We start from the raw sequence: 57671 nt of genomic DNA, 5'->3' as shown, positions 1-57671 counted from the left end.
CCAAACATTGATGTGGCGCGAATGTTCTTCACCTTTGGAATACCTTGAAGATTACTGACTAATGGATATGTAATTTGGTCTTCAACAATTTGAGGACTTCGACCCTGCCACTCGGTAAAAACAATTACCTGATTTTCGCTTAGATCAGGTATTGCATCAACGGGATTATTTTGAATATTAATAATGCCAACAATTAATAAAACTGCAGATATTAATAATATCACCCATCTATTTTGCAGTGACCAATGAATGATCCTGGCTATCATAAAACGAATAATTAAAATATAAAAAAAATGCAACAATACAAAAATCAATGGTACATAAGCATACCATTAGCTTTAGTAAAATGATACAAAGCTTAATAGAATAAGGAGAGGTATTATATGCGAAAGATACAATTGCGTACAAAAAGGGGAATTGCTTGTTTGAGTGGAGGTGCATGCACTGCAGGTGCTAAACTGTATTTTAAAAAAGTATAATCAGTTAGAATAAAATTTGTTGGTAAGATTGTAACCCACTCTACACATGAAGAATGAGCATAATTAAAAAAATTAGAGGCTGATTGATCTGTACTTACTTTAATTGTTTGTTGCACATCTGAACAACAATTATTTTTCCGGCTTTTCTCTAACAACATGCCACAACTTGAGCAATGTTGATTGTTTGATTTTTTTACCAAATCAATACCGGCCCACTTACCCATACAGTAATGCACGTTAAAAGTAGCACCTTGTACACTAAGGCCATACAATAGCATTAATAATATGGTAAAGGCTTTTTTCAAACTATTCAATATAATCCAAAAAAGTAAAAACCAAAAATATAAACATTTTATTGCAATGCACTATTTACAACAATCTTTCTTTGGAATAAACAGAAAGCTAAATACTTTCCAAACAAACTGACCTATTAGTTTAATGACGTTATGCATTGCCGTTACTTAAAATAAAGGTAATAAAATTTATTTAGTTATTCATCCAATAATTCCGCATTGTAACCTGCCGATTTAACTAAATCAATTATTTGGCTTGCATCCAAAACATTGGTTTGTATGGTTAAAATTTTGTGTTTATTGTTAGTATCAACATTCCAGTTGTCAATTTTTGCTTCATTATTCAATGTTGGTGTAACTTTAGCAATGCAACTGCTGCACTGGATATTTGTTTTAAACTTTAATGATTTCATAAATTTATTTTTATTTTTTAACAAAACTAGAGAACATAAATAAGCTAAGCATTACAAAATTTTTAAACAACATTACAATATTTTTATAAGCAACAGCAATGTGAATGAGGTACATTACAAGCGAATCGTTTTTAAACGTAAACTATTCAACACTACTGAAACAGAACTAAATGCCATAGCTGCACCGGCTATCATAGGATTTAACAAAAAACCATTAACCGGATATAAAATACCGGCAGCAATAGGAATGCCTATTATGTTGTAAATGAATGCCCAAAAAAGATTTTCGCGGATGATACGCACTGTTTTTGCTGATAGTACTAAAGTTTTTGGCAATACAGTTAGATCTTTCGTGATAAGGGTAATTTTAGCTACATCTATTGCAATATCGGTTCCGCTACCCATGGCTATACTAACATTGGCCAATGCTAAGGCTTGACTATCATTTATCCCATCACCTACCATTGCTACTACCTTCCCTTGTTGCTGAAGGTCCTGAATAAATTTTGCTTTTTGTGCAGGTAATGCATCACTTGTATAATGTGTTATACCAACCGATTTTGCTACTGCTTCGGCAGTGGATTGATTATCACCGGTAAGCATATACACTTCAATACCCATTTCTTGAAGTGTATGTATAGCTGCTAATGCAGTTGGCTTAATTTCATCCGTTATTCCAATAATAGCAAGCACCTGTAAATCGTTGGCAAAATAAACCACAGTTTTAGCAGATTGTTGCCAGGAATCAGCCAATGAAAGCAGTTCAGTATCGATTGAAAGTTTGCGTTCCTCTATCATTCGTTTGTTTCCGACCAGCCACAATTTATTTTCAAAATGTGCACTGATACCCCTGCCTGTAATACTTTGAAAATCAGTTAAATGAATGTTATTATCAGTTTGTTCATTTTGTACATAATTAAGCACAGCCTCGGCCAGTGGATGCTCGGATTTAGCTTCAAGTGCATATAAAATGTTAGCAGGCAAATGACGATCAGTAATGGATTTATTCCAAACAATTTCTGTTACTGTTGGCTTTCCTTCTGTTAGTGTTCCTGTTTTATCTAAAACAACGGCATTTACTTTGTGGCCAGCTTCAAGGCTTTCAGCATCTTTAATCAGGATATTATTTTCAGCTCCTTTACCTATACCTGCCATTATTGCGGTTGGTGTTGCTAAACCCAATGCACATGGACAGGCAATAATTAATACCGTAACAAAAGCAAGTAAAGCATGTGAAAAGGCATCACTTCCACCTACCAGCATCCAAACAGCAAAAGCGAGAAAAGCAATACCCATTACAACAGGAACAAAAATACCAGCTACTTTATCTGCCAATCGTTGTACAGGTGCTTTGCTACCCTGTGCCTCCTGCACCAATTGTATAATATGACCCAATACTGTGTCACCACCCACTTTTTCGGCCCTAAATATAAAATGACCTTTTTGATTGATTGTTCCGGCATACACACTGCTACCTTCATATTTTTCAATTGGTGTGTACTCTCCACTAATCATACTCTCATCAACAAAAGAGGCTCCCTTTGTAACAATGCCATCTACAGGTACTTTTTCACCCGGTTTTACAACAACCATATTACCTATTGCAACTTCAGCAGTCAGTATTTGCTTTTCAGCACCATTTTCAAAAATAGTTACTGTATCAGGTTGCAATTGCATTAATTTTTTCAGTGCAGAAGAAGTATTTGATTTTGCTTTTTCCTCCAACAACTTCCCTAATAAAATAAACGTAATAATTACAACAGATGCCTCAAAATAAACGTGTACGGGTAATCCGCGGCTAATCCAAAAAAACGGAAAAATTGTTGTAAAAGTGCTAAATAAAAAAGCAGTGAAAGTACTAAGTGCAACTAACGTATCCATATTTACCTTTCTATGCTTGGCCTGCTTCAATGCATTGATAAAAAACTGACGTCCAAAATAAAAAACAACAGGAATGGATAAAAACATCATCAACCAATTGCCATAAGGTACATGCAGAAACATACTGATTAATACCACAGGGATGGAAAAGAGAAAAGCAAAAATGGTTTTTTGTTGTAGCATACGAAACTGTAAATCCTCGCGCTGTTTACTTTTATGTACATCTCCCTTCTCATCAATCATTAAATCATATCCAATTGATTGAACAACAGACTTTAATTTTTGTGGTGATACAACCGATTCATCATACTCAACCATTACCTGCTGTGCAGCATAATTCACATTGGCATGTACCACACCATTAACAGGCTGCAACATTGATTCTACGCTAATTGCACAAGATGCGCAACTCATACCAATTACCGGAAATATTTTCTTAACTGTTTGCATACATAAATGTTTGATACCACAAAGTTCCTTACAAAACAAAGCCTGAGTATTACAACATTTATAGTTTAGTTTACAAAATAATTACATTAAGAAAGTATCGATTCTTATGGTTGATGATTATTCCGAATCAAATAATATCATCAAGCGGCTTTCTTTGTCCTCCAATTTTTTTAAATTCTGAAGGTGTCAATCCGGTAATTTTCTTAAACTGTGCCGACAAATGCGCCACACTGCTATACCCCATTGTAAAAGCAATATCACTTAAATTCATTTCATTGTAGGTTAATAGTTCTTTTACCTTTTCTACTTTTTGTAAAATTGAAAATCTTTCAATAGTAGTTCCCTCAACAGAAGAAAATAAAGTACTTAAAAAATGATAATCATAACCTGTGGCTTCCTCTAATAAAACAGAAAGTTTATGAGTAACAAGTGATTCAGAATTGTTTTGCACCAATTGAATAATCGTATTCTTAATTAGTTCAACTATTGATGCCCGTTTATCGTCCAAAATTTCAAACCCGTTTTCATGTAATAAATCATTTAACTTATTCAAATCATTTTCACTTGGAGTATTAGTAATTTCAACCTCACCCAATTGTATTTGTTTATAAGGCATGTTTATTTCATCTAACAACTGTCCAACAACCTTAATACAACGATTACAAACCATATTTTTTATAAGAATTTTCATATTACATTTTATTATATAAATTTTTAAAACACAATAATTATTATGAATACAAATACGCCGAAATCATATCTTTTTAAGTTTATAACCCTGAACAAAACTACTTTACAGTTTTTACAAGTTAGTTTTACAAAAAAATTACAAAGTTGAATTTTGAAATAGTTAATTACCTTACTTTTGCACGCAAATTAATTATGAACAAAATGGAAACCGGTTCGGACCATAGTAAAATTAACATTCCTTCCTAAGCTACACCTCGGTTTTTAACTGTGGCTATGGAAGATTAATAGTCATAAACAGTTAAAAACAATGCAAAATGCATATTGTATTTTCTCTTTATTGTCACACACTGCTGTTTAGCCGAAGTTGCTATATGTATTAACGGCTGGGTAAGTATTACTCCAAGCCTTTTGTATGCATTATCACTTTTTATTCAAAGGTAAAAACCGGCTTTATGTTAAAAACAACAGCAGCTAAAATTGTAAAACACATTTCATTTTCGGGAGAAAATGCCGGACAAACTGTTCAATCTGCAGCTATATCTAAATTGAAAGAAATAGCCGCAGCTACTAAAGAAGAAGTTTTAGCAATCCTTAATACAAAAGATTCAGGTCTTTCCGAAACCGATGTACAGGAAAGAATTCATGAGTATGGTTTAAATGAAGTTTCACATGAAAAGGCACCGGCCTGGTATATACAACTATTAGAAGCATTTTTAAACCCCTTCATTGGTGTTTTAATTATTATAGCTGCTATTTCAGTTATTACTGATATTATTACTGCCCCCCCCGGTGAAAGAGACTATAAAACCGTTACCGTTGTAAGTGTAATGGTATTGCTAAGTTCTTTGCTTCGCTTTTGGCAAGAATTTAGAAGCAACAAAGCAGCTGAAAAATTGAAAAGCATGGTTAAAACAACGGCTACGGTTATGCGTAATGGCGAAGGCAAAATGGAAGTTGATATAAAAGATTTAACCGTTGGTGATATCGTATTACTTTCTGCCGGTGACATGATACCGGCTGATTGCAGAGTGTTAACTTTAAAAGATTTATTTGTTAGCCAAGCAATGCTTACAGGCGAAAGTTTACCTGTTGAAAAAAGAGAAATGAATATTCACAATGCCGACACAAAATCGCCATTGGAATTAGAAAATATTTGCTTTATGGGCACCAATGTTGTAAGTGGTGCCGCTACAGTTGTAGTAGTTAATATTGGCAATCAAACTTATTTTGGTTCCATCAGCAAATCATTAACCAGTAAAAGAGCTGAAACCAGTTTCGACAGAGGCGTGAACAGTGTTAGCTGGTTATTAATTCGTTTCATGCTGTTTATGGTGCCGCTTATTTTCATACTAAACGGCGTTGTAAAACACAATTGGTTAGAAGCTTTACTGTTTGCCATTGCAGTAGCCGTTGGTTTAACACCGGAAATGTTGCCCATGATTGTAACTGCTAATTTAGCAAAGGGCGCATTAAATATGAGTAAACGTAAGGTTATTGTAAAACGCTTAAATGCTATTCAGAATATTGGCGCCATGGATATTTTATGTACCGACAAAACCGGTACGCTTACAATGGATAAAATTGTATTGGAACGCCACTTAAATGTATATGGTGATGATGATGATGAAGTATTGAAATGGGCCTATTTAAACAGTTTTCACCAAACCGGATTGAAAAATCTATTAGATGTTGCTGTATTAGAACATGCTGAGCTACATGACTATTTGAAAGTGGATGAACAATATGTAAAAGTGGATGAAATCCCTTTCGACTTTCAAAGAAGAAGAATGTCGGTTATTTTAAAACAACGAAATGGAAAACATTTACTTATTTGTAAAGGAGCCGTTGAGGAAATACTTGACCTATGTACTCATGCATTTGACCCGGGAGAAGACAAAGAATTACACATTGAAAACGACAAAGTAATTCCTATAGATGAAAACATGCGCAAAACTATTTTAAGCACTTCTAAAAAACTAAACAAAGAGGGCTTAAGGGTTTTATTGGTAGCTATTAAAGAATTTGAAAACAGAGCTTTAACCTATTCCGTAGCCGATGAAAAAGATATGACCATTACCGGTTTTATCGGTTTCTTGGATCCCGCTAAACCATCTGCTCAACCCTCAATTGAAGCCTTGCAAAAGCTGGGTGTTACACTTAAAGTACTTACCGGTGATAATGAAACAGTAACTAAAAAGATTTGTAAAGATGTTGGCATTACCGTTCAAAATGTAATATTAGGCAATGAACTGGAGCAAATTTCAGATGATGAGTTAATGAGCAAAATTGACGAAATTAACATTTTCGCTAAATTAAGTCCACTGCAAAAAAGCCGTGTTGTAAAAGTGTTACAAGCCAAAGGCCATACCGTTGGATTTATGGGCGATGGCATAAATGATGCAGGAGCTTTACGCGATGCAGATGTGGGTATTTCTGTTGATACTGCAACTGATATTGCTAAAGAAAGTGCTGATATAATTTTACTTGAAAAAGATTTAACCGTTTTACGAAAAGGGGTAATATATGGAAGACGAACTTTTGGTAATATTATAAAATATATTAAAATGACTGCCAGTAGCAATTTTGGCAATATGTTCAGTATGCTGGGAGCAAGTGCATTTCTTCCATTTTTACCCATGCTGCCCATACAATTATTAGTACAAAACTTATTATATGACATTTCACAAATTTCTATACCTTGGGATAAAATGGATGCCGACTATTTAGAACAACCCAAAAAATGGGATGCAAGTGGTATTGCCAGATTTATGTTCTTCATCGGCCCCATCAGTTCCATATTTGATTATGTAACTTTTGCTTTCCTATTCTTTTTCTTTAAAGCAAATAGTCCCGAACATCAATCATTTTTTCAAAGCGGATGGTTTATTGAAGGCTTGCTGTCACAAACACTAATTGTACACATGATTAGAACCCACAAAATTCCATTCATACAAAGTATTGCAACCGCACCGGTAATATTATTAACCCTTACAATAATGGCCATTGGTATTTATATACCTTATTCGCCGTTTGCTGATGCTTTAAAAATGCAACCTTTACCTTGGAGCTATTTTCCATTTTTAATTGCTATTTTGGTTAGCTATTGCCTGCTAACGCAAACAATTAAAATTTGGTTTATAAAAAAATTTCAACAGTGGCTTTAAGATAAATATACTTTGGCCAGTATTTTTTGGTAAAGAACCAAATGTTCTCGCCACACTTGTTCTTTTCCAAATTCAAAACAACTACTCGGAAACACCTTTAAAATTTGTAACATGAAATGGATATTTATATTAGCGTTGCATTTAATATCAAATATTACATATACACAACCCATTTTTCAAATGGATAGTAGTAGTAAGTGGACTCATCATTTTCAACTTACTATAGTTTCACAAAGTCATTCAGGTTTCGCGGCTAAGTATAGCGGCAAAAACAGCTTAAACAACGCTGTTGAAACTGGTGCAACCAGTTTAACAAGCACTTTATTTTTAGGAAGAAAATTATGGAAAGGTGCCTCAGCCTATTTTAATCCGGAATTGTCGGGTGGAAATGGCTTAAGTTATTCCCAAGGGGTAGCAGGTGCATTGAATGGCGAAACTTACAGAGTGGGTAACGTTCAACCTCAAATATTTATTGCACGTGCTTTTATTCAACAAAACTTTGCCTTTGGAAAAACAAAATACAGCAAAGTTGAAGACGACATTAATCAAGTACCTGATAAAGTGCCTAATAACCGCATTACTATTTCAGTCGGCAAATTTGCCATTAGCGATTTTTATGATGACAACGCATATAGTCATGATCCCCGTACTCAATTTTTAAACTGGGCATTAATGGGAAATGGTGCTTGGGATTATCCTGCCAATACCCGTGGTTATACTTTTGGTATTGTTGCAGAATGGTATCAAAATAGTTGGACTGTTCGCTTATCCAGTGTTGCCGTGCCGGCCATAGCCAATGCGCCTAAAATGGAATACCATTTTGGAAAAGCACACTCCGAAAATTTAGAAATTGAAAAACGCTATAGAATTAATCGTCAGCTGGGTACCGTTAGGTTTACTATTAGCAACTCTTACACCCGTGCCCCCTCCTATCAACAAGGCATGCAAGCATTGGCAACAAATAATACATTTTTATTAAATGTAATAGATGGCAGTACAGAAAATAATATTTTTGGGGGTAAAAAATTTGGTTTGGGGCTAAGTGCAGAACAGGCACTAAACAACGATATTGGAATTTTTTCACGTATTGGTTGGAATGATGGAAAATATGCTACCTGGGCCTTCACTGAAATTGACCAAACAGCTTCATTAGGTTTATTGGTAAAAGGTACACGTTGGCATCGCCCGGCAGATGTAGCCGGTATTGCTGGGGTATTGAATGGTATTTCTAAGGCACATCGCGACTTTTTAGCTGCCGGGGGTTATGGTTTTATTATCGGCGATGGTGCATTAAATTATGGGCATGAAGGTATTATTGAAGCATTTTACAATGCATATTTATTTAACAATTTTTGGTTAAGTTGCGATTATCAACTAGTACATAATCCGGGTTATAATAAAGATAGAAGCGGGCCTGTAAATGTTTTTGCCATTCGTGGGCATATCTTCTTCTAAAAAAACTAAGTTATAAAATATCAACGGTAAGTTTTTTCCTAAAAAGAAAACCTTACCGTTTTTGTTTTGTTAATATTGAAAATATTGTTATGTCTAAAACTTATTCTCTCAAAACCGTTCAATATATTCCTACAGATTTAGATACTGCTTGGGCTTTTTTTAGTAATCCGGAAAATTTGTCCGCTATCACCCCGCAACAACTAGGGTTTAAAATTATTAGTAAATACCACGGTTCTGCCATGTATTCCGGACAAATTATTGAATATACTGTAAAACCGGTTTTGGGCATTCCACTATACTGGATGACAGAAATTACACATGTACAACCTTTACAATATTTTATTGATGAACAACGTTTTGGGCCATATTCACTATGGCATCATCAACATCATTTTAAAGCCGTTAGCGGTGGTGTTGAAATGACAGATATTGTACATTATAGAATTCCGCTTGGATTTTTAGGAAATATTGCCAATGCATTATTGGTAAAAAACCAACTCAAACATATATTCAACTTTCGTTTTCAGGCAATTGAAGAAAAATTTGGTCAATGGCAAAAAACTAACGAACACTCACAATTAATTCATGTGCTTTAATTCATATAAAAATGGGTTTTAAATTAAATTATGCTTAATACGGTTACCTAACAACCAAATTCGGTATAAACGCAATATAAATTTGCATCTTTAATTTTTATATGGCAACCCAACCACCACAAAAACTGATTGTGTTTATACATGCTACCTATATCGCTGTAACAATTCTTCAACACAAACCTAACCCATATTGGTTTCAAAATATTCATTTACAAAAAATGAATATTAGCACCCCGCACCCATCAATACCTTAATGCATGAAAACGGAATTACACAGTTCCAAAAATTTACACCGCCTGTCTGCTGCCGGCTTATTAGTAACCCTGGGCATTATCTATGGCGATATTGGCACTTCACCTTTATATGTTTTTCGTTCCATTATTGGCGATAGACCTATTTCAGAAGAATTAGTTTATGGTGGCATTTCCTGCATTATTTGGACATTAACCCTACAAACAACTTTTAAATATGTACTGTTAACCCTTCAGGCAGACAACAAGGGTGAGGGTGGCATATTTTCGCTATTTGCTTTAGTACGTAGGTATGCGAAATGGCTTTATATGCCGGCTATTATTGGTGCTGCCACATTATTAGCCGATGGCATAATAACCCCGCCTATTTCTGTTGCTTCAGCAGTTGAGGGTTTAAATGGCATTCATTCTTTACAAAATACCATAATACCTGGTAATGGTATTACTATTGGCATTGTAGTAGGAATTATTTCCCTATTATTTTTCTTTCAACGCTTTGGAACCAAAGTAGTAGGATTTGCATTTGGTCCCATTATGTTGGTTTGGTTTAGCATGATTTTAATTTTAGGTGCTACACAAATCATTCAATTTCCAAATATCATTAAAGCTATTAACCCTTATTACGGTATTAAATTATTGGTTGAATATCCGCATGGCTTTTGGTTATTAGGCGCAGTTTTTTTGTGTACCACAGGTGCTGAAGCATTATACAGCGATTTAGGACATTGTGGCAAACAAAACATTCAGGCAAGTTGGGCTTTTGTAAAAACAGCTCTTATTATTAATTATATGGGGCAGGGTGCTTGGTTACTACTACAACAAAAAACAAGTTTAGGCAACGTAAATCCATTCTATGCATTAATGCCACATTGGTTTTTACTAATCGGTATTATTATAGCTACTTTAGCCACCATCATTGCCAGTCAGGCTTTAATAAGTGGTTCATTCACGCTTATTAGCGAAGCAATTAGTATGAATTTTTGGCCAAGGGTTACGGTAAAATACCCAACCAATGTAAAAGGCCAAATTTATATACCCAGTTTAAACTGGGTTTTATGGTTAGGATGTGTAGGCATGATGCTATATTTTAAAGATAGTTCAGCTATGGAAGCAGCATACGGTTTTTCAATTGTAATTGCCATGCTAATGACTACCGGATTAATGTTTGTTTTTATGTATAGAATTAAGAAATGGAATAACTGGGTAATTGCCTTTATTATGACCATTTTTTTAATTGTAGAAATTTCGTTTTTCATAACCAATGTGGCGAAAATTAAACAACGCTGGATGTTTTTGTTTTTTGAATTTGGCCTAATGTTCATCATGTTTGTTTGGCATAAAGCAAGAAAAATTACCAACAGTTATTTACAATTCATTAAAACCAAGGATTATTTACAAGCACTACAAAAACTAAGTGCCGATAAAGAAATACCTAAATATGCTACCCATTTGGTTTACTTAACCAAAGCCAACAGCGATGGCGATATTGAAAAAAGAATAATTGATTCCATATTAAATCGAAAACCAAAAAGGGCAGACGTTTATTGGTTTATTCATATTGACCGCGCCGACAACCCCTATGAAATGGCCTATAGTGTTGTGAATTTATTACCCGAAAAGGTAATTAAGGTAAATTTCAAGTTGGGTTTTAGAATTCAACCGCGCATTAACTTATTGGTAAAAATGGTAATGCAAGAAATGCGGAAAAATAATGAATTGTGTTGCAGCAATCAATATGAAGATTTGGATGTTATTAATTTCCATACCGATATTACTTATGTTATATTGGAAACATTCTTATCGGTTGAAAATGAATTATCGGTAAAAGAAGAATTTATTATGGATGCTTATTTTGCAATAAAACAATTAGCACAATCAGACCAAAAAGCTTTTGGCTTAGACAATGCCACCACTGTTATTGAAAGAGTACCACTATTAATTAGTCCTAAAACCTATTTACCGTTAAAGCGTATTTCAATAGCTTAATTCAAACTTAGCATACTATTTTAATTCAACCCAGTTACTCAACACATTGTGTTCACTAACAACGGCTGCAAATAACCGATTATTTGAAGGTACTAATGCTTGTTTCCTTTCATAAACAACTTCTTTATCAGAATTAAGCAATTGTATTAATGAAGCATATTCCAATTTCGCATCAACATTTTCCGGCAAAGCAAAAATGGCAAAGGCTTTTACCGGAATTTTTCCGGCATAATGAATAGTAAACACATTATTTCCCGATTTGGCAAAAATGGGTGCAGCAGGTTTGGTGCTATCTATCCATGGCATTGGCGGCACAATGGCGGGCAATGCATAATAATTATAACGTAAACTATCGGCCCATCCGTTAGGATTATTTTCAAAATTTTTACTGCTAAAAAATATACTTCCTTGTGTAGTTGGGTAACCTCGAATGGCTTTTATTTCATTAGGAATTTCGTTAGGGTTTCGCCAGGCAGCATTACTTCCTGCTCTATAAATAGCTTGTCCAATATACAACTGCCTACCATATGTGTGTGCATTCCACCAAGCCAACAAAGTATCAAAATCAGCAAGTTTATGTCCCTGTTCCCAGTATAATTGCGGTGCAACATAATCAATCCAACCTTTTTTCAACCATAATAAAATATCGGCATATAAATCATCGTAGTTTGTTTGACCTGCTTTTGTATTACTGCCTTCCGGATCTTGGCTCTTATTGCGCCAAACACCAAAGGGACTAACGCCAAACTTTACATACGGATTAGCAGCGCGAATAGCTTGGAATAAATTAAGAATAATACTATCACAATTAGCCCGACGCCATTCATCTTTACTCAAACCTTTGCCATATTGCTGATAAGCTTTTCCGTCGGGAAATTCTTTACCGGCAATTCTATAAGGATAAAAATAATCATCCATATGTATTCCATCTACCGCATAACGCGTTACAATATCTTTTACAACACGTGTAACAAAGGCTCTCACTTCAGGCAAACCGGGATTGAAGTATTTGGTAGTGCCATAAGTTAAAAACCATTCAGGATGAATTTTTGTGATGTGTGATGGTGATATGGATGAATTATGAATATTGAACACAGCGCGATAGGGGTTTAACCAGGCATGAAATTCCATTCCGCGCTTGTGTGTTTCTTCAATCATAAATGCAAGCGGATCATAATAAGGTGTTGGCGGCAATCCTTGTTTCCCATTTAAATATTCACTCCAGGGTTCATATTGTGAGGGATAAAATGCATCGGCTGCCGGACGAATTTGCACGAATACCGCATTCATGCCATTTCGTTGATGCATATCCAACAACTTAATAAAATCAGCTTTTTGCGCTTCCACTGACATACCCTTTTGCGCAGGCCAATCAATATTCACAACAGTGGCAACCCATACTCCACGCATTTCAAATATGGGTGATTTCTGTGCATATAATTCAGATTGAAAAAAAATTGCAATAATCAATAATACTAAGTAGAATGTGTTTCTTTTCATGTTCCGTATTTTGCCAACAACAGTATTCATGAAACATTTTGCACAATACTGTTATTCAAAACTTAATTCGTATAATTTTCAACAATTATTTTGTAATTATTATTTCCAAAGCATTATAATAGAAAATATAAAGCAAGTACCGTAAGGATGATAAACTGTTACTGCTGTTGCCTGGCTGCGTCTAAGAGTTGATTTAACTGTTTAGCTTCATCAGCCGTTAATGATGACAAAAATGCATCTACCTCTTGCACTTTGGGTTCAAGCCTTTTTAACAAAGCTTCGCCCGCTTCCGTTAAGTAAATTGCCACCTTTCTTTTATCATGAACAGAGGTTCTTTTTTCTACTAATTTTTTTGCCACTAACCGATCAACCATTCGGCTGGTATCACTCATTTTATCTAACATTTGCTCTCTAATTTGCAAGGTTGATAACGGGGTGGCACTTCCTTGCACAATACGTAGAATATTATATTGCTGAGAAGTAATATCTTCCGGTAATAAAAACTGCCGAATACGCTCTTGCAACCAATTGGCAGTAAATATAATATTTACAATCCCCTTGTGAAATTCATTTCTAAAATGCAACTGTGGTAATTCCTTTTCAATATTCATGTCATGCAAAATGAGTATCGTTGATTAATCTTCCCACACTTTTAAACCTTCACTACAATTGGCACAAATATCAATATTTTTCCTGCTTTGCATAATATTGTTTCTAAACTTGCGATATTCCTGATTATGCCAAATTGCCTTAAAACTTTCATTTTTTAAACTCCCCAAACGGTGTTGTGCATCTTTATCAAAACAACAAGGCACCACTAACCCATCCCAGGTAATAACATTGGCGTGCCATAGTTTCCAACAATGATTGCCTAAACCACTTTTTACAACCACCTTTCCTTCCTTGTTGGTTTTGTATCTGCTATACTTTTGAATAGTGGGTATTAATTGATGTGGATCATTTTCATAATCATAAACCTGAGCCGTTTTAAAACGCACTTGATCAACCCCAATTTCCTTTCCCAATTGCTTAATAGCTTCAATTTGATGCTCGTTGGGCTTTACCACCAAAAATTGAAAAAAAACGAAAGGTGTTTTACTGTTTAATGCTTTTTTCCATTTAACAATATTTTTAGCCCCTTCAATTACTTTGTCCAACTTTCCACCCACACGGTATTGTTGGTAAACCTCTTGTGTGGTGCCATCAATAGAAATAATAAGGCGGTCTAATCCGCTTTCTACCGTTTTCCTGGCTTTTTCATCAGTAAGGTAATGAGCATTGGTTGATGTGGCAGTGTAAATACCCTTACTATGAGCATACTGCACCATATCTAAAAATCCCGGATTTAAATATGGTTCGCCTTGAAAATAAAAAATTAAATACAGCAGTTCTTTATGTATTTCATCAATAGTTTGTTTAAAAAAATGATTATCAAGCATTCCGGTAGGGCGGGTAAATTCACGCATACCGCTTGGACATTCGGGACAACGCAAATTACACGATGTGGTAGGTTCAAATGAAATAGAAATAGGTAATCCCCATTGCACAGGCCTTCCCGTTAAACGGGTAATTTGGTAGCTGCTCCATACTTTGGCAGCATTCCACAAACGCCTGGCGGTAAATTTGCTAATTAAATTTAAACTGTCATTAAAATTAAAGTACGGCATACAAGGTGTAAAAATAAGCCCATTCCTGTTAAAAAGCCGTTTATATTATATCTGTTCCACTATTCGAAAAATGATTGCCCGTTTTTTGAATTGAATATGGCATTTTTGTAAGGCAATTGATACATGAGTATGGCCAAAAAAAAGAAAAAAAAGTCATTTATATGGGGTTGGATTATTATTGGCATTTTTATGGCCTTACTGCTTGTAATTGTGTATATATGGCAACAAAACAACAACAGACCTGTACCTATTGACTTTACTTTTGATGCCAATTTCGGCATACCTATTCCGGATAATTATGCCATACACGGCATAGATGTAAGTGTACACCAAAGTAATGTAAACTGGGGAATGGTTAAAAATACACGTTCCGATAAAATTGCCATTGGCTTTGTATTTATAAAAGCAACCGAAGGCTTATCAAATGCAGATATTCAATTTAATAAAAATTGGCAACAACTGGCTCAGTTTGGCATTACCCGCGGTGCGTACCATTTTTTTCTTGCTACTAGAAATGGTGCTCAACAAGCGCAAAATTTTATTCGAACAGTGCCCCTGCAAATAGGCGATTTACCCCCGGCGGTAGATGTGGAAGAACTGTATGGAGTAAAACCTGCACAACTAAAAAAACGACTTAAGGAATATTTACAAACCATTGAAGATTATTATAAAGTAAAACCAATTATCTATACTTACGCCAGCTTTTATGAAAATTACTTAGGTAAGGAATTTGACGATTACCCATTATGGGTGGCCCATTATAAAACTCCCCAACAACCCCGCATACAACGCCCTTGGCAATTTTGGCAACACAGTGATGAAGGGCATATTACTGGCATAAAAACCAAAGTTGATTTTGATGTGTTTAATGGCGATTCCACTGCTTTTCGCGCAATGTTAATTCAACACTAACCATTTTAATTGTCTGGTAACAAAACATGACAATAATCATGTTTACAATTGAGCAGTGTCATAAATTAACACTTTAAGGCGGCCTACTTTGCAGTAAAATGAGCAAAGCATGCGGTTAAATTTTTTACAGAAATGGTTGGAAGGTACTCCCTTAAATTTAGAAAGCTCTTGTAATTTAATTATGGTGGAACACCACCCCATTATTTTGGAATTATTAGACCAAAGCCGCCATCAGTTAGAAGCATTGTTAAATTCAAAAAATTATACCCACACGCTACTACCACAATTAGCACAAAAATTACAACTCATACATAAACAAATTCTCCAATACATACATACAGAACAGGTATATTTTTTTCCGTATTTAAAAAAACAATCCAATGTTGAACAGCATGAGGATGACATAACGCTGAATGAACACCTGTTGAAAACTATGCAACATAAACATGATATATTTATAAAAGCCTTACAACATCAACGAAAAATTGTAAACAACTATATGATAAAAAAAGATTGGGATACCGAATTTAAAAGTTTCATTAATCACCTTTTTTTATTGGAGAAAAAAATTCAAAACTGGCTAATGCTGGAACAAAAAAATATTTATCCTTTCCTAACCAAAGCGGCTAAATAATATGGCTACGGAGCACACTTCCATTCAAACAACCTGTTTTCATTGTGGTGAAGATTGTGGCAATCATCCAATTGAGGCATATGACAAACATTTCTGTTGCGAAGGTTGTAAATCGGTATATGAAATTTTGAACAATACCGGCATGTGCGATTATTATACCATTAGCCAAAATCCGGGAAACAATCAAAAAATAATAGTACGTGAAAACAAATTTGCATTTCTAGATGATGAAAGCGTACAAAAAGCCCTTACCGTATTTAAAGATAATAATCAAACACACGTTACCTTTTACTTGCCACACATGCATTGCAGCAGCTGTTTGTGGCTAATTGAAAACCTACATCGTTTAAACAAACATATTATTAGCAGTAAAGTAAACTTTTCACGCAAAGAGGCTGATATTGTTTTCAATCAAAACCACACAAGCATGCGCAAAGTGGCAGAATTACTCACCTCAATTGGGTATGAGCCTTATATAAGCCTGCAAAATTTAAACCAACTTAAGCCACGTATTAATTATGCGAAAATTTATAAATTAGGCGTGGCAGGTTTTTGCTTTGCCAATATTATGATGCTTAGCTTTCCTGAATATTTAGGTATTGATGATAAAGATTATAATTTAACATATTGGTTCCGATATTTAAGCTTATTACTAAGCATGCCTGTGGTATTTTATTCGGCAACAGAATTCTACAACAGCGCATTCAAAAGTTTAAAACACAAATACCTGAATATTGACACCCCTATTGTATTAGCCATTTGGGTTACTTTTATTAGAAGCATTATTGAAATTGTTACCAACACCGGCAGTGGATACTTAGACAGCATGAGTGGTATTGTATTTTTTATGCTGGTTGGAAGAATACTGCAGGATAAAACATATGAACAACTTAACTTCGATAGAGACTACACCGCCTACTTTCCAATTGCAGTATCGCGTATTAAAAACAATAAAGAAGAAACCGTAACCCTTCCCAATATACAACTGAATGATACTTTGTTAATTCACCACAGCGAATTAATTCCTGCCGATGGTATTTTAACCAAAGGCAAAGCACTAATTGACTACAGTTTTGTAACAGGTGAAAGTATGCCCGTTGAAATTCAAATGGGTGAAATGATTTATGCCGGCGGTAAACAGTTGGGTAGTAATATTGAATTATTGGTAATTAAAGAAGTTGCACAAAGTTATTTAACCAAATTATGGAATAGAAGCGCCTTTAAAAAAACGGAACACAAAAACGAGCATTCATTTGTTGATGCACTTAGCCGATACTTTACCTATATTGTTTTTGCTATTGCAACAATAGCTGCAGTTTATTGGCAATTTCACAATCCTGAAAAACTTTGGCAAGCAGTTACAGCAGTTTTAATAGTAGCATGTCCTTGTGCTTTGTTATTAAGCAACACTTTTACCAATGGTGCCATAATTAGAAGTTTAGGTAGAAATAATTTTTATTTACGCAATGCCAACACCATTGAAACCATTGCCAAAGTGAATTACATAGTATTCGATAAAACAGGCACGCTTACTACAGGCCGATATGACCAAATTGAATATGACGGTATTCCCCTTTCGCAAACATTAAAAGAAAAATTAGCCACACTAACTGCACAATCAACCCATCCATTAAGCAAGTCAATTGTACAATGGTTACAAGTTTCCGGAAACAGAAAAATTGATGGGTACAAAGAAATACCCGGAAAAGGCATTGAAGGAATGGTAGAAGATGAATGGCTTACCGTTGGCACGCAAGAGTTTGTTTTAAAACAAAATGAAGTAATCGATAATACTTCTACCGTTTATTTAGGTGTAGAGGGGAAATTAGTAGGAAAGTTTATTTTTAAAAATGCATACAGACCGGGCTTAAGAAGCTTAGCTAAGCAACTGCAAAAAAAATATCCCCTTGCCGTATTAAGTGGCGACAATGCCGGTGAAAAAAATTTTCTACAATCTCTATTAGGGTTTCATTCCGTTACCTTATTTCACCAAAAACCAAACGACAAACTTCAATTCATTGAACAATTACAAAACAAAGGGTACACCGTTATGATGATTGGCGATGGGCTAAATGATGCGGGAGCCCTGCAACAAGCCAATGTAGGCATTGCTGTTTCTGAAAACAGCAACAACTTTACACCCGCCAGCGATGTAATTATTGATGCCACTCAATTACACCGTTTACCCGCATTCATTCAACTGGCAAAAGCCAATAAAAAAATCATTTTTATTGCCTTTGCAGTTTCTATTCTATACAACATCATTGGTTTATACTTTGCGGTGCAAGGTGTACTATCACCTTTAATAGCAGCCGTTTTAATGCCGGCAAGTACAATAAGCATTGTGTTAATTACTTACGGACTAAGCAATTTGTATGCAAAACAATTAAAGCTGCAATAATAATACCGGCAGTTGTTTTTCATGGCATCGCCTGTTGCGTCGCAATCACTTCATCGTTCCCAACATTGGGCAGCATAGCAATTTTCCACCAATAACATCAAAACATGATAAATATCAGTTCATGGGTTGATGAATGTCATACTACACCGTAACTAGCTAAAATACTTTTGAAACACAAAAATTATTCGTGTGAGTGTCATTATAGTATTATTAATAGCAAGCATTTCAGTTGCCGCCATTTTTTTATTTGCTTTTTTATGGAGTGTAAAAAATGGCCAATACAAAGATGAAATAAGCCCGCCTGTTCGCATTTTATTTGATGATGCTACACCCACAGTGCAACAGCAACCTACAGAAGAGAATAACACAAATGAATAACCAAAACCCAATTAGTTAAAATAAACAACAGCCATTTATGCAATTAGAAAAGTTTTATTACGATAACAAGATTGTAAAAATGTTTGCCTATGCCACCATTTTTTGGGGTATTATAGGCATGTTGGCAGGTTTATGGGTAGCGATAGATTTGTACTACCCCACCGCCAATTTAGGCCTACCATACACTACGTTTGGCCGCATGCGTCCAGTACATACCAATGCCGTCATTTTTGCCTTTGTGGGTAATGGCATTTTCATGGGCGTGTATTATTCACTGCAACGCCTTTGTAAAGCCCGCATGTTTAGCGATACACTCAGCAAGCTTCATTTCTGGGGCTGGCAACTGATTATTGCTTTTGGTGCCCTAACATTATTATCCGGTTATACCACCGGAAAAGAATATGCGGAATTAGAGTGGCCATTAGACATTGCTATTGCAGTTGTTTGGATAATTTTTGGTATTAACATGTTTGGTACCATTATTAAACGTCGTGAAAGCCATTTGTATGTAGCCATTTGGTTTTATATAGCCACTTGGGTTACGGTTGCTATGTTGCACATTGTTAACTCATTCGAAATTCCATTTTCATTTATTAAAAGTTATAGTTGGTACGCCGGCGTGCAAGATGCATTAGTGCAATGGTGGTATGGTCATAATGCTGTTGCCTTCTTTTTAACCACCCCCTATTTAGGTGTAATGTATTACTTCTTACCCAAAGCAGCCAATCGGCCAATTTATAGTTACCGCCTTTCCATCATTCACTTTTGGGCATTAATATTCTTATACATATGGGCAGGCCCGCACCATTTATTGTATACAGCATTACCCGATTGGGCACAAAGCTTAGGCACTGTTTTTAGCATTATGTTACTATTGCCTAGCTGGGGTGGTATGTTGAATGGCTTATTTACTTTAAGAGGCGCTTGGGACAAAGTACGCGAAGAACCCGTATTAAAATTTATGGTAGTTGCCGTTACTTGTTATGGTATGGCAACTTTTGAAGGGCCAATGCTTAGCTTAAAAAATGTAAACGCTATTTCACATTTTACCGACTGGACAATAGCCCATGTGCATATTGGCGCCTTAGGATGGAACGGCTTTTTAACTTTTGGAGTATTGTATTGGTTAATTCCTCGCATTTTTAATACACCATTGTATTCAAAAAAATTAGCTACTACCCACTTTTGGATTGGCACTATCGGCATTGTATTATACGCTGTACCATTGTATTGGGCCGGCTTTACACAAGCATTAATGTGGAAACAATTTACACCTGATGGACATTTAAAATATCAGTTCCTGGAAACAGTTACGCATATTTTGCCCATGTATATTACCCGTAGCATTGGTGGTACATTGTATTTAATTGGCGCATTTTTAATGGTATATAATTTATGGAAAACTGTTGCAGCCGGACAATTAATTGCCAACGAAGCAGCTGAAGCCCCTGCATTACCAAAAGTCATTGAAACACATAGCAAACAATACTGGCACAGATGGATTGAGGCTCGCCCTATTCAAATGCTCATCTTCAGTTTAATTGCTGTAGCCATAGGTGGTATTATTGAAATGGTTCCAACATTTTTGATAAAAAGTAACGTACCCACCATTGCGTCAGTAAAACCCTACACACCACTTGAATTACAGGGAAGAGATATTTATGTAAGAGAAGGATGCTACTTATGTCATTCCCAAATGATTAGGCCCTTCCGCGATGAAGTTGCCCGATATGGCGAATATAGTAAAGCAGGCGAATTCGTTTACGATCATCCATTCCAATGGGGAAGTAAACGTACCGGACCCGATTTAGCACGTATTGGTGGTAAATATCCTGATAGTTGGCACTTTAACCACATGTTAGATCCTCGCTCAATGAGCCCCGGTTCCATTATGCCGGCATATACCTGGTTGTTTGATAATAAAATTGATACCTCATTAACACCGGCTAAAATTAGAGCTATGCAAACCTTGGGTGTACCTTATCCTGAAGGCTACGACAAACAAGCTAATAAAGATTTGGAGGTACAAGCAAAAAGCATAAAAGAAACTTTGAAAAAAGACAAGATTGATATTAGCAGCAATGCTGAAATAGTTGCACTCATTGCTTATTTACAACGTGTTGGAACAGACATTAAAGCTCAAAGTACAGCAAACAATGCAACTGCAATAACCAACAATAATAACTAAATCGAAATAATATGAAATTTATTAATTATCTCGAAAAAATACTCGGTGTAGATGTGTATGCATTAACATCACTACTCATCTTCTTCTTGTTTTTTGTTGGCGTTGCTTTGTGGGTTTGGAAAGCAGATAAAAAAACCATGCAAGAAATTAGCAATATTCCTTTGGAAGAGAGTCGGCATATCTAATTCAACAATTGTTCAATTTATTCAAAATTATTTACCATGAACACAATATTTAAAAAAATAAAATTCAATAAATGGCTCCTTGGTCTGCTAACCTGCTTGCCACTAGGTGCCTTTGCTGCAGGCCCTCCACAGCCATCCGCTCTTTCATTTCCCATTGCACAAATATTGGTTGTAATCATTATATTTTTATTATTAGCTATTGTGCTACTAGCCAACGTACTAATTGGCACAGCTAAGTTTAAAATTAGTGAGGAGCAGGAAAAGAAAAAATCAAATAACACTTCCAATATTACTCTATTGTTGGTGGGAATATTTAGCCTACTAAGCATGCAGGCATTTGCAGCTGATAATCCGGAAGCAACAGTTGAAAAAGTTGCCAATTATGGCGGCCTAACCGCAATGGGGTATTATACCCTAGTAAGTGTTGTTCTGTTAGAATTACTGATTTTGTTGGCATTAATTTATAACATTAAATTTTTATTACGTAAACAAAGTGATTCCATTGCTGTAGCCGAAGGTGAAACAGCTAAAGCTAAATCTGCAAGCTCCTTCAAAACCTGGTGGAATAAAGTGAATCGTTTAAAACCCATTAAAGACGAAGCTGAAATTGACCTGGGGCATGATTATGATGGTATTAGAGAATTAGATAACCGTTTACCCCCTTGGTGGTTGTATGGGTTTTATGTAAGTATTGTTTTTGCAGGTATTTATTTGTTTCGATACCATATAGTACACAGTGCACCATTAAGTAAAGAAGAATTACAAATTTCACTGGCAAAAGCTGAGGAAGAAAAGCAAGCTTACCTAAAATTATCAAAAGCAAATGTTGATGAAAACACGGTTAAATATTTAACTGACCCGGCTGATTTAGAAGCAGGCAAACAAGTTTTTACTACCACTTGTGCTGCTTGCCACCAAGCTGACGGCGGTGGATTGGTAGGCCCTAACCTAACAGATGATTACTGGCTGCATGGATGTTCAATAAAAGATATTTTTAAAAGTATTACCTATGGCTGGCCTGAAAAAGGAATGAAAAGTTGGAAAGACGATTACTCGCCTTTACAAATTGAACAAATTGCCAGCTATGTTAAAAGCCTTCATGGAACTAAACCCAAAACCCCTAAAGAACCACAAGGTACATTATGTACCGACAATAGTACGGCACCGGCTGCCAATGCCGATTCAACTAAATCTACTACAGCAGCAACTATTCAATAAGCATTAAACACCCATTTGTATGAGTAATATTGAACACATTAATGAACCCGTTTCAGAAAGCTTTCGCGACAGAATTGCAACCGTTGATGCAGAAGGCAAGCGCAAATGGGTGTATGCTTATAAACCCAAAGGGAAATATTATAACATACGCACTTGGTTAAGCATTTTTTATTTCATCATTTTTTTTGGAACGCCATTCATTCAAATTGATGGCCGCCCTCTTTTTATGTTCAACATTCCCGAGGGAAAATTTATTCTGTTCACCAAAATATTTTGGCCACAGGACTTTTTCATCTTCGGGTTAACCATGATTACGTTTGTATTTTTTGTTGTACTATTTACAGCAGCCTTCGGGCGTTTGTTTTGTGGATGGGCATGTCCACAAACAAATTTTATGGAAATGATGTTTCGTAAAATTGAATTTTTAATTTTAGGCGATGCACCCGCTCAACGACAATTACATAATGCTCCATGGACAGGCAAAAAGATTTTTAAAGTCAGCTTAAAGCACATTGTATTTTATCTGCTATCTTTCATTATTGCCAACTTCTTCTTGGCATACATTATTGGTATGCCTGCCCTAGTAAAGATTATTACTGAACCGGTATCTGAACATGTAGTAGGGTTTGCTTCCATTCTTATTTTCAGTGGTGTATTTTATGGTGTGTATGCCTTTTTCAGAGAGCAAGCCTGTACTGTTGTTTGCCCTTATGGCCGTTTACAAAGTGTATTACTCGATAAAAACTCCATGATAGTCGCCTACGATTATAAACGTGGTGAGCCCCGTGGTAATTTTAAGAAATCTACGCCAGAAGCACAACCCTTGGGCGACTGTATTGATTGTTTTCAATGCGTAAAAGTATGCCCTACCGGCATTGATATTCGCAATGGTGTACAAATGGAATGTGTTGGATGTACCGCTTGTATTGATGCTTGCAATAATGTAATGGAGAAAATTGGTAAACCCAAAGGCTTAATCAGGTATGCTTCAGAAAACTCAATTGCTAACGGTATACCCTTGAAGTACACTTCAAGAATGAAATTTTATACATTGTTATGCGGCATTGTATTGATAGTTTTAGGTACTATACTGGCTTCTAGAAAAGATGTTGATGCTACCATTATTCGCACACCGGGTATTTTATACCAAGAAAGAGGCAATGATAGTATTTCTAATCTCTACAATATTAAAGTGGTTAATAAAACAACAAAAAATGTGGAGCTTCAATTACAATTACACCAACTAAACGGGAAAATTGACATTATTGGTAAACCTTATGTTTTGGTTCCTAAAGAAGGGCAGGGTTCAGGTGAGTTTTTTATAACACTACCAAAAAGCATTATTAAAGAAAGATCATCACACATAAAAATTGACTTATTATCAAACCACCAAAAAATTGCCACTTTAAAAACCAATTTTTTAGGACCTGTTAACGATTAAAAACAATCATTATGAACTGGGGAGCAAAAATAGCCATCGTATTCATCAGCTTTACTTTACTCATTGGATTTTTAGTTTACAAATCTGTACACACTAAAATTGATTTGGTGAGTAATGAATATTACAAAGATGAATTACATTTTCAACAGCAAATAAATGGCACCAATAATGCCAATGCCATTTCTGCAGTGCAAGTTATTCCAACCGATAGCTTAATTACCATTATTTTTCCGAAAGAGGTGCAACACAGCAATATTCACGGCGAAGCTTGGTTTTATTGCAAAACAAATGCAGACTATGATAAAAAGTTAGCCATTGCTGCAAACGAAAACGGAATAATGACAGTTAGTAAAAATGATTTATTCAAGACCAATTACATTTTAAAGTTAAAATGGATGGCCAACAACACCAATTACTATTCCGAAAAAAACATTAATCTGCAATAATGCTTTGGAGCTTTATTATATCAGCATTAACACTAGGCTTACTTAGCAGCTTCCATTGTGTTGGAATGTGTGGGCCATTTGCATTGGCTTTGCCATTCCCCAATAAAACCTATTGGCAAAAAATCGGAGGTATTTTATTCTATAACTTAGGTAGAATAATGACTTATAGTTTACTGGGATTGTTTTTCGGACTGATTGGACGCATTGTTTCATTAGCGGGTTTTCAGCAATACTTATCTATTGCATTAGGATTGTTCATTTTGCTATATGTTATACTTCCTTACTTTCATTTGCAATTTCCACAATTAACTTTTGTAAGTGAATTGACTATTTGGGTACAAACCCTTTTAGGTAAATTATTGCGTAAACCCTCATTCGGCAAATTGCTATTCATAGGAATGTTGAATGGTTTACTACCTTGTGGCATGGTTTATTTTGCAGTAGCAGGCGCATTAGCTACAGGCAGTATAGGTTATGGTTGGTTGTTTATGATAGTTTTTGGAATTGGCACTGTTCCGCTTATGGCATTATTATCTTATTTCGGATTTTTGATTAATCTGCGTACCCGAAATTTTTTAAAGAAATTAATTCCCGTTGCATTGGGTTTAATGGCTATCTTATTGATTTTCAGAGGAATGAATTTAGGAATACCCTACTTAAGCCCATACCTATCGGGCACTTCAGGAAATGTTATAACCTGTCACTAAAATCATTAACATTTTATTGTTAAACCATTGACATTTCTTTCAGTCTTTACTTCAGATATTTGTATTGCAAATGTGAACAACGAATATTAAATTAGAGCAATAAATAAAAATTACGTTTTAACACATTATTGAAAACTTTTAGAAAGCATAAAACGTAATTATAAAAAATAATTTAGGCAAGTAGTCAATTTTCTCATAAGCAGTTAGTTTTGGTTGCGGCCCCGATTTCCATCGGGGCCAATCTTTTTATACAACTCCCCACCATTTCTTATACTGCCAAAACCAAGCTAAACAACAACCTACCGCATCGGCAATCATATCATCCACATCAAATGAACGATGCGGAATCAAATATTTTTGTACAAATTCCATTGCTATACCATACAATATTCCTGCTACAACAATCCATCGTATTCTGCTTATACGCTTGTCATACTGTACCATACGATTAGCATATAAAAAAACCAATCCGAAAAATAAAGTTATATGTATCAATTTATCAACATGCCATTTTTCCACCCAACCAATATCGGGTAAATCATTACCGGGTAAACATAATAAAATAGTGGTACCTACCAACCAGGCTATAAATGCCCAAGTATAATTAATATGTAGTTTCAATTTTTTATTGCAAAAATAAGGGAGCTATAAACATAGCCCCCTCCCATCTGAAAAACCCCTGCTATACAATGAAAGCAGGAATTATTATCCTTATAATACCTACGAAAAAAGTGCACCAACGGATGCACCTTTATCATTTTCATTTTTATTAAATTAAATCTTATACAATATTATCCGGCAATTTTACCCATTACATATAATTGATCTAAGTGCGGCACTAGACTTCCACCTTTATTTTCCAAAGTAATGGCAAAACCTTGTGCTTCAGCTATAGTTTTTAGTTTACACAACCCATTACAATCAGCAGTCAACAATCCGGCATCAACAGGTTTACCATTTACCAATGCCCATAATTGGTATTGTTTATTTTCAGGTGCTTGCGGCAGGCGATTGGGCAATAAATACACTGCTTTTGATTGCTTATCCCAAAATACAGTAGCCAAATTATCTTCTTTACCTTTTACCCCCGGCATAGGTACTTTTATCATATTTGGATCACTCATTACTTGCATACTGTTGTATAAATCCAATGCCTTGGTTTTATAAATATTCAATCCGGCTTGTAACGAATTGCTTTCGTTTACTAATGCAGTATATTGTTGTTGCAATTGGTTTATTTTTTGAAAGAAATAAATATTCAATGCACCACTTGCCACAATTAACAATATAGCAGCAGCAATAGCATATTTTAACCAGGATAATGCAATCACTTTTCCTTTTTCAGAAAAGGTTGTATTGACAGACGGCTGCTGTTGAAATTCAGATTGCAATGTTTGCCATATTTTTTGTTGTACCACTGCAGGAGGTTGTTGCGCATTAGCCATAGCTCCTGCTTCTAAAGCTGCTTCAAATTCAGCAATAGCGGCATTAATTTCCGGATATTGTTTACGCAAGCTTTCCAGTTCAGCACACTCTTGTTCAGTGGCTAAACCCATTACGTAACTTTCAATTACCCCACTTGCTATGTAAGCCTTTATATCCAATGTTATGTGTTTTTTAGCATTTGTCTTAACTGTATTAATGCTGCTCGCAATCGGGTTTTTACCGTACCCAAAGGCAGTTGCAGCATTTTTGCAATTTCATCTTGCGTAAATCCTTCAAAATAAGCCAGTTCAACCAATTGCTTTTGCTCGGGCTTTAACTGTTGTACTACCTTTCGTAAACCAATTTGATCAGTTGCTATTTGGGTGGTACCGGCATGTTCATACACACTTTCCTTTAGCTCATCGTTGTGTTTATTATTTTGAAATCCTTTACTTCTTACCATATCAATAGCCGCGTTGCGGGCAATATTCAACATCCAGGTAAACAATTTACCTTTGGTTGCATCGTATTGATGAATTTGTTTCCAAATTTTCACAAATACTTCCTGCAATACATCGTTGGCTAATTCAGTATCAGCTACAATATTTTGAATAATGCCGTACAAAGCACCGGAATACTGTTGATAAACATAGCTAAAAGCACTTTCGTAGCGCTGTTGCAGCAATGCTATCAATTCCGGTTCACTGTATTTTATTGTTTCTTGCAATGCTTTATTGGGTGTTTATAACAGATGGTAATCTATATACGTTAAGCCAACTCATTTGGATTTACCCAATTAAAGCCTGATAGGCCGCTGCATCCATTAATTTTTCTACATCAGCAGGATTCTCTACTTTCAATTTTACCATCCATCCTTCTCCATATGGATCGGTATTTACCAATTCCGGTTGCTTTTCTAAAGTAGTATTCACTTCTATAATGGTTCCGGCAACTGGCAAAAACAAATCGCTCACTGTTTTTACCGCTTCAACGGTTCCAAATACGGCTTCTGCGGGTAAGGTTTGATTATTGGCTATATCAACATAAACAATATCGCCCAATTCGCTTTGTGCAAAATCGGTAATACCAATGGTAGCTATATCGCCATTTAATACAATCCATTCGTGGTCTTTTGTGTAACGAAGATTAGCAGGAAAATTCATAGTGCATTTTTTTACAAATATTGATAGAAAAATTGACTTTAAAACATTAATTCAGCATGGTTATGGTCATTCGCACATTTTTTAATGGGCGATTATTTTTATCAGTGGCCTGGGCGGCTATTTTATCAATTACATCTAACCCGCTAATTACCTGGCCAAATACGGTGTATTGCTGGTCTAAATAAGGCGCACCGCCAATACGGGCATAACGCTCTAACTGCTCATGTGTATAATGAAAGTTGGGATTAGCCGGTTGCACCCTTTGTACATAAAAATTTTGTACGGCAGCACTATCATAAGTTCTTCCTTGCACAATGTAAAACTGAAAAGCATGGCTGGCTTTTCTGGGATTCCCATCGCGGGCTGCGGCTAAAGCTCCCCGTTCGTGTATAATATCATCTCTAAACTCAGGCAATATTTGCTCATTGGGCGGTGTGGTGGTATATTGCATGGCAGCAGTATCGGCTAAAGTTTTGGTAGCCGGATCGCCTCCCTGCATCATAAAGCCGGCAATTACTCTGTGAAAAATAGTGCTATCATAGGCCCCATTCTCCACATTCTTAATAAAATTATCGCGATGATGAGGGGTACTATTGTACAACTTAGCCACCATATTACCATAAGGTGTACTAATAAGCACATACCGCTCCTTTTCTTTTCCCTGCTTTTGCGCATGAGCTGAAAAACCGACCAAGACTAATAATACAACCAAAGCCCATACACGCTTTATGGCATAGTTTTTATACTGTTTCATCATCCTTAAAAGTTTCTTCAAAATACAATAAAATATAATCTTTTAAAAAATTCTCTTGTTCAGGCAAGGGCATATTGGGCATAGGCTTTAATTGCTTAAAATGCGGCCACCCGTCTTTATCTTTTCCCTCCAAAGCAAAGTAGCCACCGGGCGTTAATACCGTACAAACAGCCACATGCATCAAATCCTGCTTTTGTTCTTTCGTTATTTTGGCTTTTATAAAACCGGTTTCCTGCATACCAATTAAAAAAAGAATGGCTTCCATATCAGGCTTTTTACCAAAGCGCTCCATTAAACGCGCTTCTAATGCCCACCAACGTTGTTGTAAATCATCTTGCACAAACATGCGGCAAAGGTAACTGCATTTTCCGTGTGCTGCTCCATATCTGTTTTTCTACGCCTATATTTGCTACAAATTGTTTGTTATGTTACAGGTACAGGTATTGCGCAATAATCCGGCATGGGTTAAAGAACGGTTGGCTATTAGAAACTTTAAACAACCTGAATTGGTGGATGAAATTATTGCTTTAGATGATTTACGCCGTAAAACCCAAGCTCATTTCGATGCTGTGCAAGCGCAAGCCAATACTGCTGCCAAAGAAATTGGTAAGTTTATGGCACAAGGCAATAAAGAAGCTGCTGAAACCCTGAAATTTCAAGTTTCGGGTTTAAAGCTGGAAACTACCACATTAAGCAATGCCCTTACTGAAACCGAAAAACAGTTGCAAGAAAAATTAGTACAACTTCCCAACCTTCCTGCAGCTATTGTTCCTGCCGGCCATTCGGCCGATGACAATGTAATTGTTAAAACCGGTGGCAATACACCGCAATTATTCACCGGTGCTAAACCGCATTGGGACTTAATTAAACAATACAATTTAATTGATTTTGAAACCGGTGCTAAAATAACGGGCAGTGGCTTTCCGTTGTACAAAGGCAAAGGCGCAAAATTGCAACGTGCCTTGGTACAATTTTTTTTAGATGAAAATACACAAGCCGGTTATACAGAATATATTCCACCTTTCATGGTAAATGAAGCCAGTGCTTATGGCACCGGACAATTACCCGATAAAGAAGGACAAATGTATCATGCTACCGAAGATAATTTTTACTTAATTCCCACTGCCGAAGTACCTGTTACCAATATTTACCGCGATGTTATTTTAAAAGAAGAAGAACTTCCTATTAAAATGACTGCTTATTCTCCCTGTTTTAGAAGGGAAGCCGGTAGCTTTGGCAAAGATGTACGTGGTTTAAATCGTTTGCACCAGTTTGAAAAAGTTGAAATTATTCAAATAGTTCATCCCAATGAAAGCTATACTACTTTAGATGCCATGGTAAACCATGTAGAAGGCTTATTGCAACAATTGGAATTACCTTACCGGATAGTTCGTCTTTGTGGTGGCGATATGGGCTTTACCTCTGCACTTACTTACGATTTTGAAGTATATAGCGCCGCACAACAACGTTGGCTGGAAGTAAGTAGCGTTAGCAATTTTGAAAGCTTTCAAACCAACCGCTTAAAATGCCGTTTTAAAGATGCTTCCGGCAAAACGCAATTGGCACACTCCTTAAACGGTAGTGCATTGGCGTTGCCCCGAATTGTAGCAGCTTTATTAGAAAATAACCAGCACGAAAACGGCATTCGTTTACCCAAAGCGCTACATCGGTACTTTGGCGCTGAACAACTAGTATAAGCTTAACGGCTTTTAAAATATAGTGCTATGCCCAAATGGTTAAAACGAACAGGCTATATAATGCTTGCCTTGTTTATTGCAATTAATATTATCATTGCTTCACAAGCGTACTATTTTACGCATTTCTTTCCTTTACCGGCTAATGCATCCACCTCCACGCAATTAAATGGTTGGGCTAAATGGAAAGCCTTGATTTTTGGCGCACCCATTTATAAAACAAAGGTGGTTGATTCATTAGGGCTTCCACACCAAACCTTCACTATCACTACCAACGATGGGCAACAACTATCTGCCTGGTTTATTCCACATGATAGTGCATTGGGTACCATCCTGGTTTTTCATGGCCATGGTGGTAACAAAAGCGGACTTATTCCTGAAGAAAAAGCCTTTCATACCATGGGCTATCAGGTATTGGCAGTCGACTTTAGAGCACATGGCAACAGTTCAGGTACCGCCTGCTCTATTGGCTATCACGAAGCTGCTGATGTAAAAGCAACTTTCGATTATGCTTCGCAACATTTTCATCGTCCTATTATATTGTATGGCATTTCATTAGGTGCTGCAACCATTTTGCAAGCCATGCAACAATATGCCCTTACGCCCGATAAAATAATTTTAGAAATGCCTTTTGGCACTTTGCCTAATGCAGTAGAAGGAAAATTACGCACCATGCACTTACCTACCGAGCCACTGGGCAGCTGGCTTACCTTTTGGGGAGGTATAGAACAGGGCTTTTGGGCATTTGACTTTAGGCCGCAAGATGCCGCTGCTGCCGTTCATTGTCCCGTATTATTACAATGGGGACTGCAAGATCAACGCGTTACCCAACAGGAAACCAACAACATCTTTAAAAATTTAGCTTCGCATGATAAAGAAATGGTGGTATATGCACTTAGCCATCACCAAAGTTTATTACAAAAGGAACCGGCCAAATGGCAAAAAACAGTAAGCGATTTTTTATACAAACAAAACTAAGGTTCTATAATGACCTTAGTTCCCACTGGCAATAAATTATATAGCTCAATAACGTATTCATTTTTGGTACTGATACATCCTTCTGTCCAAGGCTGATAATTGTCTACCGCAAAATCCTCATGTGGCCAGGTACCATGTATGCCAATACCGCCCCCAATACTGGCATTTGGCGATATAACCCCATGGGCTTTGCGCTCATTAAATTTCTCGTAGCTTTCTGCATTCGGATAATCTAATGCCAAAAAACGACACCATTTACTATGTACTTTTTTACTAACAATATGAAAGGTACCTTCCGGTGTTTTGCGGTCGCCGGCTATCATTTTATCACCTAAATCTTTACTGCCAAACACTACCGGATACCTTGCTACCCATACATGATTGCGATTATACACCGTAAGCGTAAAATCCGATTTCTTAATCACCACATAATACGCATCTTTATCCACCTTCGGTTGACTCATTATAACATTTGTTAGGAATAAACCCAAACATAATAATAAAGGATATAGAAGATATTGCCGCATCATGTTTCAATGAAATGCTAAAAATATGCCGATACTATTTATGTTCTTACATTTTAAAAAAACATTCACGTTTGTGTTGTATCTCCTACACAAAAACACTTCTTAGAAAAGAAGTGTTTACATAACTACATATAACATGAGAAAACTAAAATCGACTGAAACGGATGCCCACAGCATAAGGAATTTGATCTAAGCCCGTGCTTTCCTTATACAAATTATTCAAGCTATAACTACCATATAAACGAATGGGTCCTAACCCTAATTCTGCAATAGCAGCCACACGCCAGGGTTGTAAATTAAAATCGCCTTTATATTTTACTTTACCTCTTTCATTGCTAATTTGCTTATTGCGGCTACCAAGTAAATAACCGGCACTTACCCCAGCACTAAAACTTAATCCATTGTCTTTATAAGGCGTTAAATTAAAGTTCACCATAAAAGGAATAGTTAAATAGCCAACATATAATTTATTCTTGGAGAAATTAATGGTATCGTTAAATACCATAGGCTGCGGATTTGAACGAAAGCTGATATTATCTTCAAACCGAAAATTATACATTTCCAACCCTAACCCATATTTTAAATTAACCACATGTTTGGCAACATTCAGCTTTTGCATGAAAAACCAAATGTTTACATTCGATGATTTACCCGTACGTAAATTAAAATTGTTTTTAGTAACGGGGTTGCCATTTACGGTGGTTAAATAACCGGCACCCTGGGCAGCGGTATAATTGGTATTATCATTGATATTGGCAAAACCCAAATCAAGAATACCCCAATTGGTTACCACATTTTGATTGTTCTTTTTATTGCGTGGTTTGGTGCTTATGGTAATAACATTATTGATGCGTTTGTTTTGCCCATTCGTTACTTGGTCAACACGGTTCGATAAGTTTCTATTTTTTTGAATAATGATAAAATTCCCCACCTTAACGGTATCACTATTAATAAAAATGCTATCTGCTTGCACCTTTACCGTTTCTGTTTGTTGTGACAATGCCATACCGGATGCACACAATAGGCCTGCAACAATTATCCATTGTTTCATTGTATCATTTTTTATGTGTTAACGTAATTTAGCAGTAGCTGTTAATTTTTCTTTCGCCAGGTCCTGTTGTGAACGCAAGGCATGAAAAATTCCACCTGCTTTTTGTAAAAGACTGTTTACTTTATTTTTATTCAGTGGTAATCCGTTTACATATACCGGTGTACCTTCATCATTATCTGTATCTAATACCCTATACACTACCTCTTTCCCATTGCTTGTATTGTCCGATTCCGTTGGCACTGCCTTCATAGCTATTACCGATTTATCGGGCACTAGTTTATTCGGTACTTCTTTTTCAGATACTAAAGCATTTACTTCCGGTACACTAACGGTACCGGTATTTACATTCACCGGTTGAAAAGCTACCGTATTGTTAGTAGGTATTGCTTCATGCACATTTGTTTTTGTTATATCCTCTTTTTGTACAGCCTGATGCAATATATTTTTACCGGTTAAATTTTGCTTTTCATTACCCATTACTACACTTTGTTGGGCTACCTTGTCTGTTGCATTCAAAGGTTGTTGTTGTGCCTTATGCAAAGCCGGTACATCATTAGTAGATTTAGGCGTTTGCATGGCTACTACCCCACTACTTACCCCGGTTGAATGATTGTTGGTTGGTATTAACTGCCACACTAAAATACCCAAGCCTAATAATACGGCAGCCGCCATCATTCTTGTCCACAATACCACTACCGGTTGTTTTTCATGCCGGTATAAGCTAGCCTTATCAGGCATTTCAAGGGTTTCAAGGGGCAATTTTGTTTGTTCTAACACGTTTAACTGTTCAAGCAAGGCCGCATCATCTAAAACCGCTTCACGAATAGCATCGGTGGTAAAGCTATCCGTTTCGCCATCTATATAATCTAACAACTGTTCTTCACTAAACTCTGTTTGAATGCGTTTCAGCAAGGCCGATTTAAAAGGGAACAACACTGCCTCGTTGGGTAATTGGGCTTGTTGCAAGGCTTTTAATTCACTTGCTAAATCGGGATTAATAACCAAATAGTTTTCTACCGCCATTTTTTCCAGTGGTGTTAACTCGCCATCTACATAGCGCAGTAACCAGGTTTCAATATTGTTGCGGTTAATTTCTATCATCATAACACATTTTCAGGACTTACTAAATAATTCCGCAGCGTAATACGGGCACGGTGCAGGTACACTTTCACCTGACTTTCATTCAATCCGGTAATCTCACCTATTTCCTGATAACTATAACCTTCGTAATCTTTCAGCATCACCAAACTTTTTTGCAGTTCATTCAATTGGTCTAAAGCCCGCATCAGATTTTGATGCCCAATAGCATTAGGTTGTTTGGTATTGCCCAAGGCTTCATCACCAAATGTTTCGTGCAAAGCTACTCGCTTGTTTTTGCGAATATGGTCAATCATTTGGTGGTAAGCAATGGTAAACAAATACGATTTTTCCTTTCCCGCTGCTACCTGTGCTCTGTTTATCCATAATTTTTCAAAGGCAGACTGAACAATGTCCTTTGCATCCTCCTCGTGACGCAAATTCTTCCATATAAATCGGTACACATTATCGGCGTACAGATTCACACATTGGTTATACATTTTTTCAGTCATAAACAGTAATGGGCTGTTTTAAAGTGGAACGAACAGAAAATAAAAAAGTTACAGTTGCAATAAAAAAAAGATAAAAAAATCTATCACTACTAAAAATAAGCGGCAATATTGAATTTGTTGGCCGGCTCCCGGAAGTAATGGTCTGGTACCGGTTGACCGGTTGGGGTATTTTGCCCGGGCAAATTACATTGCTTGCAAGTGGTAGCATTTTCCCACTGCTTCATTACCCAAATGCAGGCAGCACCCAGGGCAACAATGAAGATAATTTGCAGCAATGATTTGGTCATAATAACAGTTTATCTGTGTAACGGATGGCAAGTTATAAAGTTACAGCCATGTAAAATATAGTTATTTTGGGTGATAGTGCTGAATGACGGAAAGTGAGGGATAAATGCCGGGTAAAAAAGAATATGTCCCAATAAATTGGTGTCTATTCATTGTTTATTCATTGAGTACAAGCCTTGGGGAGTAATAAAAAAGATGGGTAGCGTAATATTATTGAATGGAAAACATATTTGAAATAAAAAAACCGGCTAAAGGGCCGGTTAAAGGAAATAATTTTAATAAGTTTTAATTAATGTCCGTTCGTCTTATTACTAATCATTTGAGCAACAGTTGTTCCAATAATTTTAATATCCAATCCAAATGACCAGTTTTGAATATATTCCAAGTCGTAAGCAATGCGCTTAGCGGTTCTTTTTTTGTTTTCTTCTCTATCTAAAACATCACCTCGATAGCCATTAATTTGAGCTAACCCTGTAATACCCGGTTTTATCAAATGGCGTAAATCAATATAGTCGACATAAGTAGCATATTCATTATGGAAAGGAATAGCATGTGGACGAGGACCAACCAAGCTCATGTCGCCTAAAAATACATTAATAGCTTGCGGTAGTTCATCTAAATTAAATTTCCTTAAAAATTTACCAACGCTAGTAATTCTGCTGTCTTCAACCTGTGTAGGAGTATAAACGTCGCATTTTATGTTAGCTGCCATAGTACGGAATTTATAGCACTTAAAAACAATACCATTTAAACCAATTCTATCTTGTCTGAAAAAAACAGGACCTTTGGAGGATAATTTAATCAAAAGCATGATAATTGGGAATAACCAAGAAAAAACAAAGACAAACAAAAGAGTAGTAAAAAAAATGTCGAAGAGTCGCTTTGTAATAGATGTTTTAACTATTTCTGCTTTATGAGCTATCGAATTTAATCTTTCAACTATATCATTATCCAATGCAATAACTGCAGTTTCCCTTCTTTTCAAAAATGTTTGAAGCATACGTGTAAGTTTTGCCGTTTATATTCGAGTAATAAACACTTTCAATTGAGGGGGGTAAGCAAATGTAGGAAAAATATAGTTAAAAATAAAAAACAAAAATTTAAAAGTAAATCTATAAATGATAGATTCTAATCGATATTAAAAAAGTCTTTTATCCAATTATCTATATGATATTTTTCCAAAAATATTTTAGGAACCTTAATATTTGAAATATTATTAGTTTTTAAATTAATTTCATTAATGAGTTTTTCTAAATTATTTTCGTCTTCAATAATTATAACCATGCTAGGAATATATTCATTAATTTTTTTAATATTCCTGTTCATTGTAATTAAAATTGATCCAGATGCTAAAACTTCGAATGTCCGCATGGTTAACCCAGCTTGATTATATCTTTGTACATCAATTACAAATCTTGATTGAGAAAAAATAGAAGCCACTTCTTCTTTGCTAATTTTTTTGAATGATACTTCTTTATAGTTTACATTTGAGAAATCTTTGTCAAACAATTTGTTATACACGAACAACCATTTAGCTGGAACGTAGAAAAAAATGAAATTTTTTTTGAAAAAATTGGAAATAATTTTGATTATTCTATATCTATTGGAATGTAACGTCCCAATAAAACTTACATCGTATTCCCTTTTTTCTAATTCAATATTATAATTATTTTCAAATTCGTAAGAATAAAATAGATGCTTAAGTTTAAAGTAAGAATACTGTTTAACGTCATCAAAGTCAAATGAATAACATTTATTAAAATATTTTAATAATAACAGACAATTGGGATTATTTTTAAGAGAATCAAATGTATAGAAGATGAGTTCAGACTGTGGATTATAATAAATAAATTCTTTCATGAAAAATTCAGGAGTAACCTCACCCTTAATTAAAAGAAAATAACTGTAATTTTTAGATTTGATTATACTTAAAATTTTTTTAAAATAATTATCAATTTGTCTTTTTAGTAGATTCTTATTTACACGTACAATTGCCTTAAAAAATGATCTATTTGATGGTCTTTCATCAAAAAAATCAACTTCAAGGCCCAATTTTTCAATGGCTTTAACTATGCTTTTTTCATAGCCAAAAAAAGAAGGACTAATAAATAAAACTCTTTTTTTTGGAATCATTATTTTAAAAAACCTTTTCTTTTCATTTCAGAAATTGACTCTTCATATCTGCTTTCTTTCACATCCTGGGAATTGACCCATTCCGTAAATCTTCTAATTCCAGTTTCAAAATCTACTTTTGGAGAAAAACCCAGTAAAGTATTAATCTTGTGCATATCTGCATAATTATGTCTAATATCGCCCAGTCTGTAATTCCCTGAAACTATTATGGGAACGTCAATTCCATAATTTTTTATAAGTTCTTTTGCGACAGTCAAGACGTCATTCCTATTGCCCGATCCAACATTAAAAACCTCTCCATTTGCCTCCTCTTTTTCAATACCAAATATTGTAGCATTAACTACATCATCAATAAACACAAAATCGCGACTTTCTTTACCATCCTCGAAAATATTAATTGGCTTATGGTTTTTAATGAGATTCGAAAAAATTGATAAAATACCAGTATAAGGATTGCCTAAAGACTGTCCGGGGCCATATACATTTTGATAGCGAAAAGCTACAGGAGAAATTCCAATAAGAGGGCATACAGTCATAACCATTTGTTCCTGATTTAGTTTAGTAATACCATAAACAGATGATGGATGTAATAGAGAACCTTCATCAGTAGGTACTACTAGCAACGGTTTAGAACAACCGGGATATTTTACCTCGAAATCACCATTTCGCATGTCTGCATCAGAACGATGAGAAGGATAAACAAATTGATTTAATTCTTCACTGAAATATTTACCCTCTCCATAAATGGCACGAGAAGAAGCAACTATAACTTTCTTTACTTTGTGCTTAGAGGTATTAGACAAAATATCTAAGATTAAAGCAGTTCCCATAATATTCACATTGGTATAATTAGCTATTTGATACATAGATTGTCCTGTACCTGTCTCAGCAGCTAAATGCACAATCACTTCATTGTCAGCTAATGCCTCTAACAGATCGACTCTTGAAGTAACCGAACCTTTAACAAATTTTACCTTATCAATTATAGATTTGTATAATGGAGATGTAATTAGAGGATTTACTCCGTGCACTTGTGTAGATAAGTTATCCAAGACAGTTACATTGTGATCCCTCTTAATTAAACTTAAAGCTAAATGGGAACCAATGAATCCTGCTCCACCTGTTATTAAAATATTCATATTAAAATAAAATTTCCGTTAAAATCAGTTTTCTCCCATCGCATGGTCTCACAATTATAGCGTTTTACAATTTTAGCAGGTATTCCCACGATTATGCAATAATCTGGAAATTTGCCACGCACAACAGAATTTGCTCCAACAACACACTGTTTTCCTAAAATGGTACCCGCTTGAATTACAGCACCATATCCAATAAAACAGTTTTCACCTATTTGTGTTTCTTTTTCCAAATAATCTTGTTTTAAGATATGAACATTTAATTTTTGATAATCATGATCAATATTAGTGATAAAAACATTTGCTGATATGGTGGTATGGGCTCCAATTATAAGTTTATTTTTAGAACAAATTAAATGAAAATTTTGACCTATTGAAACATCATCACATATACATATAGTTCCATTATTATGACTTTCAATTCTCATTCCAGGAAATATTCTTACTTTTTTACCAATTTTAATGTTTCTAGCATTAAGAATATATGTTGGTTTACCAATATAGCAATATGCACCAATCCCTTTAAAAAAAAATCTTAAATATAAAGTTCTTATAGCCCAAAAAAATTTATACCGCATATCTGTCTTCATTAAATTTGAGAAAAATCTCATTTACGGCAGTCATTACTTCATTTACTGTAACAGACTTTATACAATCTGCTGTATTTAGAAAGCAATAGCTTTTATTACAAGGTTTACAACTTAGATCATGAGAAACAACTTTTACAATATTAATACTTTTTGGTGTTACAAATTTTGGATCAACATTACCAAATATAATCACAACTGGTTTACCATGAGCAGCAGTAATATGTGCCGCACCACTATCATTACAAATAACCAAATTACATAGACTTAGAATGTCAATATATTCTGAAAGTTTTTTCTTTATTCGCAAATGTGGAATATTATAATGATTTAATCTAAAAGTAATAAAATCAACAGTTTCACTTTCACCTGGACCTTCAAAAATTAGAAATTTACATTTAGTTTTTGTCTTCCAGATTTCCATAACAAGTTGAAAATATTTTTGAGGATCCCAGCGTTTTACTTCCTGACTAGCTCCAGGGTGTACCCCAATTATGAAATATTCATTTAAATTATATTTTTCTTTAAAATCATTAACATATTGAGTTACTTGAATACTTTGTTTTAAATAAGGGATAGATTCTTTTTCGCTATAATCACATCGTAAATGTTTTACAAGATATAAAGCTTCATCAGTAAAATGAAAGAAAAATGGATTAGGCAATATCACATCAGTTAGCATATAATCACCTCCAGAAAAGTTATAACTGATTTTTCTCTTTGATTTTATAAAATTCATGTAAAATATATTACGCCAATCGCCCCTAAAGTCAATGGCAATATCATATTTTTTTTTATTGATAGTTAGCAAAGTTTTCCAAAAATTAAACACATTGTAAATTGATTTATTGAATGGAGAAATCCAAGGGCAATCTATCAAAATAAATTCAGCCTCGAAACTTTGCTTAATTAAAATCTCTTTAGCAGCAATAGTACAAACAAAAGTGAATTTTGCATTTGGATAAGTCTTCTTAATTATTTCAATCGCTGGTAAGTACATTACTGTATCACCTATTAATAAGAATAATAATATTACAATATTTAAATTCTTGTCATCTCGATTTAAATCTATAACACTATTAATATTCCTCTTTCGATTTTTGAGAAAAAAAAGGAATTTAAAAATTGGATCAATAAATTTTAATTTTTCAATTTTATTTTTATCAAATGTAGGCATATATTATTATATTATTATATTATATACAAATATTACCATTGTAATATCATTTATTTTATCATTATCACAAAATAGCCTTCTTTTTTTTAATAAAATAAATAATCAAAAAATAAAAAAATAAAGAAGGAAACATATATATAGAGATCCGATAAAATTGAAAAAAAATTGAACCAATATTCAGATACAAAAAAACATAGTAATAAAAAGCAATTAATCCATTAGCATCAGGTTTTAATTTATAAATTAAATATTTAATCTTTCTAATTATATATCCTGTGAAAAAGGCGGAAAAGAATGGAACCAATACTACTCCAAACCATCCAAAACTTACATAACCCCAAATTGAAACGGGCAATCGAAGTCCACCGGATGCAATATCAGAAATGTCATTAGTATTATTTAAAATGTATAAAGTCCAAGAAGATGGATTATACTTAAAGTTATAGGGTATTAGCCCTCCAATAAAAGTTAGCCCATATGTAAATGGACTATGCTCTCGAATAAAACTATTAAGAAATGTAATATGGTCATAAATATCGGGAGCACCTGAAGCTATAGCACTAAGGATTGTCGGATTATCAGATAAACTGTTAAAACCAGTATTTGGAAAAAAAATAGTTGCTATTACCCAGAAACTACTACCAAATAAAAACATTATTACATATAAAATAATATATACTACAAAAAAAGAATTATTCCGTCTCATAGTGACGATAATAGATAGACTAAGTAATAACCCCATGACAGTATCACCTCTACTCAATGATGCAAAAACCAACAAAATCCCAAAAATTATTAGAAAGAAAGTAGATATTTTCCTTTTGTTAAAAAAATCAATAACCAAAATAGGAATTAATAATTGTATAAATTCTTTGGAAGTCCTATAAAAAAAAGCAATATGTTGATATCTAACATGATAGATCCCTTTAAATTGCTTAGCTGCATATGGATCTTCAGCAAAGATAGGCAAAAAGCCCATATACATAAAACATATAATTAATATAATTAAACTTATAAGATATATTTGTTTTGAAGTATTAACGATAGTTTTATAAAAAAAATTAGAATTAACAAGATCATTGTATAATCGAAATTTCATAACATTATCAACAATTGCAATCTTCTTCCATTTATAACCTGAAAGTATTCCGAATATATAAAAAAGAACACCTACAAAATTTATTTTATAATATAAGTCTATAATGTTATCGTCAGCTAAATCATAAAAATCTATCAAAAAAGATGGAATAACATATGCAGCAATACAAAATCCTATATAGTAATGATTAAAAACATTTTTTTTATCAAACCAAATAAAATATGTACCAATTTGAAAAATTATAAGTACCAATAAATTAATAAATATATTCACTTAAATTCAGATTACACTTTAAAAAAATTATAACCTTTTGTCCTAAAAATAATTATAAAATTATGAGAAACCGTAATACAAATATCAGTAAGAGCAATAGTTAAAAGCGTACCCCAATATCCAAAAATAGATGTAAAAATAAAATTAAATATTATATTAATAATTGCTGCAATTATAATTACCCTACTCGACAAACGAGTCTGTTCTGTTACAAGAATACCAAGATATGCAGGCAAGTTTAATCCTGCAATAATTGGAAGAAAGCACATTATAGATAAAAGACTTCCAATTTCAAATGAATTAGTTTTACTAAAAAATAAACTAATATGCTTTGATAAGATACTAACAATAATACTTATAAACGTTAAAAGCAAAAAAATTCCCCAAAACATTTTTTTTATAAATATTAAAAATTTAATTCTTGAATTTACCCATAAACGACAAGCATGTGGATATATTGCTTGAAAAATAATAGTCGGCAATTGTTTAATCATAAAAACAATTCGATCGGCAACAGAAAAAATTCCCAATGCATCATTTTTTACAAAAAAACTTAAAATTACTAAATTAGAATTAGCGGTAAGATTCGCAAAGAATGATGCTAAAAATAGATAAAAGCCATTTTTGGTTTGCTGGATTATGTGCCGACTTTCTGGGATATAAATTTTAAAATTAAATATCTTATAAACAAAAATTATCATTAAAAGGGTCCCCAAAAAATCCATAAAGCCAATAAATAGGTTAACTAAATAACTATCACTGGGTTTATGTATAAAAGTTATTAATAAAATTGCAGCTAACCCTTTTGAAAAGAGAGAAAATAAAATTAAGTACTGCATTTTTTGAATACCCTGAAAAAACCATATTGGAAAAAAGGCTCTGCCTAGAGGCAAGGCAAATGAAAATAAGTACAAAATGCTGTAAATAGAAAATTTGTGAATTGATATTACAAGGATCCATAAAATTAAGCTTGAAAGAATTACAATAATAATTTTTATAATAAAAACAGAGTTTATAATATTGTTTATGATTTCATGATGATCTTTGTTCATACTGATTTCCTTGGTAGCAGACATATTAAATCCATAATCACAAAAAATAGTAAAAAATGTCATGAGAGCCTGAACAGAGGTTATCAAACCAAAATTATTAAGCCCTATTGTTTTAATTAAATATGGAGATATTAATAATGGAAATAGAAAATTTAATCCTTGATAAATTCCTAAGTAAAAAAAATTTGACATTAGCACTTTTCTTGCCATTATTATTTTTTGAATTCAATTTTGAAAGATAATATCAAGTCTTACATATAAAATTAAAACCAAATTTTTTGATTTCTTCTTTAATATATCAGTAACATTAGAACTATTCTCAATAGATGAAAAAATTTCAAAAAAGTCCCTATCTACTTATTTATACTTAAACTTAATAATTACATTTTCGAGTTTTAGTGCATGAAGCAATCCAATCAACTGTATTTTTAATATGCATTTTATCATAAAGTAAATTATTTTCTTATAATAGAAAAAAATCACTACATTTTCTAATCATCAGGAAATCATTTATCATAATTCATTATAAACAAACAACAACTTTGGAATCTACTTTTCTCTAAACATTGCTTTGAAAGAAGCATATCATAAAATTTCAGTAAAGCTTCGCACCCCTCACTCCCATTCGGGTGGTGCGGTATTCAATAAATTTATTTTTCCTACACGCAATTCATTTCGATATTCCCGCACTAAGACAATGGAGGAGTTTTTTTTGCTGCCTCGTTTGCCCAATGCTGCTGTAAATAACGTACGAAAACATATCCTACACCTACTACTAATCCTATGATAAAGCCAATGATAATGACAAAACTCAACTTTTTCTTCCCATCCTCCAAGGGCGCATGGGGCATATCCAACACTTCAATGACCGGTGTTTGCAACATTAAAGTGGTACGCACCGTTTCTAAATTTTTTACTACCTCTGTATATAATGTTGCCAATACTGTACGATCGCGGGAAGCCAATTCCGTGGGCACCAATACCGATTTTAAGGCCGGATTGGCATCGTTAATTTGCATGCCGGCTACCTGATAACTCTTGTTGTTCAATAAGGCCAATAAAGAATCGGCTTTTTGTTGTAAACGATTCACATTTGCAGCCGATACTGAGGTTTTAATTTCAATATACAAATCGCTGGCTTCCTTTACCATTCGGCGGGCCAATAACAAGGAAAAATCGGGATTGATAGAGGTAGCTGTTACGGTAATAATGGTTCCCTTTTTATTTAATCGGCTTACAGATACATATTTTTGGGTTACCCGTTTATATACTTCATGTAAAACACTATCCTGCAACAAACTAAGGCTATTTCTGCCACTTACCCTATAAAAATTCATGGTATCCAACCCGGGTTTATGGCGCCAGGCTTTTTTTAGTTTACTGAAATCTAAAAACACATCTGCTAAGGTAGGACCATTGGTTTGGCTGCTGTCTACCTTACTCAACAAAACATGTTCCACAATACGGCGCGAGGTTAAAATATCTAAAATATTGTCTCCTTGAAAAATACTTCCCCCGCCGGTTAAACTACCAATATCAAAACCAAATTGCGAAGCTAAGCCGGCCAATCCCCCACCACCGGGTGTTTTTTCTTCTAAAATAAAAGTTTCTTCGGCCTGATATGCCGGTTTTTGCAAGTAGTAATACCCTATGCCTCCACCTATGCCCACTACAGCAGCTATGAACAGCCAAACCCACTGCTGCCGCAAATAACGCAAAAAGCCTTTTACCTGTTGCCATATATCGGCCAGGCTATAGTATTCTTCTTGTGGTTCGGTTGTTGGTGTCATACTCTTGTATGGCTTGCTTATTTTTTAATTAAATATACCAATGAAACAATTAATCCGGCTATGGATGCAAAGGCGGCACCGGTACTGGCTATTTCATTCGCCGGTGTGCGCTTGCGGATGGGCACATATACTTCACTCCCCGGTTTTATACGAGGATAGGCTTTAAAAAACAGAAAATGTTTGGTACTCCGTATTTCCCCATTGGGATAAATAACATAACTCCGTTTTCGGGAAGCATATTGTTGAAAGCCCCCCGATTGGTCAATAACTTTTCTAAATGTCAACCCCTTGGTATATACCACTTTCTGCGATACATATACCCCCCCAAACGATTGTACGGTTTGCAATTGTTTGGGTATTTTAATTATGTCTCCTTCTTCTAACAATAAATTATATACCGAGCCTTGGTTAGCCAATGCCTCGTCCAGACGAATGCCCACTTGTTTTTTTGCATTGGTAATAGAAGCTTCTAACCTGCTAATTTTAGAGGAATCGCCGGAAATAATATTTCCCGCGGCATCCGTTGCCATTAATGCATTGCCACTTTGTGCTTCTAATGCATTGACTTTGTTATTAATTAAAGTACTATCGGCTTCGGTACGCTGTTGATAGGTATTTCGGATTAAAATGGCACCGGCCGGAAAGGCATCCTCTTTTAAACCACCGGCTCTTTTAATTACATCACTCAAACGTTCGGTATTGGCTGATACGGTGTATTGGCCGGGATACAGTACCTCGCCCTGTACATCCACGGTAATCTGGTCTTTGTATAGGGGCGAACGACGTACCGATACAATATCAAAAGGCTCTAAGCTAATATTATTCGCCGTGTCGTTGGCCAAATTATCGGTGGTTAAGTTAATTTCTTTAATAATGGCATAGGCATTAGAATCGGTACCATTATTAGCATTCCGAATACGACGGGACACTTCAATTTGTTTTAAACTGGCCCCATCTTTTAATCCGCCGGCCATTAAAATCAAATCTTCTACCTTCATATTCTCGGCAAAAGGATATTGGGTAGGTTTGTTTACTTCGCCGGTAATCGTTACCATATATTTTTCCCGTATTTCGGAAAGGGGATAAATGTATATGGAATCTTCCCGCTGCAGCGGAATATTGTATTTCCCATCCAACACATCCTCTACATTAAAATTGAGTAAACTGGGTTGATAATCTTTATCTAAGCGACGAATGATGGCGTGGGTTAAATAGGCATCTTCACGGGGTTGAACGGCTTTTACCAATTGCTGCAGGGTAGGCATATCATTCAGCCCATAATTACCGGGGTGATAAACAGCACCCCCTACCAGCACCCGGTTGGCATATAGGTTGGCTACACTATCTACCAAAACGGTATCGCCCGACGCCAAGGCAAATTGTTGAAACTGTGCTGCAGGAATGGTTAACATTTCCCGATTGGCCTCGCCAAAACGCTGAATACGCACTCTGGCTTTGTAGGCTATATCGGCAAATCCTCCACAATATTGTAATAAGGCAGCAATATTATTGGTATTGCCTAATTCATAAATGGCCGGCTTTTTAACCGCTCCTTTTATTGCTACGCGCAGGTTATAAGGTGCTACACTAATTACGTCGCCATCCTGCAATAACGCATTTTTAGATAGGTCGCCTTTTAATAAAAAGTCGTAAAAATCAAAATCAACCACTTGTTTGCCATTGCGCATAAGGCTAATATGTCGTAAGCTACCAATTTTAGAGGGCCCGCCCGATACATACAAGGCATTGGCAATAGTAGCTAATGAAGGAAGGGAATAAGTACCCGGGCGATTAATTTCACCCACCATGGTTACTTTAATACTGCGAATTTGTCCCAAGGTAACTTGCACAAACGTATTACCCGCAGCAATGCCGGGGTATATTTTCAGTAAGGCTGCTTTAATTTTTTGTCGGGCTTCTTCAATGGTCAATCCCATTACTTTCAAGGGACCCACATTCGGATAACGCACATAACCATCCGGCGTAACCTGTAATTTTTTGGTGGTTTCTGAATAGCCATATACATCCACCACCAATTCATCGCCGGCACCTAAAATATAATTGGCCGGGGTAGGTATATTTAAATTGGGCTCGAACGTAAGGTTATCCTGTGAAAACAAATCGGTACCAAACACTTGTAAGCCTTTAATAGAATCGCGATAACCCGGACCATAAGTAGGAATTGCATTTCTTTTACTGTTGGTTCCGGTTGTATTAACAGCAGCTCCACCGGTACTTGCCCCCAAATTCAATGCCTGGATACGTTGCTGTAGTGCCGCAATTTGGGCATCACTCAATCCCTTTTCGCGGGCTTTAGCAATTAATTGGTCTTGCGTTAACCCTGCCAGATTGGCTTGTTGCACATATTGAATAAGCTGCTGGTCGGAAAGCTGATTAATATCGACGGGCAATTGCGCCTGTGTATAAAATGATAAAAGGGCGAAACCCAATAGTAAGCAAACACGAAAGAAATACTGTTTGTATGATTGCACCATGCGGGCTGTGTTAAAAGGATGTTTATAATAGGCGCAAATATAAGTCTGTTTGTATTAAAGTAAAACAGAATAATTGAGGGTAAAAGAATTATGATTTTGTTAAAATGTAAAGGGATAGGCCATCAACAAAAACAAACATGGGTTAGTTTCAACGCATACTATAGGTTTTAATTAGAAAAATGAACATAAGGACATTAGAAAGCATAATGGATGTACTGTTAGAATACCCATCAATAGCTATGTCATTTGAAAAGTGGACGCTATTGGTTATGCAATGGATTCGATATTGCTTCGAGACTGCTTCGAGTCAACAGCGTTGCGTAACGCTGTTGATAGGTAAATGTATGGGAGAAGGATGGGTAACGGCAGGTTAATATTTTAAGAATGTTACAGCGTGTTGGGGAGTGTTAAAGGGTGGTGTTGGTAATGTTTAGAGGTAGTGTTTAGAAAACTATGAGAATGTTAAAATAACTGTGTAAGCTGTATTAGAGATTGGTTTAGAAAACTGTGTAAAAGCCATTAAGTTTTTCAACTATTGGTGAGTGCCTCACCCACCACATCCTCGTCTTTCTTCAGCGTTAGGGGCTTTAATGACCAACTCCTTTTGGGGGTTTCGTTTCGGTCGGTGAAGACACCAACCGATAGTGAGATGTTTGCCCTAGTGGTGGGTGTCCTCACCCACCACATCCTCGTCTTTCTTCAGCGTTAGGGGATTTAATAACCAAGTCCTTTTGGGGAGTTTCGTTTCGGTTGGTGGGGACACCAACCGATAGTACTATATTCATTCCGTTTCGGTTGGTGGAGACACCAACCGAAAGAGAGATGTTTCGGGCAGTGAGAACAACAGTCGATAGAGATACTTTCGTTTTGGTTAAAGAAAACATCTACCGATAGGGCTATTACTAACAAAAGTTTATGACTATTTCGGTTAACAAGAAGATTAACCATTCATCAAAAGCGATTAAGAAGTAGTAATGAAAATTCAGTTCGGTAAAACATTAATCATAATGAAACCGACATTGAATAATGTAACATTTTTGATTCAAGCCTTTTTTCCCTTCAATTTTATATACTAACCGATGTTCTGCTGTAATTCGCCTTGACCAGAAGCCTTTTAAATCGTATTTCAACGGCTCGGGTTTCCCAATACCCTGAAATGGTGTTTTTTTGATGTCATTGAGCAGTTCTTTTATTTTCTCTACCATAGTAGGTTCATTGGCTATCCAATACTCAAAATCTTCCCATGCCAATTCAGTAAATTCAAAGTTCATGCAAGCAATATTTACAATTTGAATGACCTAGTCTTTCCTGATTCTAACTGTTTCATAGACTCCCGAAGTTTTTCGCGATTAGCAGCTGTAGAAAGCAGGTGACCTGTTTCATTTAAAGAATTGTACTCTTTCATTGAAATGATAACAACAGCTTCGTCCTCTGTTGTTCTTGATACGACAATTACATCGGAGGAATGTGTAACATCGTCTAAATATTTTTTAATGTTGTTACGAAGTTGTGTAATGGATATAGCTTGCATGTTACTTAATTATGTACGTGTAAATGTACGCATTTGTGTGCAAAATATTTATTAATTGCAGATTTGGTAATTTCAATTTCATAGCGGCTTGTAAAAACGAAAAGTCACTTATGGTAATGAATATGCCAAGAAGAGGTAGCAAATTTTTAAAACAAGTACGTAAAGGTTTCAGTTTTTCATTACGGTTGGTGGGGACATTAGCCAATAAAGATAATTTCGTTTCGGTCGGTAAGGACAACAACCGATAGAGAGATGTTTGCCCTAGTGGTGGGTGTCCTCACCCACCACATCCTCGTCTTTCTTCAGCGTTAGGGGATTTAATAACCAAGTCCTTTTGGGGAGTTTCGTTTCGGTGGTGAGGACATCAACCGATAGTATTATATTCATTCCGTTTCGGTCGGTGAGGACACCAACTGATAGAGAATGTAAGGGATAATAGCTTATAAACTATATCCGTTTTGATACGTACGTTTTACAAATGCATTGGCAGGTTCAAAATTCGTAATGCGCATATTGGCGCCATCCCACTGTAATTGAATATTGCGACCCGGATAAATAAAGCTTTTTGGATTTTTGGGATTCGGCTCTTGCACATTATAACTTCTAATGGCCAAATTACCCATTAACACAATTTCGGTTAAAGGGCCTGCCAGGTCGAAGTTGGAGCTTAATTCTTTTTGTTCTTTACTGCCATAACCGGCAATGCAAGCTTCTACCCAAGCGGCGTAATGTCCATTGGCACTACCCGGTACCCGAGCCAATGTTTGGGGTACATGCACTTCCTGATTACGCGATAAGGGCAATAATCTTGGATTCTCGGCATAGGTAGAGGCCATCATTTTGCCCTTGCTGCCAACAAATAAAATAGCATTGCCACCGTCTCCAAATAATTCGTTCGAGCCTAATTCTTCCGGCCTATCGGGTTGTATACCACCATCCATCCAATGCATTTTAACGGTGTGTCCATTGACGTTAAAGGTTAAGGTGATATGCGAAGCTATAGGACCACTTTCCGGATGGAAAGACCTTGTCCATGGTTTGGTGTATTGGGTTGCCACACTACATTCAGCTGCGGTAGGATATCCTAATCCTAATACCCTAAAAGGCGCTTCCATTAAATGACAGCCCATATCGCCCAAAGCACCGGTACCGTATTCCCACCAACCGCGCCAATTAAAAGGCAATAATCCATCCACATAATCGCGCAAAGCAGTGTTTCCTTGCCACAACTTCCAATCTAAGCCGGCAGGAATATTGGGATCAGGATTGGGCCATGCAATTCCTTGCGGCCAAACGGGCCTATCGGTAAAACAATATACGGTATCTACTTCACCAATAACGCCGGCATTATACCATTCGCGCAACTGCCTTACCCCATCGCCAGAAGCACCTTGGTTACCCATTTGTGTAACTACTTTGTATTGATGCGCAGCCTTGGTCATCACACGGGCTTCATAAATATCGTGTGCCATGGGTTTTTGCACATACACGTGCTTACCCATTTGCATGGCGGCCATAGCAATTACGGCATGCATATGATCGGGTGTTGAAACAGAAACGGCATCAATACTTTTGCCCATTTTATCGAACATTTCCCGATAGTCGTGAAAGTAGGCAGCTTTGGGGTAACGTGATCGGCTTGTCTTTGCCATGCGATCATCCACATCACACAAACCAACAATGTTAGCTTTGCCACTTTGATAAAAATTCCACAAATCGCTTTCGCCTTTTCCTCCAATGCCAACACCGGCAACATTCAATTTATCACTTGGGGCAATAAATCCCTTACCGAGTACATGACGAGGCACAATATAGAAACCAGTAGCGGCTAAAGCAGCATTGCGTAAAAAATTGCGGCGAGAATGGTCGGCTGCATTGTTTAATTTCTTTTTCATGTGGCAAATGTGTTGATATGGATTATTGAAATAAGGTATAAATGAATCATTGTGCATTTCATAATGCTATTGGAAACAACTTTATAAAATACGCATTGAATGTACTGATAAATGCAGAATTGAAAAAATGAAATGGACAAAAGGTAAGGTTATAAAATGGCAAATATTTTCAATGGTTGCATGGCACCAATTGGCTTACAATATTGATGAAGCTTGTACCGCAGCCGAATGACTATTGCACATCAACCAAAGTATTATGTAAGTATTTTTTGATGAATATCAAATTGATGTAAGCCATCTTCAAAATAGCAATGAAGCAATTTTAAGCATTATTCAACCTATACAAGTTCTATTTAATTGACCTATCAATTGCTTGAAAATTATTCATCGTCTGTTTCCTTCAATTCATCTGCGGCTGTTTCGCGACGCATTTTTATCATCGGCTTTTCTTCTGTTCCGGTTACGGTAAAAGGTATACCAATAATACCCAGTGGCGGTAAGCCCAATCGGCCACTTAAATTTAGTTTACCATCAAAACTTATTTGTCCTTGAAAACGAGGACGAAAGCCAAATATCTTTAAACGGGTACGTTCAATGGTAATAATGTTTTTGGCAATTTTACTGTGAATATTAATTCCGGCCAGCGCTGGATTATTCAAACTATCACGACCCGAAGCCTTACTTAATGCTTCAAATAAACGAAAGCCTTTTACCGATACCTTTTTTAAATTCAGCACACCACCACCGGTTAAGGAAGGATAAATGGGCATCATGGCATTATTTAAGCGGCCACTTAATTGATATTGCAAGGCTACAATACCCTTTGTATAAGTAGCCGAACTTGCCAACGTTCTAAAAATTGGAATTTCCCGATATGCCCTTTGAATATCAAAATCTTTCGCATTCACCTGATAATAAAAATCAGCCGACTGTGTACCCTTGTTCTTATATTTCGCCTGCATTTGCACCTGGGTGCCAATTACATTCACGCCACAGTTTTGCAATTGAATACTACCACTATCTATGATGATGGAACCATGCAAACTATCTAACGGTATGCCATTATACAACACTTTTTTTAAGTTGGCATTCAGCGTTAATGATAAGTTATCCGGTATCATTACAACACCATAAGTGGGTGTATTGACAGTTGTGCTGGAATTAGAAGCGCCCGGTTTAAAGGCCATGAATTCATCTACATTTACTTTGTTACTATTCAGTTGGAATTGCCCTTTTAAAGGTTGATTGCTTAACACATAATTAATCACATTTTCTAATGAACCATTTAAAGTAAAATCTGATTGTCCGAAGCCGGCCTTAAAATCATCAAACACCATATTACCCTGATCAAAGTGAAATTTCCCGGCATGAATAATGAAAGGCAAAGTGTATAAATCGGAATACAACTGAACATTATTCAATTGTAAAGTACCTTTATTATATAGCAATTGGTACCTACCGGCCAATGCATCATTTTGGTGGCCTTGCATGGTAAGGTTGGTTTTAATTAATCCGGCAAAGCGATAGTTGGACAAATGAAATACTTGATACATTTTATTTAAATCGAGCGTGCCGGTGCTATATAAGTTATAATATAGATTATTAAAATTTTGAACATTTAAACGAAGTAAAAATGGCTGCCCTTCAATAGATAAACGAATAGGCAAAATATTCACTTTCATGGTTTGATAATTGCCCTTACTATTTGAAACAGTGGCTTGCACATCAATGGCCTCAATTGGCTTAGGATAATAAGGTGTTAATATGCTACCATTGGCCAATTGCACATTCGCCGATATAATGGGCAATAGTTTCTTTTGCGGATTAATGTTGCCATTTATATTGGTTTGCAGGGTAAGTAATCCATTTAAAACATAATTGCCAATTGGGAAAAAATCTTTTATTTCATTTAAATGCACCAATGCCATGATGTTAGCAGCAACGCTGCTGGGAATAGAAGCAGTAAAAGAACCATGGGCTTTTACGTAATTATCCATTGCCTTGGCATAAGCATCTTTTAGTTCAATAATAATATGTTGGTATTGCCCGTCAGCACAATGTGCATTGAGTTGAAACTGCAAAGTATCTATTGCTTTTGGCAAATTAGCCAATTGCACAAATCCATTTTCTAAAGAAGAATGAAGGTTAAAAACTGGTATACTACTTATAACGGTATCAACTTTACGTAAACCATTGGGAATAACTTTAGTTGCATATATACCCTGCGCATGTGCTTGCAAAATATAATGTCCACGCATTTTAAGTGAGGCTATTCCTAAAGCTTGTTGTAATTGTTGCAGGTTTAAGTCGGCCTGAATATGCGTTTGAAGAAATGGTGTATTTACACCGGTAATATGAGCCGAAGCATTGCAAAAGCTTTTATCCATTGAAAAATACAAAGTATCTATATTCAACTGCAGGCTATCGGTATTGAACTGCGGAAATTGAAAGTTAATGGCAGTGTTTAAATGATGGATAGGTGCAGGTGCCTTTTCATGATCAAGATAACCATCTTTAATAGCAGCATGCATAGTGAAGGTAGGCATAGTGTTGGTAGAAGCCCGGTATATACCTTTTAGCGCTGCACTTATTTCAGTTGCACCTTTTGCATCCATTTTACTAAACCACTGATTGTATTCAGGCGGTATGGCACTTAGTACATCATATAAATCGGCATTTTTTGTTTGAAGGTTAAAGTTCATGTAATAGCCATCTTTCAAAAAATCGAAGCGCCCTTGAAAACGAAAAGGCAGTTGATTTAATAACACTTTATTTTTTTCAAACAACAGACTTAAGGAATGCGTATTGACTTTAGTAATGAGTTGTGCTTTAAATTTTTTAGAGCCTACATAGTGGTTATTGGCATAATCAATATCCAAAGAATCAATGAGTAAAGAAGAATGTAAATCAAATACAGCTTTACTTAAATCGCCTTTACCCAAGTAATTCAGTTGCTTTGCACGAATTAACATGGGCAATGACTGATCGTTATAAGTAACATTGGTTTTACTAATTTGAATGCGCTCAATTTTCAATGCGGTACCCGAGCTATCATTGTTAGATTGAGTAGTATCGGAAGAAGATTGCCAAATATTATAATTGGCATGTCCGGCAGTATCAACTTGCACCCACACATTTCCCTTTGTTAAGTAAACTTCATCAACTTTAATTTGACGAGAGAGTAGTGAAGCTACATTGATACCAAATGCCAGTTCTTTGGCAGAAAGTAGTGTGTCATTTTGAAAAGGTGCAGATCCTTTTAAACTGCAATCGTAAAGGGTTAAGGTTAATGAAGGAAAGTGGTTAAAAAAAGAAAGGCGCACTTTAGAAAATGCCAATTGCCCATTGATATGACTATTGGCAAAACTTTGAATTTTATTGGATACCGTTGTAGGAAAGAGTAGTGGCAAAGCAAACAATAAACCAAAAAAAACTACAACAACAATGATAATTATTTTTACAAAATTGCGTATTTTTTTGATGAAGGAAAATTCAGACATGACGGGAGCATTAGGATAAACTAAATATACACAAAGATATTCATAAAACTAATGATACCGGCTTAGGTTCAAATAACCACCAAACACGTTTACGTGGCTTCAATACATAATTTTGGCGGATATAGGTTTTTATATGATTCATCGCTTCATCATAATCATCGGTAAATAACACCAAATCCATATCCGCTTTATTAATTGTGCCTTCCTCGGCCATTTTTTCAATGAATTGTAGCAAGGGTTGATAATATGCTTTCCCAAAAACCACAATAGGGAATTGGGTAATGGTTTTGGTTTGCACCAATGTTAGGGTTTCAAAAAATTCGTCCATGGTACCAAATCCGCCGGGCATAATAATAAATGCATATGAATATTTCACCAACATCACTTTACGCGAAAAGAAATGTGTAAAGGTGAGCGACTTATGCACATAAGGATTCAACTTTTGTTCGAAAGGAAGTTTTATATTCAATCCTATAGATTTACCGCCATTTTCAAAAGCACCTTTATTAGCAGCCTCCATGGTACCGGGGCCACCACCCGTTACTGTAGTAAAGCCCATTTTCGCAATGCGTTTACCAAATTCTTCTGAGGCTTTATAAAAAGGATGATCGGGCTTAAACCTAGCACTACCAAACACTGTAATACAGGGGCCCACAAAATGCAATACGCGAAAACTATTTAAAAATTCAATGAATACACGCCAGGCAAATTTCAGCTCATTTACACGGGGCTTAGGACCTTCTAAATAATAATTTTGTGTAGCGGGTAAAATTCTTTCACTTGTCTTCATAATGAATTGCTTTAAATACTTCCTATTGGGTTGGTGTATTGAAATGGTGCTTCCATAAAACAATACTTCCATGTTCCTTTTTCAAATTACGTAAATAACTGAAATGTAATCAAAAAATTGCTCGTTAACGTTTACACAATACTTTTGCATCCAATTTCCAAATCCGTAACAATAGCTAGTTCATTATTTATATAAAATGCTGTTGACTGGATAATAAGAAAGATTGGCAAGGGTTTATTGAGCAAAACACAAAACAATATATGAAGCAGCATTTTAAAGTAGTAGCCATAATACTAATTGGTATGGCAGGCAGTATACAATTTTTAGCAGCGCAAACACAAACCAACATTAAGCACAAAAAAGTTCGGAAAGGTGAGTTTTATTTTTCGTGGGGATATAACAAAGAATGGTATACACACAGCAACATTAAAGTTGTACAACCTAGCTTAGGGAATGATTACACATTTAAAGCAGTAAAAGCACACGACCATATTGGTTGGGATGAAGGTATACTTCGCATACCTATTTCAATACCACAATATAATTATAGGTTAGGGTTTTTAATTAACCGCAAGAAAGATTTGTTTTTTGAAATAAATTTTGATCACACAAAATATATTTTTGCCGACCAAAATGCCCATATTGTTGGGAAGTTAAATAACAGACAGGTAGACACTACGGTTGCTTTTAATGAACCTAATGGCTTTGCCTACTATTTAAATAATGGGGCCAATTTTTTATTGTTTAATTTAGTAAAACGTTGGCACTTGTACCAAACCGGAGATGGCAATTTAAAAATAGATGCCTTGGGCAAAGGCGGTATTGGACCTGTTATTCCGCATGTACAAAACATGCTATTTGGACAAAATAACGATGCAGGCTTTCAGTTAGGCGGTTGGAATTTAGGCTTTGAAGGTTCGGTAAGAGCAACCTTTTTTAAATATGCTTACTTAGAATTTTCGAATAAAGTAGATTATGCCCGTTACAGCAATTTAAAAGTTTATGAAGGACGCGCCAAACAAGCATTTGGCACTTACGAATTAATACTTAGTATTGGTGTTACATTTCCTACGGGAAAGGTTATACAAACAAACAATTAGATATTTGTTATACCTTTTTTATTAAAAGCAAAAATGCTTCACTATGCAAAAAAAAATTCGCATTATATCGTACAATGTAAATGGCATTAGAGCAGCAATTAAAAAGGGTTTGTTAGAATGGTTGCAAACCAATCCTGCCGATATTATTTGCCTACAGGAAACAAAAGCATCCAATAGCGATATTGATGTAGCAGCCATTGAGCAATTAGGCTATTCAACCTATTGGTTTTCGGCGCAAAAAAAAGGATATAGCGGCGTAGCTGTATTCACTAAAATAAAGCCCGATGCAGTATTCTATGGACATGAAAAAGAACAAAGCGATTTTGAAGGAAGGGTGATAAGATTAGACTTTGGAGCAACAACATTAATTAATGCATATTTCCCATCAGGCACTAGTGGCGATGAACGGCAAACTTATAAATACCAGTGGCTTGATGAATTTTTAGCCTATTTAACAACACTTCGCAAAACTAGGCCGCAGCTAATTATTACCGGCGATTACAATATTGCGCACACGGAAATAGATATACACGATCCTAAAGGCAATAAAAACTCATCAGGATTTCTACCGGAAGAAAGAGCCTGGATGGACAAATTTTTAGCAGCTGGATTTGTTGATACTTTTAGAACCATGCATCCAAAACAAACAGGCGCTTATTCATGGTGGAGTCAACGATTTCCTTCAGTACGTTTACAAAATAAAGGATGGAGAATTGACTATATATGTATAACGGATAATCTAACGGAAGCATTAACAGAAGCGGCTATTTTTCCTGATGTAAAACATAGTGACCATTGCCCCGTTTTTGCAAGCCTTAAATTAAGTGTATGATTATTTATAATGTAACATCGCATATTGCAACACCTATCATTTCTGATTGGTTACAATGGATGAAAGCCGAACACATACCTGCCATTATGCAAACCGGTTGTTTTGAACAATATCAATGGGTTGAATTATTAGAAACCGATGAAAGTGAAGGAAAAACCTATGCTATACAGTTTTATGCCCCTTCCATTACTCAGGTAAAACGCTTTAGAAATGAATTTGAACAATTATTACATGAACAAATTCAGCTAAAATGGGGGCAGCAAATGCTTAGTTTTAGCACGCTTATGCAAGTTGTGCATTGAATGTGGAAAGCTTTTTTACAACTATTTTTTCATTGAACAAACTTCCTTATATTTCCTCTAAACCCTTGCTACGACTGATTTTTTACCCTTAAGCAAGCAAAACTCTTGTCTACACTGCATTTCAGAGTTTCAGCTAATTTCTTTTTTGCATATTAAAACGTTAATATTTTTGGGGAAAGCCTTGTACTTACAGTATTTTGGAGCAAAACATGTGCTCAAAAAAAATGAAAAAATATTTTGTTAATTGGTAAAAGCCTATACATTTGTTTTTGTTATTTAACTAATTAAACAATCATCTATGAACAAGGCTGAATTAATTGCAAAAATTGCAGAAGACGCTGAAATTACTAAAACACAAGCAAATGCTGCTTTAGATTCATTTGTAGAAGCAGTTACTAAAACTTTAAAAGGCGGTGGAAAAGTTACATTAGTAGGTTTTGGAACTTTTTCAGTTTCAAAGCGTGCTGCTCGTACCGGTCGTAACCCTCAAACCGGCGCTCCTATTAAAATTAAAGCTAAAAAAGTTGCTCGCTTTAAAGCCGGTAAAGAGTTAAGCAGCAAAATGTAATTTTCTGCAACACAAAATTTAAATCCTGCTACATCAGCAGGATTTTTTTATTTTTGCCCGGAAACAAACATTAAAATCAAATTTATTATGGGTAGAGGTGACAAAAAAACAGCCAAAGGCAAACGCTTTCAAGGCTCATTTGGTAAATCAAGACCACACAAAAAACAAGTAAAAAAAGTTGCTGTTAAAGCATCGTAACTTCTTTAAAAGCCGCCCTTACATTGGGTCGGCTTTTTTTCTGCAAAGCCGCTTCAACATTTTAATTCGCAAAGCAACAGGCATGTTTATAACTAATTGCTACGCTTACTATCCGTTCATCAACATTTTATTTCATCAATAATAATTTGCATTATTTTTCCTTTTTATTTTAACTGAACAACTAGTTGTGCCAGTTACTATTATTATTTATTAAAACCAAGCACATGAAAATTGTACAAACATTTGTAACAAGCGCAGCATTGGGTATGCTTGTATGTACCGGCTGTAAAGAAAAACAGAATACGCCTTCTGCTTTTATTGACATTAATGCCATTGATACTTCTGTAAAACCAGGCGATAACTTTTTTCTGTATGCCAATGGCAATTGGCTGAAAAAAACAACCATTCCAGC

At 35.5% G+C, this 57671-nt stretch carries 56 protein-coding genes (1 of these 56 only partly in view); 23 read left to right on the top strand and 33 right to left on the bottom strand.

Annotated elements, in window-relative coordinates:
- The 5 genes from ACP5P5_RS07125 to ACP5P5_RS07105 all read right to left on the bottom strand — a co-directional run.
- A protein-coding gene (locus ACP5P5_RS07125; RefSeq protein WP_428285416.1) for an efflux RND transporter permease subunit crosses the window boundary here: on the bottom strand, positions 1-266 show its 5' end (the start). Its footprint begins 1006 nt before the window's first position; only the first 266 of its 1272 coding nucleotides appear in the window; its start codon is at positions 264-266; its stop codon lies off the left edge, out of view.
- Positions 267-379: 113 nt separating this feature from the next.
- The gene (locus ACP5P5_RS07120; protein WP_428285415.1) at positions 380-784 is read right to left on the bottom strand and encodes an HYC_CC_PP family protein; all 405 of its coding nucleotides are present in this window, start codon (positions 782-784) and stop codon (positions 380-382) included.
- Positions 785-969: 185 nt separating this feature from the next.
- Positions 970-1185, bottom strand: a complete 216-nt coding sequence (locus ACP5P5_RS07115; RefSeq protein WP_428285414.1) for a heavy-metal-associated domain-containing protein — start codon at positions 1183-1185, stop codon at positions 970-972.
- Positions 1186-1299: 114 nt separating this feature from the next.
- Positions 1300-3516, bottom strand: a complete 2217-nt coding sequence (locus ACP5P5_RS07110) for a heavy metal translocating P-type ATPase (RefSeq protein ID WP_428285413.1) — start codon at positions 3514-3516, stop codon at positions 1300-1302.
- A gap of 127 nt (positions 3517-3643) precedes the next feature.
- Complete coding sequence (locus ACP5P5_RS07105) at positions 3644-4207, bottom strand: helix-turn-helix domain-containing protein (RefSeq protein ID WP_428285412.1); 564 nt, start codon at positions 4205-4207, stop codon at positions 3644-3646.
- A gap of 451 nt (positions 4208-4658) precedes the next feature.
- On the opposite strand from ACP5P5_RS07105, the gene mgtA reads away from it, so the two are divergent.
- From mgtA to ACP5P5_RS07085, 4 genes are all read left to right on the top strand, one after another.
- Positions 4659-7370, top strand: a complete 2712-nt coding sequence (gene mgtA, locus ACP5P5_RS07100) for a magnesium-translocating P-type ATPase (protein WP_428285411.1) — start codon at positions 4659-4661, stop codon at positions 7368-7370.
- Positions 7371-7481: 111 nt separating this feature from the next.
- Complete coding sequence (locus ACP5P5_RS07095) at positions 7482-8825, top strand: carbohydrate porin (protein ID WP_428285410.1); 1344 nt, start codon at positions 7482-7484, stop codon at positions 8823-8825.
- 89 nt (positions 8826-8914) lie between these two features.
- Complete coding sequence (locus ACP5P5_RS07090) at positions 8915-9421, top strand: SRPBCC family protein (protein ID WP_428285409.1); 507 nt, start codon at positions 8915-8917, stop codon at positions 9419-9421.
- Between the two features lie 257 nt (positions 9422-9678).
- Positions 9679-11658: a KUP/HAK/KT family potassium transporter gene (locus tag ACP5P5_RS07085; RefSeq protein ID WP_428285408.1), complete on the top strand. Its 1980-nt coding sequence runs from the start codon at positions 9679-9681 to the stop codon at positions 11656-11658.
- 15 nt (positions 11659-11673) lie between these two features.
- Here ACP5P5_RS07085 and ACP5P5_RS07080 read toward each other — a convergent pair whose 3' ends face one another.
- From ACP5P5_RS07080 to ACP5P5_RS07070, 3 genes are all read right to left on the bottom strand, one after another.
- Positions 11674-13158, bottom strand: coding sequence for a glycoside hydrolase family 10 protein (locus ACP5P5_RS07080; RefSeq protein ID WP_428285407.1), 1485 nt, complete (start codon positions 13156-13158; stop codon positions 11674-11676).
- 158 nt (positions 13159-13316) lie between these two features.
- Entirely contained in the window at positions 13317-13769 is a 453-nt protein-coding gene (locus tag ACP5P5_RS07075) for a MarR family winged helix-turn-helix transcriptional regulator (protein WP_428285406.1), read from the bottom strand.
- Between the two features lie 24 nt (positions 13770-13793).
- The gene (locus ACP5P5_RS07070; RefSeq protein ID WP_428285405.1) at positions 13794-14825 is read right to left on the bottom strand and encodes a radical SAM/SPASM domain-containing protein; all 1032 of its coding nucleotides are present in this window, start codon (positions 14823-14825) and stop codon (positions 13794-13796) included.
- A gap of 129 nt (positions 14826-14954) precedes the next feature.
- Between ACP5P5_RS07070 and ACP5P5_RS07065 the strand changes: the two genes are divergently transcribed.
- From ACP5P5_RS07065 to ACP5P5_RS07020, 10 genes are all read left to right on the top strand, one after another.
- A complete protein-coding gene (locus ACP5P5_RS07065) occupies positions 14955-15737 on the top strand; it encodes a glycoside hydrolase family 25 protein (RefSeq protein WP_428285404.1) in 783 nt (260 codons plus the stop codon).
- A gap of 109 nt (positions 15738-15846) precedes the next feature.
- Positions 15847-16371, top strand: a complete 525-nt coding sequence (locus tag ACP5P5_RS07060) for a hypothetical protein (RefSeq protein WP_428285403.1) — start codon at positions 15847-15849, stop codon at positions 16369-16371.
- A 1-nt stretch (position 16372) separates the two neighbouring features.
- Complete coding sequence (locus ACP5P5_RS07055; RefSeq protein WP_428285402.1) at positions 16373-18772, top strand: heavy metal translocating P-type ATPase; 2400 nt, start codon at positions 16373-16375, stop codon at positions 18770-18772.
- A 189-nt stretch (positions 18773-18961) separates the two neighbouring features.
- Complete coding sequence (gene ccoS, locus ACP5P5_RS07050; protein WP_428285401.1) at positions 18962-19150, top strand: cbb3-type cytochrome oxidase assembly protein CcoS; 189 nt, start codon at positions 18962-18964, stop codon at positions 19148-19150.
- 37 nt (positions 19151-19187) lie between these two features.
- A complete protein-coding gene (gene ccoN, locus ACP5P5_RS07045; RefSeq protein ID WP_428285400.1) occupies positions 19188-21338 on the top strand; it encodes a cytochrome-c oxidase, cbb3-type subunit I in 2151 nt (716 codons plus the stop codon).
- 11 nt (positions 21339-21349) lie between these two features.
- The gene (locus ACP5P5_RS07040) at positions 21350-21523 is read left to right on the top strand and encodes a CcoQ/FixQ family Cbb3-type cytochrome c oxidase assembly chaperone (protein WP_428285399.1); all 174 of its coding nucleotides are present in this window, start codon (positions 21350-21352) and stop codon (positions 21521-21523) included.
- A gap of 36 nt (positions 21524-21559) precedes the next feature.
- Positions 21560-22741, top strand: a complete 1182-nt coding sequence (locus ACP5P5_RS07035) for a cbb3-type cytochrome c oxidase N-terminal domain-containing protein (protein WP_428285398.1) — start codon at positions 21560-21562, stop codon at positions 22739-22741.
- Positions 22742-22760: 19 nt separating this feature from the next.
- Positions 22761-24182: a cytochrome c oxidase accessory protein CcoG gene (gene ccoG, locus ACP5P5_RS07030; RefSeq protein WP_428285397.1), complete on the top strand. Its 1422-nt coding sequence runs from the start codon at positions 22761-22763 to the stop codon at positions 24180-24182.
- An 11-nt stretch (positions 24183-24193) separates the two neighbouring features.
- Positions 24194-24628: a FixH family protein gene (locus ACP5P5_RS07025; protein WP_428285396.1), complete on the top strand. Its 435-nt coding sequence runs from the start codon at positions 24194-24196 to the stop codon at positions 24626-24628.
- Positions 24628-25335: a sulfite exporter TauE/SafE family protein gene (locus tag ACP5P5_RS07020; RefSeq protein ID WP_428285395.1), complete on the top strand. Its 708-nt coding sequence runs from the start codon at positions 24628-24630 to the stop codon at positions 25333-25335. Before ACP5P5_RS07025 ends, ACP5P5_RS07020 begins: the two co-directional genes overlap by 1 nt.
- A gap of 246 nt (positions 25336-25581) precedes the next feature.
- Here the strand turns inward: ACP5P5_RS07020 and ACP5P5_RS07015 are convergent, their stop codons facing one another.
- The 6 genes from ACP5P5_RS07015 to ACP5P5_RS06990 all read right to left on the bottom strand — a co-directional run bounded on the left by ACP5P5_RS07015 (position 25582) and on the right by ACP5P5_RS06990 (position 29023).
- Positions 25582-25956, bottom strand: coding sequence for a VanZ family protein (locus ACP5P5_RS07015; protein WP_428285394.1), 375 nt, complete (start codon positions 25954-25956; stop codon positions 25582-25584).
- 170 nt (positions 25957-26126) lie between these two features.
- Positions 26127-26939, bottom strand: a complete 813-nt coding sequence (locus ACP5P5_RS07010) for an anti-sigma factor (RefSeq protein ID WP_428285393.1) — start codon at positions 26937-26939, stop codon at positions 26127-26129.
- Between the two features lie 2 nt (positions 26940-26941).
- A complete protein-coding gene (locus ACP5P5_RS07005; protein ID WP_428285392.1) occupies positions 26942-27487 on the bottom strand; it encodes an RNA polymerase sigma factor in 546 nt (181 codons plus the stop codon).
- Between the two features lie 61 nt (positions 27488-27548).
- Positions 27549-27923 carry a glycine cleavage system protein GcvH gene (gcvH, locus tag ACP5P5_RS07000; protein ID WP_428285391.1) on the bottom strand — a complete coding sequence of 125 codons (375 nt, stop codon included), beginning with the start codon at positions 27921-27923 and terminating at the stop codon, positions 27549-27551.
- A 46-nt stretch (positions 27924-27969) separates the two neighbouring features.
- A complete protein-coding gene (locus ACP5P5_RS06995; protein WP_428285390.1) occupies positions 27970-28680 on the bottom strand; it encodes a peptidylprolyl isomerase in 711 nt (236 codons plus the stop codon).
- A complete protein-coding gene (locus ACP5P5_RS06990) occupies positions 28664-29023 on the bottom strand; it encodes a hypothetical protein (protein WP_428285389.1) in 360 nt (119 codons plus the stop codon). Before ACP5P5_RS06990 ends, ACP5P5_RS06995 begins: the two co-directional genes overlap by 17 nt.
- A gap of 79 nt (positions 29024-29102) precedes the next feature.
- Here ACP5P5_RS06990 and serS point away from each other — a divergent pair, with 79 nt between their 5' ends.
- Positions 29103-30374, top strand: coding sequence for a serine--tRNA ligase (serS, locus tag ACP5P5_RS06985; RefSeq protein WP_428285388.1), 1272 nt, complete (start codon positions 29103-29105; stop codon positions 30372-30374).
- Between the two features lie 27 nt (positions 30375-30401).
- Positions 30402-31349: an alpha/beta hydrolase gene (locus tag ACP5P5_RS06980; protein WP_428285387.1), complete on the top strand. Its 948-nt coding sequence runs from the start codon at positions 30402-30404 to the stop codon at positions 31347-31349.
- Here the strand turns inward: ACP5P5_RS06980 and ACP5P5_RS06975 are convergent.
- The 14 genes from ACP5P5_RS06975 to ACP5P5_RS06910 form a co-directional block, all read right to left on the bottom strand.
- On the bottom strand, positions 31346-31813 hold the full coding sequence (locus tag ACP5P5_RS06975; protein WP_428285386.1) for a L,D-transpeptidase family protein: 468 nt from the start codon (positions 31811-31813) through the stop codon (positions 31346-31348). The two genes, ACP5P5_RS06980 and ACP5P5_RS06975, sit on opposite strands and share 4 nt — an antisense overlap.
- Positions 31814-32021: 208 nt before the next feature.
- On the bottom strand, positions 32022-32927 hold the full coding sequence (locus ACP5P5_RS06970) for an outer membrane beta-barrel protein (RefSeq protein ID WP_428285385.1): 906 nt from the start codon (positions 32925-32927) through the stop codon (positions 32022-32024).
- Between the two features lie 18 nt (positions 32928-32945).
- The gene (locus ACP5P5_RS06965) at positions 32946-34031 is read right to left on the bottom strand and encodes a hypothetical protein (RefSeq protein ID WP_428285384.1); all 1086 of its coding nucleotides are present in this window, start codon (positions 34029-34031) and stop codon (positions 32946-32948) included.
- The gene (locus tag ACP5P5_RS06960; RefSeq protein ID WP_428285383.1) at positions 34028-34516 is read right to left on the bottom strand and encodes an RNA polymerase sigma factor; all 489 of its coding nucleotides are present in this window, start codon (positions 34514-34516) and stop codon (positions 34028-34030) included. Before ACP5P5_RS06960 ends, ACP5P5_RS06965 begins: the two co-directional genes overlap by 4 nt.
- A gap of 89 nt (positions 34517-34605) precedes the next feature.
- Positions 34606-34803, bottom strand: coding sequence for a hypothetical protein (locus tag ACP5P5_RS06955; RefSeq protein WP_428285382.1), 198 nt, complete (start codon positions 34801-34803; stop codon positions 34606-34608).
- Between the two features lie 287 nt (positions 34804-35090).
- Positions 35091-35801 (bottom strand): sugar transferase, encoded by a 711-nt coding sequence (locus ACP5P5_RS06950; protein WP_428285381.1) that lies wholly within the window; start codon positions 35799-35801, stop codon positions 35091-35093.
- A 128-nt stretch (positions 35802-35929) separates the two neighbouring features.
- Entirely contained in the window at positions 35930-36934 is a 1005-nt protein-coding gene (locus ACP5P5_RS06945; protein ID WP_428285380.1) for a glycosyltransferase family protein, read from the bottom strand.
- Positions 36934-38073, bottom strand: coding sequence for an NAD-dependent epimerase/dehydratase family protein (locus tag ACP5P5_RS06940; protein WP_428285379.1), 1140 nt, complete (start codon positions 38071-38073; stop codon positions 36934-36936). Before ACP5P5_RS06940 ends, ACP5P5_RS06945 begins: the two co-directional genes overlap by 1 nt.
- Positions 38070-38648, bottom strand: coding sequence for an acyltransferase (locus ACP5P5_RS06935; RefSeq protein ID WP_428285378.1), 579 nt, complete (start codon positions 38646-38648; stop codon positions 38070-38072). The genes ACP5P5_RS06940 and ACP5P5_RS06935 overlap by 4 nt, the downstream gene beginning before the upstream one ends.
- Positions 38638-39834, bottom strand: coding sequence for a glycosyltransferase family 9 protein (locus ACP5P5_RS06930; RefSeq protein ID WP_428285377.1), 1197 nt, complete (start codon positions 39832-39834; stop codon positions 38638-38640). The genes ACP5P5_RS06935 and ACP5P5_RS06930 overlap by 11 nt, the downstream gene beginning before the upstream one ends.
- 64 nt (positions 39835-39898) lie before the next feature.
- A complete protein-coding gene (locus tag ACP5P5_RS06925; RefSeq protein ID WP_428285376.1) occupies positions 39899-41206 on the bottom strand; it encodes an O-antigen polymerase in 1308 nt (435 codons plus the stop codon).
- Between the two features lie 11 nt (positions 41207-41217).
- A complete protein-coding gene (locus ACP5P5_RS06920; protein ID WP_428285375.1) occupies positions 41218-42468 on the bottom strand; it encodes an oligosaccharide flippase family protein in 1251 nt (416 codons plus the stop codon).
- Positions 42469-42947: 479 nt separating this feature from the next.
- Complete coding sequence (locus tag ACP5P5_RS06915) at positions 42948-44048, bottom strand: GNVR domain-containing protein (protein WP_428285374.1); 1101 nt, start codon at positions 44046-44048, stop codon at positions 42948-42950.
- A 17-nt stretch (positions 44049-44065) separates the two neighbouring features.
- Positions 44066-46543, bottom strand: coding sequence for an SLBB domain-containing protein (locus ACP5P5_RS06910; RefSeq protein ID WP_428285373.1), 2478 nt, complete (start codon positions 46541-46543; stop codon positions 44066-44068).
- Positions 46544-46722: 179 nt separating this feature from the next.
- On the opposite strand from ACP5P5_RS06910, the gene ACP5P5_RS06905 reads away from it, so the two are divergent.
- Positions 46723-46917, top strand: a complete 195-nt coding sequence (locus ACP5P5_RS06905; protein WP_428285372.1) for a hypothetical protein — start codon at positions 46723-46725, stop codon at positions 46915-46917.
- Between the two features lie 624 nt (positions 46918-47541).
- On the opposite strand, the gene ACP5P5_RS06900 is transcribed toward ACP5P5_RS06905, so the two are convergent.
- From ACP5P5_RS06900 to ACP5P5_RS06880, 5 genes are all read right to left on the bottom strand, one after another.
- Positions 47542-47814: a Txe/YoeB family addiction module toxin gene (locus tag ACP5P5_RS06900; protein WP_428285371.1), complete on the bottom strand. Its 273-nt coding sequence runs from the start codon at positions 47812-47814 to the stop codon at positions 47542-47544.
- Between the two features lie 11 nt (positions 47815-47825).
- Positions 47826-48074: a type II toxin-antitoxin system Phd/YefM family antitoxin gene (locus ACP5P5_RS06895; protein ID WP_428285370.1), complete on the bottom strand. Its 249-nt coding sequence runs from the start codon at positions 48072-48074 to the stop codon at positions 47826-47828.
- Between the two features lie 440 nt (positions 48075-48514).
- Positions 48515-49969 (bottom strand): Gfo/Idh/MocA family protein, encoded by a 1455-nt coding sequence (locus ACP5P5_RS06890; RefSeq protein WP_428285369.1) that lies wholly within the window; start codon positions 49967-49969, stop codon positions 48515-48517.
- A 380-nt stretch (positions 49970-50349) separates the two neighbouring features.
- Positions 50350-53469 carry an AsmA-like C-terminal region-containing protein gene (locus ACP5P5_RS06885; protein WP_428285368.1) on the bottom strand — a complete coding sequence of 1040 codons (3120 nt, stop codon included), beginning with the start codon at positions 53467-53469 and terminating at the stop codon, positions 50350-50352.
- Positions 53470-53509: 40 nt separating this feature from the next.
- Positions 53510-54331, bottom strand: a complete 822-nt coding sequence (locus ACP5P5_RS06880) for a TIGR00730 family Rossman fold protein (RefSeq protein ID WP_428285367.1) — start codon at positions 54329-54331, stop codon at positions 53510-53512.
- Between the two features lie 188 nt (positions 54332-54519).
- On the opposite strand from ACP5P5_RS06880, the gene ACP5P5_RS06875 reads away from it, so the two are divergent.
- The 6 genes from ACP5P5_RS06875 to ACP5P5_RS06850 all read left to right on the top strand — a co-directional run.
- The gene (locus tag ACP5P5_RS06875; RefSeq protein WP_428285366.1) at positions 54520-55359 is read left to right on the top strand and encodes a hypothetical protein; all 840 of its coding nucleotides are present in this window, start codon (positions 54520-54522) and stop codon (positions 55357-55359) included.
- Between the two features lie 43 nt (positions 55360-55402).
- A complete protein-coding gene (locus ACP5P5_RS06870) occupies positions 55403-56191 on the top strand; it encodes an exodeoxyribonuclease III (RefSeq protein ID WP_428285365.1) in 789 nt (262 codons plus the stop codon).
- A complete protein-coding gene (locus ACP5P5_RS06865; protein ID WP_428285364.1) occupies positions 56188-56493 on the top strand; it encodes a DUF4286 family protein in 306 nt (101 codons plus the stop codon). The genes ACP5P5_RS06870 and ACP5P5_RS06865 overlap by 4 nt, the downstream gene beginning before the upstream one ends.
- Positions 56494-56791: 298 nt before the next feature.
- A complete protein-coding gene (locus ACP5P5_RS06860; RefSeq protein ID WP_068246313.1) occupies positions 56792-57061 on the top strand; it encodes an HU family DNA-binding protein in 270 nt (89 codons plus the stop codon).
- Positions 57062-57148: 87 nt separating this feature from the next.
- Positions 57149-57259: a 30S ribosomal protein THX gene (locus ACP5P5_RS06855; RefSeq protein WP_428285363.1), complete on the top strand. Its 111-nt coding sequence runs from the start codon at positions 57149-57151 to the stop codon at positions 57257-57259.
- A gap of 224 nt (positions 57260-57483) precedes the next feature.
- The coding region (locus ACP5P5_RS06850) for a hypothetical protein (RefSeq protein WP_428285362.1) at positions 57484-57671 on the top strand (188 nt) is incomplete at its 3' end.

Origin of the sequence: Hydrotalea sp. (genome assembly GCF_049968455.1) — a bacterium.
GTDB lineage: Bacteria > Bacteroidota > Bacteroidia > Chitinophagales > Chitinophagaceae > Hydrotalea.
This window is presented reverse-complemented; position numbering and strand designations above follow the sequence as displayed.

Coding starts and splice junctions, on each gene's coding strand:
- ACP5P5_RS07115 (WP_428285414.1), bottom strand. CDS start 1,185: ATGAAATCATTAAAGTTTAAAACAAATATCCAGTGCAGCAGTTGCATT.
- ACP5P5_RS07110 (WP_428285413.1), bottom strand. CDS start 3,516: ATGCAAACAGTTAAGAAAATATTTCCGGTAATTGGTATGAGTTGCGCA.
- ACP5P5_RS07105 (WP_428285412.1), bottom strand. CDS start 4,207: ATGAAAATTCTTATAAAAAATATGGTTTGTAATCGTTGTATTAAGGTT.
- mgtA (WP_428285411.1), top strand. CDS start 4,659: ATGTTAAAAACAACAGCAGCTAAAATTGTAAAACACATTTCATTTTCG.
- ACP5P5_RS07095 (WP_428285410.1), top strand. CDS start 7,482: ATGAAATGGATATTTATATTAGCGTTGCATTTAATATCAAATATTACA.
- ACP5P5_RS07090 (WP_428285409.1), top strand. CDS start 8,915: ATGTCTAAAACTTATTCTCTCAAAACCGTTCAATATATTCCTACAGAT.
- ACP5P5_RS07085 (WP_428285408.1), top strand. CDS start 9,679: ATGAAAACGGAATTACACAGTTCCAAAAATTTACACCGCCTGTCTGCT.
- ACP5P5_RS07080 (WP_428285407.1), bottom strand. CDS start 13,158: ATGAAAAGAAACACATTCTACTTAGTATTATTGATTATTGCAATTTTT.
- ACP5P5_RS07075 (WP_428285406.1), bottom strand. CDS start 13,769: ATGAATATTGAAAAGGAATTACCACAGTTGCATTTTAGAAATGAATTT.
- ACP5P5_RS07070 (WP_428285405.1), bottom strand. CDS start 14,825: ATGCCGTACTTTAATTTTAATGACAGTTTAAATTTAATTAGCAAATTT.
- ACP5P5_RS07065 (WP_428285404.1), top strand. CDS start 14,955: ATGGCCAAAAAAAAGAAAAAAAAGTCATTTATATGGGGTTGGATTATT.
- ACP5P5_RS07060 (WP_428285403.1), top strand. CDS start 15,847: ATGCGGTTAAATTTTTTACAGAAATGGTTGGAAGGTACTCCCTTAAAT.
- ACP5P5_RS07055 (WP_428285402.1), top strand. CDS start 16,373: ATGGCTACGGAGCACACTTCCATTCAAACAACCTGTTTTCATTGTGGT.
- ccoN (WP_428285400.1), top strand. CDS start 19,188: ATGCAATTAGAAAAGTTTTATTACGATAACAAGATTGTAAAAATGTTT.
- ACP5P5_RS07040 (WP_428285399.1), top strand. CDS start 21,350: ATGAAATTTATTAATTATCTCGAAAAAATACTCGGTGTAGATGTGTAT.
- ACP5P5_RS07035 (WP_428285398.1), top strand. CDS start 21,560: ATGAACACAATATTTAAAAAAATAAAATTCAATAAATGGCTCCTTGGT.
- ccoG (WP_428285397.1), top strand. CDS start 22,761: ATGAGTAATATTGAACACATTAATGAACCCGTTTCAGAAAGCTTTCGC.
- ACP5P5_RS07025 (WP_428285396.1), top strand. CDS start 24,194: ATGAACTGGGGAGCAAAAATAGCCATCGTATTCATCAGCTTTACTTTA.
- ACP5P5_RS07020 (WP_428285395.1), top strand. CDS start 24,628: ATGCTTTGGAGCTTTATTATATCAGCATTAACACTAGGCTTACTTAGC.
- gcvH (WP_428285391.1), bottom strand. CDS start 27,923: ATGAATTTTCCTGCTAATCTTCGTTACACAAAAGACCACGAATGGATT.
- ACP5P5_RS06995 (WP_428285390.1), bottom strand. CDS start 28,680: ATGATGAAACAGTATAAAAACTATGCCATAAAGCGTGTATGGGCTTTG.
- ACP5P5_RS06990 (WP_428285389.1), bottom strand. CDS start 29,023: ATGTTTGTGCAAGATGATTTACAACAACGTTGGTGGGCATTAGAAGCG.
- serS (WP_428285388.1), top strand. CDS start 29,103: ATGTTACAGGTACAGGTATTGCGCAATAATCCGGCATGGGTTAAAGAA.
- ACP5P5_RS06980 (WP_428285387.1), top strand. CDS start 30,402: ATGCCCAAATGGTTAAAACGAACAGGCTATATAATGCTTGCCTTGTTT.
- ACP5P5_RS06975 (WP_428285386.1), bottom strand. CDS start 31,813: ATGAGTCAACCGAAGGTGGATAAAGATGCGTATTATGTGGTGATTAAG.
- ACP5P5_RS06970 (WP_428285385.1), bottom strand. CDS start 32,927: ATGAAACAATGGATAATTGTTGCAGGCCTATTGTGTGCATCCGGTATG.
- ACP5P5_RS06965 (WP_428285384.1), bottom strand. CDS start 34,031: ATGATGATAGAAATTAACCGCAACAATATTGAAACCTGGTTACTGCGC.
- ACP5P5_RS06960 (WP_428285383.1), bottom strand. CDS start 34,516: ATGACTGAAAAAATGTATAACCAATGTGTGAATCTGTACGCCGATAAT.
- ACP5P5_RS06955 (WP_428285382.1), bottom strand. CDS start 34,803: ATGACCAAATCATTGCTGCAAATTATCTTCATTGTTGCCCTGGGTGCT.
- ACP5P5_RS06950 (WP_428285381.1), bottom strand. CDS start 35,801: ATGCTTCAAACATTTTTGAAAAGAAGGGAAACTGCAGTTATTGCATTG.
- ACP5P5_RS06945 (WP_428285380.1), bottom strand. CDS start 36,934: ATGATTCCAAAAAAAAGAGTTTTATTTATTAGTCCTTCTTTTTTTGGC.
- ACP5P5_RS06940 (WP_428285379.1), bottom strand. CDS start 38,073: ATGAATATTTTAATAACAGGTGGAGCAGGATTCATTGGTTCCCATTTA.
- ACP5P5_RS06935 (WP_428285378.1), bottom strand. CDS start 38,648: ATGCGGTATAAATTTTTTTGGGCTATAAGAACTTTATATTTAAGATTT.
- ACP5P5_RS06930 (WP_428285377.1), bottom strand. CDS start 39,834: ATGCCTACATTTGATAAAAATAAAATTGAAAAATTAAAATTTATTGAT.
- ACP5P5_RS06920 (WP_428285375.1), bottom strand. CDS start 42,468: ATGGCAAGAAAAGTGCTAATGTCAAATTTTTTTTACTTAGGAATTTAT.
- ACP5P5_RS06915 (WP_428285374.1), bottom strand. CDS start 44,048: ATGACACCAACAACCGAACCACAAGAAGAATACTATAGCCTGGCCGAT.
- ACP5P5_RS06910 (WP_428285373.1), bottom strand. CDS start 46,543: ATGGTGCAATCATACAAACAGTATTTCTTTCGTGTTTGCTTACTATTG.
- ACP5P5_RS06905 (WP_428285372.1), top strand. CDS start 46,723: ATGAACATAAGGACATTAGAAAGCATAATGGATGTACTGTTAGAATAC.
- ACP5P5_RS06900 (WP_428285371.1), bottom strand. CDS start 47,814: ATGAACTTTGAATTTACTGAATTGGCATGGGAAGATTTTGAGTATTGG.
- ACP5P5_RS06895 (WP_428285370.1), bottom strand. CDS start 48,074: ATGCAAGCTATATCCATTACACAACTTCGTAACAACATTAAAAAATAT.
- ACP5P5_RS06890 (WP_428285369.1), bottom strand. CDS start 49,969: ATGAAAAAGAAATTAAACAATGCAGCCGACCATTCTCGCCGCAATTTT.
- ACP5P5_RS06885 (WP_428285368.1), bottom strand. CDS start 53,469: ATGTCTGAATTTTCCTTCATCAAAAAAATACGCAATTTTGTAAAAATA.
- ACP5P5_RS06880 (WP_428285367.1), bottom strand. CDS start 54,331: ATGGAAGTATTGTTTTATGGAAGCACCATTTCAATACACCAACCCAAT.
- ACP5P5_RS06875 (WP_428285366.1), top strand. CDS start 54,520: ATGAAGCAGCATTTTAAAGTAGTAGCCATAATACTAATTGGTATGGCA.
- ACP5P5_RS06870 (WP_428285365.1), top strand. CDS start 55,403: ATGCAAAAAAAAATTCGCATTATATCGTACAATGTAAATGGCATTAGA.
- ACP5P5_RS06865 (WP_428285364.1), top strand. CDS start 56,188: ATGATTATTTATAATGTAACATCGCATATTGCAACACCTATCATTTCT.
- ACP5P5_RS06860 (WP_068246313.1), top strand. CDS start 56,792: ATGAACAAGGCTGAATTAATTGCAAAAATTGCAGAAGACGCTGAAATT.
- ACP5P5_RS06855 (WP_428285363.1), top strand. CDS start 57,149: ATGGGTAGAGGTGACAAAAAAACAGCCAAAGGCAAACGCTTTCAAGGC.